Raw genomic sequence first — 57,671 nt, 5'->3', positions numbered from 1 at the left:
GGGCGCCGCCCGCGCGACAGCGGCGGCATGATCTGCTGTTCGAGCACGCCGATCATGTCCTGCAGGAGGCTGTTGAGCTCTTCGGGCGTGCGTCCGGGCTTCGCGGCCGCGGCGGTCGCGGCCGCGTTCTGCGGGCCGGCCACGAGATGCACGCCCATCGCCTGGACCCCGCGGCGGGTGTCGATGATGCTGTACTCGACCTTCTGGCCTTTGACGAGTTCCTCCACGTCCTCCGGCAGCGCGTCACGGTGGACGAACACGTCCTTGCCGCCGTCGTCGCGGGAGACGAAGCCGAAACCCTTCTCGGCGTCGAACCATTTCACTCGACCACTGGGCACCGCTGAACCTCGAAATTCTCGTCTGCTGAAGATCTGACAAGTCCGACAAGCGTAGCCGGTGATGTTTGCGGACAGCTCATCCGGAGTCGCTCATGGTAACGGGAGCCCGATTCCGGGCTCCGGTACCAGGCCGAGCGCCGCGGCGCCGCCGAGGAGCCGCTCGACCGCGGCCCGGCCGGCCTCGCCCAGGTCCCGGGAGAACTCGTTGACGTACAGCTCGATGTGCTTGCGGCACACCTCATCGGACATCTCCTGAGCGTGCTCGGCCACATAGTCCCGGCCGGCTCGGGGGTGCGCGAGGGCGTAGTCGAGGGAGGCCCGGATGGTCCCGGTGAGCTCTGCGGCGTCGAGGTGCGACTTGGCGACGACGGCTCCCAGCGGGACCGGCGCTCCGGTGCTCTCCTCCCACCAGCGGCCGAGGTCGGCCAGAGACCGCAGCCCGTACCGGCGGTAGGTGAAGCGGGCCTCGTGGATCACCAGCCCGGCGTCGTACTCTCCGGCCCGCACCGCCGGCATGATCCGGTCGAACGGGACCACCTCGACCTCGGCGTCGGCGCCGCCGAGGTCGGCCAGCCACAACCGGAACAGCAGATAGGCGGTGCTGCGGTCCGAGGGCACGGCGACCTTGGCGCCCTCGAGATCCTCGCGGCCGCCGGTGAGCACCAGCGGCCCGCACCCCCATCCCAGGGCCCCGCCGGCCGGCAGCAGCCGCCACTGGTCGCCGAGGTACGGCAGGGCGGCGTAGGAGACCTTTGCGACGTCGAACTCGCCTCGCGCGCACGCGGAGTTGGTGACGTCGATGTCGGCGAAGGTCAGCTCGACCGGCGGCCCGTCCACCAGGCCGGCGGTCCAGGCGTGGTGGATGAAGGTGTCGTTGGGGCACGGCGAGTGCGCCAGGCTGATCGGTGCCGTCACAGCTCCCGCACCGCCCCGGTCAGCGATTTGAGGGCCGCGTTCCAGTCCCAGCCCGCCACGTCGCGGTCGCCGACGTGGTTCGACACGGTTCTGATCTCGGCGAACGGCAGTCCGCTCTGGTGGGCGGCGGTGGCCACGCCGAAACCCTCCATCGCCTCGCCGACCGCGGCCGGGTACCGCGCGGCCAGCTCGGCCGCCCGCTCCCGCGAGCCGGTGACGGAGGCCAGCGTCAGGATCTCGCCGCGCACGCCCTCGACCGCCACCGTCAGCACCGTGTTGCAGCCGATCCGGTTCGAGCCGAACCCGATCTCGTCGAGCGGCTGGAGGCGGTCGGGCAGGGCCACGCCCAGTTCGGCGGCCACGGAGTCGGTGGCGATGAGCACGTCGCCGATGCGCGCCCGGCCCTCGAAGGCGCCGCAGATGCCCGCGTTCACGACCACGTCGTAGTCGCGGCCCATCTGCCCGTTCTGGGCGATGGCCCGGGCGCAGGCCGCGGCGGCGGCGGTCGGTCCCACCCCGCACACGAGGACGTCCATCTCGTGCCGGACGGCTCGGCCGGCCTCGATGGCCTCGGCCTCCTCGGGGACCGCGCAGACGACGAGTATTCGCATGGCGTCAAACCTACCCGGATCGGCTCGCGTCACCGCCGGAGCGGCCGGAGCCGATCGGCCCGCGGCTTGACCTATTCTTGGACGCGTGCCTGAGAGCTCAACCGCCACCGCGGCCAAGACCCGGACCCGCAAACCGCGCCTCGACCGCATCTGCGCCGACGCCCTCGATACGGCCCGCGAGGCCGCCGAGGAGTCCGGCGACGGTGTGGGCGAGCACCTGACCGTCGAGGCCGAGGCCGACCGGGTCGTCACGCACTACTTCGACTGCACGCTGGCCGGCTACCGCGGCTGGCGCTGGGCCGTCGTCGTCAGCCGCGCCCCGCGCGCCCGCACCGCCACCGTCTCGGAGACCGCGCTGCTGCCCGGTCCGGACGCGCTGCGGCCGCCGGAGTGGATCCCGTGGGCGGAGCGGCTCGAGGCCGGCGAGGTCGGTGTGGGCGAGGTCCTGCCGGCCCCCGAGGAGGACGACCGCCTCATGCCCGCCTACCTCCATTCCGACGACGACGCGGTCGAGGATATCGCCTTCGAGCTCGGCCTGGGCCGCGAGCGCGTGATGAACCGCGCCGGTCGCGCCGAGGCCGCGCAGCGCTGGTACGACGGCGACCGCGGCCCGGCGGCCCCGATCAGCGAGTCCGCGCCCGCCTCGGCCCGCTGCGGCACGTGCGGGTTCTACCTGCCGCTGGCCGGATCGATGCGGCGGGCGTTCGGCGCCTGCGCGAACGTGTACTCCTCCGAGGACGGCAGGGTCGTCTCCGCCGACCACGGCTGCGGCGCCCATTCCGAGATCGGCGAGTACGTCGACACCACTCCGCACGGGGTGGCGCAGTCGGAGACGGTGTACGACGACGGGGGCTCGGAAGTCCTTTAGGTCCGGTCGTTCCGGGTTCCGGACGCGCGATCGCCGCCGTTGTGCCGCGCGAGGCGGCGCCGGTCCATCACGGCCATCGCCGCGGTCCCGATGACGCCGAGCCCGACTCCGCACAGCGCGCACGCCACCCACCATTCGCGGCCCGATTCCGCGAGCTCCTCCCGGAACGACCATGCCAGCACCAGCGCGATCGTCCACAATAGTGTCCCGCCGGCGGCGATCGGCGTCATCCGGACCGGCGCCGCTCCGGGCGCGGGCACGTCGGGGGAGCGTTTGACGCGCTGCAGCGCCTCCCTGGGGCGCTGGCCGGGAGTCCCGGGCGATTGATGAGGCGACACGTCGGCCAATCTACCCTCAAGAAGGAATATCGTCCCCCGGCGCTTGTGGTTCGCCGGTAGGGTTGGGCGTACGCTCGGATGAGCTGGCTAAGCGGCGCTGACGACACACGAGGGGTGAAAGGCATGAGGCCGGTACGGTTCGTAGCCCTCTCAGAGGACGGTCACGCGCTGGTGCTCGCCGACGAGTTGGGGCGTCTGCTGGCGCTGCCGCTCGACGAGCGGGTCTCGGCGGCCGTGGAGATCCAACCGGACGGGAAGTCGGTCAAGGCCACGGACGGTTCCGATGAATCCGCCGCCGAAACCGCCCGGACCGCTCCGCCGCGCGGCGCCGCCGTGAACCTCTCGCCGCGCGACATCCAGACCCGCATCCGCTCGGGGGAGTCGGCCGAGGACATCGCCGCCTCCTCTCAGGTCGCCGTCGACCGGGTGCTGCGCTACGCCGGCCCGGTCCTCCAGGAGCGGGCGATGCTCGCGCAGGCCGCCCGCCGCGCCCGTCTGGCCACTTCGGAGCGCGGCGAGCGCATGTCTAATGTGGTCGACATGAAGCTCGGCGCGCACGGGGTCGACCCGGAGGCGGTCACCTGGGACGCCTGGCGCACCGAGGACGCGTCGTGGATGATCCAGGCCTCCTGGGCCTCGGGCAAGACCACCGCCCGCGCGTGCTGGAGGCTCGACCGCGGCCGCCAGACGGTCACTCCGGACGACGAGATGGCGCAGTTCCTCTCGACGCCGGCCCCGCGGCAGGTGAGCGACCCGATCGAGGTGGCCGCCGAGACCGGCATCCGCCCCGGCGAGCCGGCCCGGCCCTCCCGCGACCCGATGCACGGGATCGGCGACGGCGACGCCGACCGGCCCGACCCGCTGCGCCGCGACCGGCTCCGCGAGGTGCTGGAGCGCCCGCTGGAGGAGCCGTCCCGGAAGCGTTCGCAGTCCTCGCTCGGGCTGCCGGGCACGACCGCCGCGACCGAGCAGCGCGAGACGCCCGAGGTGCCGTCACTGGCGGTCCTCCGGCCGAACCGGCGCTCGGCCGACGAGGACGAGCAGCTCCCGCTCGCCGCGGCCGGCTCCAAGCCGCGCAACCAGCTCCCGGGGTGGGACGACGTCCTCTTCGGCAGGGCCGAGAACAAGTAACGCCGCGGCCGACCCCGACTCGAGAGGCTCCGCGACCGGGCGGGTCCGGGAGGACCAGCCCGGTCCTTCTCTGCGCACGAGTGGAGAACGTGCTGCGTATGGACTCCGTCTCATTTCCTAGCTTGCCGACCGGTAAGTGGCTTATCATCGATGGATCATGTCCCCGGTCTTCACAGCGCAGCTCCAGCACACGTTCCGGGCCTTCGCCTACCCGGCGTACCGGCTCTTCGCCTGCGGCCAGATGCTGGGGACCATGGGCTTCTGGCTCCAGACGACCGCCGTCAACTGGCTGGTCCTCGAGCTGACCGGTGACTCCGGGACCGCCCTCGGCCTGTCCCTGGCCATCCAGTTCGGACCCTTCCTGCTGTTCGGCCTGCAGGGCGGCAAGCTCGCCGACGCGTTCGACAAGCGCATCGTCCTCCTGGCCTCCAGCCTGTGCACCGCCGCGATCGCGGGGTTCCTGGCGACCGCGGTCGTCTCCGGGATCGTCGAGCTGTGGATGGTCTACCTCGCGGTGTTCCTCTTCGGCGCCGTCTCCGTGGTCGAGGGCCCGGCCCGCCAGACCTTCTACGCCGAGATCGTCGAACCCGAGGCCCTCCCGAACGCCATCTCGCTCGGCTCGGCGATCTTCAACACCAGCCGTATCGCCGGTCCCGCCGTGGCCGGACTCTTGATCGCCCTGACCAGCACCGGCACCGTCATCGCCATCAACGCGGCCGCCTTCCTCGGCCCGGCGCTGGCCTGCGCGCTCCTGCTGCGCCGCGAGCTGTCCAACCCCATCCACCGCGGCTCCGACTCCTCCGGCGGCATCGGCGAGGCCCTTCGGCTGGTCGCCGCCCGCCCCGACCTGGTCGGCGTCCTGTTCGTGACCCTGTTCGTCTCCGGATTCGCCTTCAACTTCCCGATCACCCTGTCGATGCTGGCCAAGACCGAGTTCGACACCGGCGCCGACACCTTCGGGCTGCTGCTGACCGCCCTCGCGGTCGGCGCGCTCGCCGGGTCCCTGGCCTCGGGCCGCCGCTCGGGCCGCCCCGGCGTCTACACCGTGCTCGGTGCCGGGCTCGCGCTCGGAGCCGCCACCGTCGCGGCCGGGTTCGGTCCCAACCTCTGGTCGGCCATGGTCCTGCTCGTCCCGGCCGGATTCGCGATGGTGTACTTCGCGCAGGCGGCCAATCAGCGCGTCCAGATGGGGGTCCGCCCCGACTTCCGCGGCCGGGTCCTCAGCGTGTACCTGCTGGTCTTCCTCGGTTCGACTCCGGTGTTCGCGCCCTTGGTCGGCTGGGTCTGCGAGGTCGCCGGCGCCCGCGCCGGCCTGTGGCTCGGCGGCGGCGTATCGATCGCGGCCGTAGCGTTCGCATACGGGGTCAAGCACGTCCGGATCCGGCGGACCGCGGCGGCACTGCCGGGCAAGGCGATGCCGTAGGCCGGGACCAGGCCTCCATTTCCCAGAAGTTACTGTCCCGTTATATGGGATTTCACTGAATTAACAGTCGATCCGGCTGCGAGGATTAGTCACATCGCGACAACCCCGGCGCGTCGGCTCGACACATCCATCGACACCGGCTGCGCCGATCTACCCCGAGCGAGCCCCCTGGAGGGAATCCAGTGAGTGCCACAGTCGCCGCAGTCGCCGAGACAGGGACCCGGACACAACGCCTGTTCGCGGCGCTCCCGCTGCCGGAGAACGCCCTGTCCGACCTCGCCGAAGTGGTGTCCGACCTCAACATCGCCCGCCGCGGCGCCGGCGGACGACCGGGCGCCGGCAACCGCCGACCCGTGACCTCGGGCCGCCTGGTCCGCTCCGAGAACTGGCACCTGACCCTCGCGTTCATCGGCGAAGTCGCGACCGAGCGGGTCGGCGACGCCGCCGAGGCCATCGCCGACGCCAGCGCCGCCTGCGATCCGCTGCGGCTCTGCGTCTCCGGCGGCGGCCGGTTCGGCCGCGGCCGCTACTCGGTCGTCTACGCCGGCCTCGAAGGGGACGTCGCGCGGCTGGTCCAGTTCGTCCACCGCATCCGCGCCGGACTGCTGGCCGCCGACCTGCCGGTGGACCAGAAGCAGTACCGGCCCCACGTCACCCTCGCCCGCCCCGGCGACCGCGTCACCAACCAGCAGGCCGCCCAGGACCTGCTCACCCTGCGCCGCTACCACGGGCCGAGCTGGACCGCCCGCGAGGCCGTGCTCTACAAGTCCGACTTCGGCAAGGGACCGGCCGGACGGCAACCGAACTACACCGCTGTGTCCAACCTGCCGCTCGGCTCTGCATAGGACTCAGGACGCCAAGGGCCATCTGCCCGAAAGGCCGCCTCTTCGACCCGGCTGCGGGTAGAAAGAGTGCATGTCCGCGAGCGACTCGTCCGCCCCCGCCGGCAACGGAGCCCGGCACTCCAACGGCCGTCGAGCGGCACCGCTCGGGCGGCCGCTCGCCCGCGTATTCCTGCGCACCGCCGGCCTGACCGCCCTGGTCGCCTGGGTCGCGCTGCTGGTGTGGGCCGCCTTCGGCAGCGTCTCCACCGGCTCGTCGGGCCTGTTCATGATCATCGGCACGGTCGGCTCCTGCCTGGTGGTCGCCCTCGTCCTGGCCACCGCCGGCACCCACTCGGGGCTGCGGACCATCATCGCCGGGCTGCTCACCGCGGTCCTCGCCGCCGCCGCGGGCTGGACGGTGTACTCCTCCATGCCCGAGGCCGGGCCCGACCGGTTCATCACCCTCCGCGCCGGCGTGGCCGCCCTCGCGTACGGCTTCGGCGTCCTCGGCGGCGGCCTGCTGGCACTCAGCGAGTTCGTCGTCGAGGGCTACTCGGGCGGCCGCCGCTTCGTCCCCCGGAACATGCGGCGAAAGACCGGCGCGCTGGCGATCGCGATCGTGGTCATGGCCGCCGCGGCGCTGGCCCCGGCGATGCAGCGCTGGGCCGAGCTGGCCAACCAGGACGTCCGGACCGGCGATGCCGCCGAGGCGGCGATCGGGATCGAGGACGGGATCGACATCGCCTCGGTGCGCCGGTTCGTCGAGACCCCGCACGGACTGCTGCGGGTCGACTACCCCGGCGAGGCCACCCCGCAGGCGGTCACGCTGCTCGACCCGGCCACCGGCGCGGCGGCGTGGTACCACCGGCGCTGGAACTGGCGCTTCTCGCAGGCGCCGGTCCTGTCCCGATCGGCGCATCTGACCGCGCTGTCCGGGCCGCGGGCCGACGACCCGGCCGACTACCAGACGCGGGTCCTGCGCACTCAGACCGGCAGCGAGGTCGCCACCGTGTCCTTCGAGGGCGCCCCGGGGCGGCTGCTGGCGGTCGACGAGGACCGGCTGCTGTACGCGGGCGACCGCGGCAGGTCATTCGCCGCCTACGACTTCGACGGCGACACGGTCTGGACCCGGGAGCTGCCCGAAGGATGCGAGGGAACCAGGGCCCGGATGAGCGCGGACCGCCTGGTCATGCTCGCCGACTGCATGCCGGCCCCGGACCGCGCGGTCGCCCGGAACTGGATCCTGGCATTCGATCTGCGCGACGGCGATTCGGTGTGGAGGCGCAAGGTCGACCGCGATTCGGAGGTGCCTCCGGAGAGTTTCCTGGTCACCGAGGAGGCGGTGATCTACGACAGCCGCAAGGAGCACCGGGTCACCGACGGGCCGTTCTCGGCGCGCCGCTTCGAGCACCGGCTGCTCGCGTTCGACCTGGCCGACGGCGAGGTGATCTGGCGCAACACGGACGAGTCGTTCGGCTCGACCCATTCCTCGGCCTGCGGCGGGACCCTCCACATGTCGCGGCCGGCCGCGCTCGAGACCTCCGGCGCGGCCCCCGGCGAGGCACCCGCCCGCGCCTCGGCCGAGCACGGCGAGCGGCGCACGGTCCAGCTCGTGGAGTGCTTCACCGCCGAGGACGAGCGGGGCGGCGCCCGGCTCGGCGTCATGGCCTACGACGCGGAGTCCGGCGACAGACTCTACAAGCGCTCGGTCCGGCTCGGCTACGTGCCGCTCGACCCGGCCTCGACGCGCGGCTGGGCCACCGTGCTGCCGGACAACCGGACGATCCTCGCCACCGACCGCTCGCTGGACCGCGCCGAACCCGACTGCCGCCTCTACGAGGTCGCCGACGGCGACGCCGAGCGCCTCGACCTGTCCGAGCACGAGCTCCCGGAGGACTGGTGCCGGGACGCGCAGTTGACGTCCGTGGCCGGCGGCGTCGCCGTCAGCTACGTGGACGAGGACGACGCGAGGGCCGTCTTCCTGGTCTCATAGCCGCGCACGGCGCCGCGGCCGCAGAACGCTCAAACCGTGTGATTGAAAACCCCACATCCGCGCACGGGATGTGATCGAAACTGGGGTAGGGTTCTGGCCATGTGTGGAATCGTGGGATACGTAGGCCAGCGCACCTCCGTCGACGTCGTGCTCGACGGGCTGCGCCGCCTGGAATACCGGGGATACGACTCGGCGGGCGTCGCCCTGGCCGCGGGGGGCGAACTCCACCTCGCCAAGAAGGCCGGCAAGCTCGCCAACCTCGAAGGGGTTCTGGAGGGCGCCGGCCTGCCCGAAGCCCGCTCCGGCATCGGGCACACCCGCTGGGCCACCCACGGCGTCCCGTCCGACCGGAACGCCCACCCGCACCGGTCGGCCGACGGGAGGGTCGCGCTGATCCACAACGGCATCATCGAGAACTTCGGGCAGTTGCGCGCCGAGCTGGAGGCCGAGGGAACCGAGTTCGCCTCCGAGACCGACACCGAGGTCGCCGCCCAGTTGCTCGGCCGCGAGTACGGCGCGGACGGGGACCTCACCGAGGCCATGATGCGGGTGTGCGCCCGCCTCGAAGGGGCGTTCACACTGCTCGCGGTCGCCGCCGACGACCCCGGTACCGTCGTCGGCGCGCGCCGCAACTCCCCGCTGGTGGTCGGCATCGGCGACCGCGAGCACTTCCTGGCCTCCGACGTGGCCGCCTTCATCGCCTACACCACCGAGGCGATCGAGCTCGGCCAGGACCAGATCGTCACCATCACCGGCGACGGGGTCGCGATCCGCGGCTTCGACGGGTCGGCCTCCGAAGGCCGCCGCTACCACGTCGACTGGGACATCAGCGCCGCCGAGAAGGGCGGCTACGACACCTTCATGCGCAAGGAGATCAACGAGCAGCCGCAGGCGGTGGCCGACACCCTCCGCGGCCGGATCGACGAGTCCGGGCAGATCGTCCTCGACGAGATGCGCATGTCCGATCAGGACTTCCGAGACGTCGACAAGGTCTTCATCATCGCCTGCGGCACCTCCTACCACGCCGGACTGGTCACCAAGTACGCCATCGAGCACTGGACCCGCATCCCGTGCGAAGTGGAGCTGTCCAGCGAGTTCCGCTACCGCGACCCGGTCCTCGACCGCTCGACGCTCGTGGTCGCCGTCTCGCAGTCGGGCGAGACGATGGACACGCTCATGGCGGTGCGGCACGCCAAGGACCAGAAGGCCCGGGTGCTGTCCATCTCGAACACCGTCGGCTCGACGATCCCGCGCGAATCGGACGCGGTGCTGTACACCCGCGCCGGCATCGAGGTCGCCGTCGCCTCCACGAAGGCCTTCCTGACCCAGCTCGCCGCCTGCTACCTGGTGGGCCTCCACCTGGCGCAGATTCGCGGCATCAAGTACGCCGACGAGGTCGGCGCCGTGCTGAACGAACTGGTCGCCACCCCCGGCAAGATCGGCGAACTGCTGGAGCACATGGAGCCGGTGCGCAAGCTCGCGCGCGAGTCGGCCGACTTCGACCGCGTGCTGTTCATCGGCCGCCACGTCGGCTACCCGGTCGCCCTCGAAGGCGCCCTCAAACTCAAGGAACTGGCCTACATCCACGCCGAGGGCTTCGCCGCCGGCGAGCTCAAGCACGGCCCGATCTCCCTGATCGACGACGGCACCCCGGTGATCGCGATCGTGCCCAGCCCCAGGGGCCGCTCGCTGCTGCACGACAAGATCATTTCGAACATCCAGGAGGTCAAGGCCCGCGGCGCCAAGGTCATAGCCGTCTGCGAGGACGGCGACGACATCACCGCCGTGCACGCCGACCTCGTCGTCGAGACCCCGCCGCTGCCGACCCTGCTGGCCCCGCTGCTGACCGCGGTCCCGCTGCAGGAGTTCGCCGCCGAGCTGGCCACGACCCTGGGACGCGACATCGACCAGCCGCGGAACCTGGCGAAGTCGGTGACCGTGGAGTTAGGTCTGCGGTTCGGCCGCGGCGATCATCACCAGGACCGCCCCCACGACGACCACTCCGACCGCCGCCATCGTGTGCACGCGGGCCCGCCGCAGCGCCGCCCGGACCTGCCAGGCGTGCGCGAACTCCAGGAGCTGCCGCTGCAGCGAACGGGCGAGTCCGGCGTTCGCCCGCGCGTCGGCCAGCGCCAGCTCCAGTGCCCTCCGCCGGTCGGCGTCCCGCTCGGCGGCCACCCCCGAGGCCAGTTTGACGGCGACCTCATCGTGGAACCGCCGCTGCTCGACCAGGTCCTCCACCGAGGACCCGAACGGCCCGTAGAACGAGTCGGGGGACCGGGCCAGTAGCGCCCGCAGCCGAGCCAACTCCGGTGCCTCGATCCCGGACAGGGTCGTCACCGGCGGCGTCAGCGCCTCGGCGGTGTGCCAGACGGCCCACGCCACCCCGCCGACGCCGAGAACGAGCCCGGCCGAGGCGGTCGCGATGTCGGCCGCGCTGTGCAGCCGGCCCAAGGTGGTCAACGGGATCGCGGCGAGCAGCGCGGCCCCGACCGCCCCGAGCGCCGCGATCGTCCACTTCGCGGTCGACCGCATGTCGGGGATCGCGTCCAGCGGCGAGGGAACCCGCTCGGGGGCGTCGGAGGCGCTCATTCGGCCGCGCCACCGTCCGTCCCCGGCTTCGGGGACCGCATCCGAAGCACCGATCCGGGATCGGAGTCCGGCAGCCGCCGGTACGGCTCCCAGTTCTTCCCGTCGTAGACCAGTACCTGTCCTTTGTCGCCGATCCGGAAGTCGCCGGGCCGGGGGCCGTCCGCATCGTCGTCATCGGTGTCCATCGGCTCAGCGTACCGCCGGTGGCGGCTCCTTCGTAGAATCGAGGCCCCGCCGCACCCCGGAGGACCCGCCTATGCAGATCGCCGACCTGATCGACGGCCTCGCCGGCAGGGTCCGGGCGTTCCTCGCCGGCGACGTCGGAGCCGTACTGGACGGGGAGGCGCTGGCCGAAGGCGAGCGCCTGGCGGGCTCGGGGGTCACCGACCCGGACCAGGCGTGGCTCAGCGCCAGGGCACTGGCCTGGCTCTTCTGGTGCCGCTACCAGGCGCTGCCCGAAGGGGAGGGGGAAGTGGACCTGGTCAGGTCGCTGCCGCTGTTCGAGATCGTCGCCGAGGTCGACCGCGGCCAGGTTCCCGCACCGGTCCAGGCGCTGCTCGAGAAGGACTACGCGCACCCGAGGGTGCGCGCCATGCACGCGGGCTCGCTGCTGCGCCGCCATACGGCCACCGGCGAAGCGAAGGCCCTCGACCAAGCGATCGCGAACTACGCCGCCGCGATATCCGGCACCCCGGCAGACGACCCCGAGCGCCTCGGCGACCTGTCGAACCTCGGGGCCGCCTGGCACCTCCGGTTCAAACGCACCGGCGACGGCGCCGACCTCGACCGGGCGATCGGTGCCTGGAGATCCGCCCTGGCCGCCGCCCCGGACCGGCACCACCACCGCCCGGTGTACCTTTCGAACCTCGGCGACGCCCTCGTCGACCGATTCGCCGTCGCCGGAGACGTCGGCGCCCTGGACGAAGCGGTCGACCTCGGCACCCGAGCGGTCGAAGCGACCCCCGGGGGCCACCCCGACCGCGCCCTGTTCCGGTCCAAGCTCGCGCACGCCCTCAAATGCCGGTTCACCCGCACTGGCGACGGCGCCGACCTCGAGATCGCTCTCGACCTCCTCGGCGAAGCGGTCGCGACGGCCCCGGCCGGGCACCCGCAGGGCGCCACGATCCTCGCCAACTTCGCCGGCGCCCTGGGCGTCCGGTACCGGCGCCACGGTGACCCCGAGGACCTGGACCGGGCCATCGGGCTGCTGCGCGATCTCCTCGAAACGGACCCCGACGACGCCGCGACTCTCTCCGAGGTCGGCCGCGACCTGGGGCTCCGATACTCCCGCACCGGGGACCGCGACGACATCGAGGAGTCGGCCGCGTGCTGCCGCCGCGCGGTCGCGGCGACCCCGGCGACCGACCCGAGCCGGCCGATCCGCCTGCTCAACCACGGCACCGTACTCTGGTTCCGCTTCAAGCACCTCGGCGACCGAGCGGCCCTCGACCAAGCGCTCGCGTCGGTGCAGGAGGCGGTGGACTCGACCTCCTCGTCGCATCCCACCTACCCGCTGCTGCTTTCGAACCTCGGGAACCTGCTCCGCTCCCGCTTCGAGAGCGGCGGCCCGCGAAGCGACATCGAGCGGGCCGTCGAACTCGGCCGCCGGGCGGTCGAGGCCGCCGGACCCGGCGACCCCGAACTCAAGCTGCACCGGGCGAACCTGGCGGCCGCGATGCGGACCCGGACCGAGCACTTCGGCGGCGACGCCGACATCGAGACGGTCATCCGACTCAACCGCGAAGTCCTGGAGCACTCCGGGGCCGACGACCCCGACCACGGAGGCCACCTCTCCGGTCTCGGCGAGGCCCTACTGGCCAGGTACACGCAGCTCGGCGACGGCGCCGACCTCGACGAGGCGGTCGCGACCCTGTACCGCGCCGTCGACGCCACCCCGCCCGAGCACACCGAACGGTCGACTCGCCTGCTGAACCTGGAGGCCGCCCTGTGGACCCGGTTCAACCGCTCCGGGGGCACCACCGATCTCGACCGGGCCGTCGAGACCGGACGCCGGGCGGTCGCCGCCACCGCCCCCGACCACCCGAACCTCTCGCCGCGGCTGGCCTCCCTCACCGCCGCCCTCACGACCCGGGCCGAGCGCGCCGGCGACGACGGCGCCGTCGAAGAGGCCGTCGAAACCGGGCGTCGCGCGGCGCGAACCGAATCGCTCGACCCCTCCGACCACGCGATCTGCCTGTTGAACCTCGCCGGAGCCCTCCAAGAGCGGTTCAAGCGGCACCGCGACGAGCGCGATCTCGAAGAGGCCACCACGCTGTTCCGGCGGGCCGTCGACGACATTCCGGACGGGCACCCGAATCAGATCCGGATCCTGGCGGGCCTCGCGGACGCGTTGCGCGCCCGGTTCCGGCTGGACGGCGACCCGGCCCTGCTCGACCTGGTCGTCGACCTGGAGCGCCGTGCCGCCTCGATCGGCACCGCACCCCTCTCGGACCGCATCCGCGCGGCCCAGCGCGGCGCCCGAACCGCCATGTCGCGGGGGCACCGGACCGGGCGCGCCGAAGCCGAAACCGAGGGCGACCGGATCGCGTTGGGGATGCTGCGCAACGCGATCGAGCTGCTCCCACTACTGGTGTGGCCCGGCCTGGACCGCGAGGACCAGCAGCGGCTGCTGGAGGAGACGGCCCGGTCGCTCGGGGCCGACGCGGCCGCCTGCGCCATCGCCGTGGGCGACCCCGCAGGCGCGGTGGAGCTGCTGGAGCAGAGCCGCGGCGTCCTGTGGGGCCGACTGCTGGACCTCCGGACCGGCACCGGCGGCCTCGCCGCCGCCCACCCCGCACTGGCGGACGAGCTCGACCGGTGCCGACGCGAACTCGACCGGACCGCATTCGAGGCACACCGCCGAACGCGACGGAACGACGCGGCGCGCCGGTTCGAAACCCTCCTCGACGAGGTGAGGTCGCTGCCGCCCAGCGAGGACTTCCCGCGCCCTCGGGACTTCCTGCGACCGCCCGCGCTCGACGACCTGCTGCCTCCGGCCGGGACCGGACCGGTCGTCGTCCTCAACGTCAGCGACCGGCGCTGCGACGCGCTCATTGTCGACGCCTCCGGGATCGAGGCGGTGCCGCTGCCGATCACCGCGGCCGAATCGTTCGAACAGGGCAACCGCTACCTCGCGGCGCTCCAGAACCGCACCGGCCCCGATGCGCCCCTTTCAGAGCGGGAGACCGCGCCGGTCCTGGCGTGGGCCTGGGACTCCATCGCGGCCCCGGTGCTCGGGCGCCTCGAGTCGCGGCCGGCGCGGCCGCGGCGGATCTGGTGGTGCCCCACCGGCCCGCTGACCCTGCTGCCGATCCACGCCGCCGGCCACCACACCGAACCCGGCCGAGCGGTGATGGACCACGTCGTGTCCTCCTACACCCCGACCCTCCGCGCTCTGGCCGACGCTCGGGCCCGGACCGCCGCAGAGGACGACGGCAGGCTCCTCATCGTCGCGGTCGCGGACACCCCGAGCGGCGACGGCGGCCCGGCCGAGCACACCGAACTGCCCGGCGCCGGAGCCGAGCGGCGCCTCCTCGAAGACGCCCTGGGCCGCGACCGCTGCACCGTCCTCCAGGACGGCGAGGCCACCCGTGAGGCCGTCGTCTCCGGGCTCGGCGCGCACCGGGCCGCCCACATCGCCTGCCACGGCACCCAGGACCTGCGCCGGCCCTCGCGCGGCGGCCTGGTGCCCCACGACTGGCGGACCGCCGGCCTGGTCGGGATCGGCGACCTGACTCGACCCGGAACCGGCGGCGAGTTCGCGTTCCTGTCGGCCTGCCAGACCGCGACCGGCGGCGTGACCAACCTCGACGAAGCGGTCAGCGTCACCGCGGCCATGCACTACGCCGGATGGCGGCACGTGATCGGAACGCTGTGGAGCGTCTACGACGGCGCGGCGACCGTCGTCGCCGCGCACCTCTACAGCCGCATCCTCGAGGAAGGACGGCTCGACCCGGCCGACAGCGCCCGCGCCCTCCACGTCGCGGTCCGCGTGCTGCGCGACCAGCACCCGGACCGCACCGCCTACTGGGCCCGATTCATCCACACCGGACCATGACTCGGCGCCGGGGCGGCGAACTCGGCGATGATCGCCCCGACCACCCTCCAGGGTGAACCGCCCCGAAAAGGGGCACCTCATCCGATCCCGTGGCACTCTTGACTGGTGATCGTCGCGGTGGGCATAGACGTAGTGGCAGTGGATCGCTTCGAGCGCGTCCTGGAACGGACCCCGACAGTGGCCGACAAGCTCTTCACCGAGGCCGAACGCACCTCGCCCGACGGTCGGGAGCGCCACACCGAGTCGCTCGCCGCCCGCTTCGCAGCCAAGGAGGCCGTCGCCAAGGCGCTCGGCGCGCCCGGCGGCATGCACTGGAGCGACTGCGAGGTGCTCTCCGAAGCCGACGGCCGCCCCGCGCTGGCCGTCACCGGAACGGTGGCGGAGGCCGCCGCCGAGCGTGGCGTCTGGCGTTGGCACGTTTCACTGTCGCATGATGGCGGTATCGCAACAGCGGTAGTGGTCGCCGAGGCGCGGTAACCGCGCCCGACGAGGCGGCCGGGATTCGACTGCGAAGGGCGGAGCCATGGACGGTGCCTGGTCGGCCGCGGCGGTGCGCCGCGCCGAATCCGAACTCATGCCGAAGCTCCCGCCCGGCACGCTCATGCAACGCGCCGCCGCCGGCCTCGCCGCCGCGGCCGCGCGGCTGCTCACCGAGCGCGGCGGCGTCTACGGCGCCACCGTCGTCGTCCTGGCCGGACCCGGCGACAACGGCGGCGACGCGCTCTACGCCGGTGCCAGACTGGCCCGGCGCGGCGCCCGCGTCCACGGGGTCCCGGTCATGGGCTCGCGCATCCACCCGCCCGGCGCCGCCGCGCTCACCCGCGCCGGCGGCCGCGTGACCGCCGACCCGCCCGACCGCTGCGATCTGCTCCTGGACGGCGTCCTCGGCATCGGCGGGCGCCCCGGCCTGCCCGACCGGGCCGTCGAACTGCTGGGGCGCATCAGGGCCGGCGCGACCGTGGCCGTCGACGTGCCCTCGGGCGTGGAGGTCGACACCGGCGCCGTCCCGGGCCAAGCGGTCGACGCCGACCTCACCGTGACCTTCGGGTGCCGCAAGCCCTGCCACCACCTCGGTTCGGGCGCGCTCCGCACCGGCCGGCTCGAATTCGTCGACATCGGACTCGGGCCGTACCTGGATCCGCAGCCGGTCGTGGCCGTGGCCGACGCCGCCGACGTCGCCGCATGGTGGCACGAGCCCGGCCCGGAGGACGACAAGTACACCCGCGGCGTCGTCGGCGTCGCCGCCGGATCGGACCGCTACCCCGGCGCGGCCGTCCTCGCCGCCACCGGCGCCCTCGCCGGACCGGCCGGGTACGTCCGATACGCCGGTTCCGCCGCCGACCACGTGCGCCGAGTGCACCCCGAAGTGGTGTGCACCGGGTCGGTCGAGGCGGCCGGGCGCACCCAGGCTTGGCTGGCCGGGCCCGGTATCGGCACCGGCGAGCGCGCCCTCGACGAACTGCGGACCGTCCTCGGCCGGTCGGTCCCGGCCGTGCTCGACGCCGACGCCCTCACCCTCGTCGCCGAGTACCCCTCGCTCCTGGCCGGGCGCGAGGCGCCGGTGATCCTGACCCCCCACGACCGCGAATACGAGCGGCTGTACGGCTCGCCGCCGAGCGAGGACCGCGCGGGCGCGGCGGCGGCGCTGGCGAAGCGCCTGAACTGCACCGTGCTCCTGAAGGGACACCACACGGTGATCGCGGGCGGCGACGGCGCCGTCTACGCCAATCCGACCGGCAGGCCGGCGCTGGCCACGGCCGGCTCGGGGGACGTGCTGTCCGGCTTCATCACCTCGCTCCTGGCATCCGGAATGGACGTCGCGCGAGCGGCGGTCGCCGCCGCCTACGTCCACGGTGAAGCGGCCGGGCTCGCCGCCCGGGGGCGGCGCACGGTCAGCGCCACCGACGTCGGCGCGGCGCTGCCGAGCGCCGTCGGCGCGGTGCTGTCGGAGGCGTGCCCGTAGCCGCGGACCCGGTCGGCGCTACCAGTCCTCTCCGGCCCGCTTGATCGCTGCGGGGGACAGGCCCGTCTCGTCGAACAGATAGGTCCGCATCGCGTCCAGGCTCGGCGAATACACGTGCAGGCTCACCGCCGGCTCGCCGGAGTCGTTCCGCATCGCGTGGACGGTCCGGTCGTCGACGGTCGAGACCCCGCCCCGTTCCAGCCCGGTGCGGCGCAGGCCCGGGAACGCGCCCGGCACCACCGTGTACTCGGTGAGCCGCCCCGACACCACCGACACCGCGGCGGCCGCGGGCCTGGCGAGCCCGCCGTGGTCGTGCATCTCGGTTCCCTGGCCGGGCAGCCACGCCAGCAGCCACGCCTCGTGGTCGGGACCGGACAGGACTCGCCTGGCCCAGCGGCCGGTCTTGGTGAATCGCGGACGCAGCGTCAGGTTCTCGGCGTAAAAGGCGGCCAGCGCCCACAGGCGGTCGGCGCCGAGGACGGAGAGTGTGACATCAGTCATGAATCGCAGGACTTTCGATGTGTCGGAACAAGGGCGCGAGAAGGGAGCCCGGCGGGCTCAGCAGGAGCGACAACACCGGTCAGCGCGACACATCGAGTAATGCATACGGTCATCCTACCCGCATCCGCCGCCGGCCGACAGCTCGGGCACACCTTCCGTGGAACCGGCGTTACGCTGCGAATTTGTCACGCCCCGGCCCTTTCCCCCGGCCCGCGGGGCGCGTTAGGCTCATCATCGGTCCGTCCCCTCAGACTCGACACTCCGAAGGAGCGCCCTCGTCGTGAACCCGCCGTCCTTCCGACGCAAATGGACCGCCGGTGTCGTCGTCGGCGGTCTGCTCGCCTCAGCGATCGCCTCCTCCCCGGTATGGGCCCAGCAGGACCCCGAGGACATCAACGACGAGATCGAGAGCACCAGCGAAGACCTCAACGCCACGATCGAGGAGTACAACGGCCTCGCCACGGAGATCGCCGACAACAAGGAGATGATCGAGGAGGTCGAGACCGACCTCGCCGACAGCGAGGAGCAGCTCGCCGACCTGCGCGAGCGGCTGGCGGACTTCATCACCGAGACCTACGTGGACCAAGGCGTCGGCGACGCCGCCCTCATCCTCGAATCGGGCTCCCCCCAGGCCTTCGTAGAGCGGATGGACCGCCTCAACTCGGCCAATATGTACGACTTCGACCTGATGGAGGAGCTCCGGACCGTCGCCGAGGACTACACCGCGCAACTGGAGCTCCTCGAAGACCTCCAGGCCGACCTCGAAGCCGACCAGGCCGAGCTCGAGGAGAAGAAGACCGAGATCGAGACCCGCATGGAGGACCTCGAAGAGGAGTGGCGCACCGCCGCCGGCGAAGAGGTCCTCGACTACGACCTGCCCCGCATGAGCAACGACGCGTGGGCCGTGGTCGACTTCGCGCTCGACCAGGTCGGCAAGAACTACGTCTGGGGCACCTCCGGCCCCGACACCTACGACTGCTCCGGCCTCGTCCTCCGCGCCTACGCGCAGATCGGGATCTCCCTGCCGCACAACGCCGCAGCCCAGTACAGCCAGACCGCCAAGATCACCCGCGACGAACTCCAGCCGGGCGACCTGGTGTTCTACAACAGCCTCGGCCACATGGGCATGTACATCGGCAACGGCCTGGTCGTCCACGCCCCGAACTCCAACACGGTGGTGAAGGTCGTGAGCGTCGACCACGGCAACGTCTACTACGGCGCCACGACGATCCTGTACTGAGCCGCACCGGACCCCCACCCGAGGCGGGGCGGGTAGGGCCCGCCGCCCCCGTCAGTGCCCGTCGCAGCGGACGACGAGGATCGCGATGTCGTCGCGCGGCGCATCCGGCGAGAACGTCTGAACCGCCTCCAGCAGCGTGGTCGCGATCGTACGCGCTGGCTTGCCCGCCACGTCCCGCACCGCCCGCACGACCCGCTCGTGGCCGAACATGACCGACGCGTCCCGCCGCTCGGTCACCCCGTCGGTGAAGAACACCAGCGCATCCCCCACCTCGAGCCGCACCTGCTCCGGCTCGACCTTGATGTTCGGGAACAGCCCGACCGCAGTGCCCTCGCGGCCCACCCATTCGGCGGAACCGTCGCCGCGCAGCAGCAGGGGCCGGTCGTGGCCCGACAGGCACAGCGTCGCCTCCAGGCCCGGCCCGCGCCGCTCCAGCAGCGCCGAGGCGATCGTGGCGTACCGGTAGTCCCCCGGTTGCTCCAGCAGCGTCGAGTTCAGCAGCTCCAGCGCCCGCGGCATCGGCCGGCCGTCGCGGGCCATCACCCGCAGCACGTCCCGCACCACACCGGTCACGGCCGCCGCCTGGGCGCCCTTGCCGCAGACGTCCCCGATGGCGACCCACATCCGATCGCTCGGCAGCGTCGTCGCGTCGTAGAAGTCCCCGCCCACCAGCGTCCCGAACGCCTCGGCCGGTAGGTACTCGGCGGCGAAGCTCACGCCCTCGATCTCCGGCAGGCTGCCCGGCATGAGCGCCGCCTGGAGTTCGTGGGCCACCGCGGCCCGGTCGGCGTGGATGCGGGCGTTGTCCAGCGCCAGCGCCGAACGTTTGGCCAGATCGGCGATGACCGCGCGCTCCTCGGTCGAATGCTGCCGCTCGCCCGGGCGCCCCACCGAGAGGACCCCGATCGTGGCCCCGCGCGCCGACAGGGGCACGGCGATGCCGTCGACTCCGCGCGGCATCGGCAGCTCCATGCCCGTCCACCCGTCGGAGGCCAGTGACGTCTCGAGGGTGGCGCTGGCGGCCATCAGGCGGGCCCGCCAGGGCTCGATGTCGCGTTCTTCGGCGTGGGAGATCGCGGCCAGCTCCAGGACCCCGGAGTCGCGGCGCAGATGCACCGCCGCCCAGCGGCCCAGTTGCGGCACCACCAACTGCGGGATGAGCGCGACGGTGAGGTGCTCGTCGAGGGAGTGGGCGAGCAGCTCCCCGGCCTCGGCCAGGTAGGTCAGCCAGCCCGAGCGACGCTGCTCCTCCGAGCGCATGCGGTCGATCTGGAGCGCCAGGGCGACGCGCTCGGCGGTGAGTTGGGCGAGCGGGTGCCATCCGGGACCGGGCTTCCCGGCCAGCACCAGCCGCCCGGTGGCGGGCGAGGTGACCGGCAGGGGGACGGTCACCGCGGGCTCGCCGGTGTCGCCGAACCCCGCGAGCACGGCCTCGCCGGTGCCGTCGCCGGGGTCGAATTCGATGGCGCCGCCGTCGGCGGCGGTCGTGTCGTGCAGTCGGGCCAGGAGTTCGGCGACCAACTGCTCCACCGGAAGGCGCGACTGCAGCGACGGGGCGATCGTCAGCAGGGCCGCCAACTGGTCGAGGTCGGTGACCGTGCCGCCGTCGACCGGGCCCGTCGACGGCTCGGCCTCTGGGGCGGGGCCGGAGCGTGCGGGCCGCGGCGGGGCGTCGGCGTCGCGGTCGATGCGGAACCAGATGGACTTGCCGGTGACGTCGTGGGTGGTGCCCCAGGCGGAGGCGAAGCGGTCGACCAGGAGCAGGCCTCGGCCGCCCTCGGCGGTCACCTCGGGCATGGCCATGTCGGCCGGTTCGAGCCCGCCGGCGCGGTAGTCGGTGACGGTGACGCGGACGCCGATCGAGTCGGCGGCCACGGTGAGGTTGATGTCGGTCCCGGCGTGCACTACGCCGTTGGTGGCCAGCTCGGTGGTCAGCAGCAGGGTTTCGTCCAGCAGCTCGGGCATGCCGCCTTCGGTCAGGACCGTTCGGACCGCGGCGCGGGCGGCGGCGGGGGAGCGGTCGTCGGCGGGCAGGCGCAGCCGACGGGTGGCCCTCTCGGGGTACGTCACGCCGGTAAGTCTATGACGGCGGTGCGGCGGTCCGACGTGCCGCATCGCCGCCGGCGGCCCGCGCGAGGACGGCCGCCCCGCTGGTGGAAAGCCCGGGGCGGCCGTCTTCTCGCTGGTTATTCTTCTGTCGTCTTGCGGCGCCGGGAGATCACTCCCAGTTCTGGGCCACGCGTCGCCACCGCTGCTCATCACACGTCCGGCGTTCGTCTTCGGTTGCACGAATTACACGGGTTGCTTCCGGTTGCGGGAGGTGACGGGCCGTTTCCGCCCTTCTGTTACGGGAGGTGACTGCAATGAGTGCTCTGCGTAACCTGACTTCACGATTCGGGCAGCGGTGTGACAACCTGTTAGGCAAGCCTGATCCCGCAGCTGAGGAAGAACGCCATGACGGACACTGCTTCCACAACAGCCCCCAAGGACCGCCCCGAAGAATCCGACCTGCTGCGCTCCCTCGCCGATGCGCTGGGCGCGGTCGAGCGCGGCGACTTCTCGGTGCGGCTGCCTCGCGGCGAAGGCCTGGCAGGTGAGGTCGTCGACCGGTTCAACGCCGTGGTCGAGCAGGCCGACCGGCAGACGCGCGACCTGGCGCTCATCGCCCGGGTGGTCGGCCAGGAGGGACGCTGGAACCACCGGCTCGACATCGAGCACCTCGACGGCGGTTGGAGCGAGGGCGCCAAGAGCGTGAACCGGCTGGTCGAGGAGCTGGTCCGTCCCACCACCGAGATCGGCCGCGTCCTCGAGGCGGTCGCCGCTGGCGACCTCACCCAGGAGGCGGCGCTCGAGTTCGAGGGCAAGCAACTGCGCGGCGAGTTCAGGCGCCTGGGCGAAACGGTGAACCAGATGGTGGGGCTGCTGCGCAGCTTCGCCGGCGAGGTCACTCGCGTGTCCAAGGAGGTCGGCACCGACGGCATCCTCGGCGGGCAGGCGGACGTCCAGGGCGTCTCCGGCACCTGGCGGTCCCTGACCGACGCGGTCAACACCATGGCGTCGAACCTGACCGACCAGGTCCGAACCATCTCGACGGTGACGCAGGCGATCGCCGCCGGCGACCTGAACCAGAAGATCACCGTCAAGGCCTCCGGCGAGGTCGCCGAGCTGGCCGACACCATCAACTCCCTCACCGAGACCCTCCAGGTCTTCGCCGCGGAGGTCACGCGGGTGGCGCGCGAGGTGGGCACCGAGGGCCGCCTCGGCGGCCAGGCGGAGGTGCCGGGCGTGTCGGGCACGTGGAAGGACCTGACCGAGAACGTCAACTCGATGGCCTCGAGCCTCACCGACCAGGTCCGCAACATCGCCGAGGTCACCACCGCCGTCGCCCGCGGCGACCTGACCAAGAAGATCTCGGTGCCCGCCCAGGGCGAGATCCTGGAGCTCAAGACCACGGTCAACACCATGGTCGACCAGTTGTCGAACTTCGCCGCGGAGGTCACGCGCGTGGCGCGCGAGGTGGGCACCGAGGGCCGCCTCGGCGGCCAGGCGCAGGTGTTCGGCGTCTCCGGCACCTGGCGCGACCTGACCGAGAACGTGAACCAGTTGGCGACGAACCTGACCGACCAGGTCCGCAACATCGCGAAGGTCACCAGCGCGGTGGCGTCCGGTGACCTGAACCAGAAGATCACCGTCCGGGCCTCCGGCGAGGTCGCCGACGTGAAGAACACGGTCAACACCATGGTCGACCAGCTCTCCAGCTTCGCCGACGAGGTCACGCGCGTGGCCCGCGAGGTCGGCAGCCAGGGCATGCTGGGCGGCCAGGCGGAGGTGCCGGGCGTTTCGGGCACGTGGAAGGACCTGACCGAGAACGTCAACTCGATGGCCTCCAGCCTCACCAGCCAGGTGCGGAACATCTCCTCGGTGGCCTCGGCGGTCGCCAAGGGCGACCTGTCCCGGCAGATCACGGTCGACGCCCAGGGCGAGATGCTCGAGCTCAAGTCCACGCTGAATTCGATGGTGCACCAGTTGTCCCAGTTCGCCGATGAGGTCACGCGCGTGGCCCGCGAGGTCGGCACCGACGGCAAGCTCGGCGGCCAGGCGAACGTCCAGGGCGTCTCGGGCATCTGGGAGGCGCTCACCGACAACGTGAACTCCATGGCCTCCAACCTCACCGCGCAGGTGCGGAACATCTCCTCGGTGGCGACCGCCGTCGCCCGCGGGGATCTGTCCCGGCAGATCACGGTCGACGCCCAGGGCGAGATCCTGGAGCTCAAGTCGACGATGAACTCGATGGTCGAGCAGCTCTCGCAGTTCTCCTACGAGGTCACGCGCGTGGCCCGCGAAGTCGGCACCGAGGGCCGCCTCGGCGGCCAGGCGAGCGTTCCCGGCGTGTCGGGCACCTGGAAGGACCTGACCGACAACGTCAACTCGATGGCCTCGAACCTGACCAGCCAGGTCCGCAACATCGCCGAGGTCACCACCGCCGTCGCCCGCGGCGACCTGACCCGGCAGATCACCGTCGACGCCCAGGGCGAGATCCTGGAGCTCAAGAACACCGTCAACGCGATGGTCGACCAGTTGTCGAACTTCGCCGGGGAGGTCACGCGCGTGGCCCGCGAGGTCGGCGTCGAGGGCAACCTCGGCGGCCAGGCCGAGGTCGCCGGCGTCTCCGGGACCTGGCTGGCCCTGACCCGCAACGTGAACTCCCTGGCCGCGACGCTGACGCTGCAACTGCGGGCGATCGCGAACGTCGCCCACGCGGTCGCCCGCGGGGACCTCACCCAGTCGGTCGACTTCGAGGCCGCCGGCGAGATCGCCGACCTGACCGAGTCGATCAACCAGATGATCACCGCGCTGCGCGAGAAGACCCGGCAGAACACCGACGCCGACTGGCTCAACTCGAACCTGGCGCGCATCTCCTCGCTGCTGCAGGGGCGGCGCAACGTCGAGGAGGTGACCCGCATGGTCCTCGACGAGGTCACGCCGCTGATCGACGCCCAGACCTCGACGTTCTACGTCCGCCACGAGGACGTGTCGGGGCACGTCACCTACCGGCTCAACGCCGTCTACGGCCACCCGAGTCCGGGCGAGAAGATCGTCATCGAACAGAACGAGGGCATGGTCGGGCAGGCCGCCGCGAGCAAGCGGACCATCCACCTTCACGACATCCCCGACGGCTACCTGGAGATCTCCTCCGGGCTCGGCCAGGCCACCCCGACCGACCTGATCATCCTGCCGGTCCAGTTCGGCGACAAGGTCCGCGGCGTGGTCGAGTTCGCCTCGTTCAACAACTACTCGGGGCTGCACAAGAGGTTCCTCGACTCCCTGGCCCCGAACGTGGGCGTCACGCTCGCGACCATCGAGGGCAACGCCCGCACCGAGGTGCTGCTGCGCGAGTCGCAGCGGATGGCCCAGGAGCTGCGCGCCCAGTCGGACCGGCTCAAGGAGACCAACGCCGAGCTCGAGGAGAAGGCCACGCTGCTGTCGGCCCAGAACAAGGCGATCGAGGTGAAGAACCTCGAAGTCGAGGCCGCCAGGCAGGACATCGAGGAGAAGGCCGAGCAGCTCGCCCAGGTCTCGAAGTACAAGTCGGAATTCCTCGCCAACGTCTCGCACGAGCTGCGCACGCCGCTGAACTCGCTGCTGCTGCTGGCCAGGCTGCTGAGCGAGAACTCCGACTCCAACCTCTCCGACCGGCAGATCGAGTTCGCCCACACCATCTACAACGCCGGCACCGACCTGCTCACCCTGATCGACGACATCCTCGACCTGTCGAAGATCGAGGCCGGGCGCATGGACATCGCCGTCCACACCATCGAGCTGCCCGAGGTCCTCGGCGACATCGACGCCACCTTCCGGCCCCTGGCCGACGAGAAGGAGCTCGACTTCGCCATCGCGGTGGGGCCCGGGGTGCCGCAGGTGCTCAAGACCGACGGCCAGAAGTTCCAGCAGGTCCTGCGGAACCTCCTGTCGAACGCGGTCAAGTTCACCCGCTCCGGCTCGGTGAGCCTGACCGTCAGCAAGGTCCCCTCGGACATCCGGTTCGACGTCCAGCGGCTCAACGAGGCCGGCGAGCGCGTCTCGTTCTCGGTGGTCGACACCGGCATCGGGGTGCCCGAGCACAAGAAGTCCATCATCTTCGAGCCGTTCCAGCAGGCCGACGGCACCACCAGGCGCAACTTCGGCGGCACCGGCCTGGGCCTGTCGATCTCCAAGTCGCTGTCGCAGATGCTCGGCGGCGACGTGTTCATCGAGCGCACCGACTCCGAAGGGTCGGTGTTCACGTTCGTGATCCCGGCCGAGATCGACTACGACGAGGAGCTCCAGCCGCAGCGATCGGAACTGCCGCCCCCGGCCGAGGAGCAGGGCGGTCCGACGATCCTCACCGGCGCCCCCGAGACGCCCTCGTCCTCGGCGGCGGCGCAGCGGCTCGACGGCACCACGGTCCTCATCGTCGACGACGACATCCGCAACGTCTTCGCGCTGACCGCCGCCCTGGAGCTCCACGGCATCGACGTCCACTACGCCGAGAACGGGGCCGACGGCATCGACGCCCTGCAGAACCACCCGGACATCGACATCGTCCTGATGGACTCGATGATGCCGGGCATGGACGGCAACGAGACCACCCGCGTGATCCGCCGCATGCCGCAGTTCGCCGAGCTGCCGATCGTCTTTCTCACCGCCCAGGCCCTGGCCGAGCAGCGCGAGAAGTCCGTCGGCGCGGGCGCCAGCGCCTACCTGACCAAGCCGGTCGACCTCGATAGGCTCCTCGACACCATGTCGCAGTGGATCGGGCGGCGGTCCGGCGCCGGCGGATCCGACCCCGGCGGGCCGGACGAGGGCGGCGCGGAAGACAATGGCTCCCCGACCGATGGAGAGGCTTCCTGATGCTCATGTCCAGAGGCGCGCAGCGCCATCACCTGACGGACGGTCTTCGACTCTTGGCGGTCCCGCGGCCGGGGGAGGGTCCGACCGCATGAGCACCGCACGCGTACTGCTCGTCGACGACCGGTCCGAGAACCTGCTGGCGCTGGAGGCGATCCTGCAGGGCCTGCCGGTGGCCACCATCGCCGTCACCTCCGGTGAGGAGGCCCTCAAGCGGTTGCTGTCGGAGGACTTCGCGGCGATCCTCCTGGACGCTCAGATGCCGGGCATGGACGGTTTCGAGACCGCCCGCCACATCAAGCAGCGTGAGAAGACCCGCCACACCCCGATCATCTTCCTCACCGCGGCCGACCGGGACGCCCATCTGGCGATGCGCGGCTACTCGGTCGGCGCGGTCGACTACATCACCAAGCCGTTCGACCCCTGGATGCTCCGCACCAAGGTGAAGGTCTTCATCGACCTGTGGAGCCAGGGGCAGGCGCTGCGCAGCACCCACGAGCGGACCCGGGATCTGCGCGAGCGCGAAGGCAGCCTGCTCAAGCGCTTCGAGGACGCCCACTCCGCCCTGGACGCCTGGGCGGACCGGCACGGCCGGGACGAGGAGCTGGAGCGCATCCTCAAACTGCTCCAACCGGAGACGGACTGAAGCCGGTCGGAAGTGCCTCCGTCTCGGAACCCGGATCCGGCGGACGGTCGGTTAGGGTTGGTGGCGTGGTACGCCAGAAACTCGACATCTCGGTTTACCGCGAATCGAACGAGACGATCGTGGAGCTGACCGGCGAAATCGACCTACAGACCGCTCCGCGGCTGTCCGGGGCCGTTGACGCCGCCCTCGAAGAGGACCCTGCCCGCGTCGTGCTCGACATGGAAGGGGTCACCTTCTGCGACTCGCGCGGCCTGGGCACTCTCGTTGTGCTCAGCCGTGCCGCGACCCGCTCCCGCGCCGTGCTCGTCCTCGCCAACCTCGGCGACTTCCTGCAGCGGCTGCTGTCGGTCTCGGGGATCGGCGAGCACTTCGTGATCCGTGACGAGCATCCGCGCAACGGCGGCGCTCCCGACCGAGGCTGGGAGGACCCGGCGCAGTGAGTGACCAGGCCGTCGAAGTGATCGTCGTGCTCGGCGCCGCCGGGCTGCTCGTCGTCGCCGGCACCGTGCTGGCCATCGTCGGCCTCGTCCGCCGCACCCGGGCGTTCCTGGTCGCCGGCAGTTGCCTGCTCTTCACCGGCGGCCTGGTCGTCCTCGGCTGGGCCATCATCGAGGGCACCGGCGCCGAAGCCGCCGGAGTCGGCGTCGTCGCCGCCCTCCTGCCCGCGCCGATCCTGGTCGGCACCTTCCTGTGGCTGGGCCGCTACCGCCGCCGCCCCTGGCTGGTGCTCGCCTTCTGCTTCGGGTGGGGCGCCTGCGTCTCCACGGCCATCTCCCTGGGCGTCAACAGCGGCGTGGCCTACCTCCTGCGGGAGAACGACCTCAACGAGAACCTCGCCGCGGTCGTCTCCGCCCCCGTCATCGAGGAGATCACCAAGTTCGCCGGGCCGCTGCTGGTGTTCTGGTTCGCCCGCCGCCACTTCACCGGCATGCTCGACGCTCTCGTCTACTGCGGACTCGCCGGCGCCGGCTTCGCCGTCGCCGAGAACGTCCTCTACGCCTCCGGGCAGTACGTCTCCGGCGTCGAGATCCTCGACCAGGCCGCCGGGCTCGCCCTGGTCACGCAGATGATCATCATCCGCGGGCTGGCGACCATGTTCGCCCACCCGCTCATGACCGGCCTGGCGGCCATCGGCCTCGGCAAGGCTGCCCGCAAGCCCCGCCGCCGCGGCCCGCAGACAGCGTGGATCGTCGGGATGCTCTTGTGCGGCATGGCCCTCCACGCCCTCTGGAACGGCTCCAGCGTCATCGGCGCCGACATCGGCGCGCCGTTCCTGTGGTTCGCCCTCTACCCGGCGTTCCTGATGCCGCTGTTCTTCACCATGGTCGGCATCGCCCTGTGGCTGCGCGCCGCCGACGCCCGCCGCACCCAGACCACCCTCGCCCCCTACGTCGCCACCGGCGTACTCTCCCCGCCCGAGCTGGCCTCCCTCGCGAGCTTCTCGCGCCGTGCCTCGGCCCGCGCCTGGGCCAAACGCGTCGCCGGCCGGCACGGCGAGAAGGCCATGTCGGAGTTCCAGGCCGCCGCCTCCGACGTCTCCGAGCAGATCGATCTCGCCGGCACCGGCGGGCACTGGGACCAGCGGATCATCGGCCACGGCCTGTACCGCATGGGCGCCGCCCGTGCCGCCTACGCCGGCCGCGACCCCCAGACGCCCTCCGCCACCTGGGACGGCTCCCGCTACCAGGTCACCTTCCCCGATGGGAAGGTCCGCGCCGTCGAGCCGCCGGCCCTGCCGGTGATGCCCGTGCCGCTCCACGCCGCGCCGCCACCGCCGCCGCAGGCCCCGGGCGCCTACCCCGCACCGCACGCATGAACGGCGCCGACTCCCGGCGGCCGATCCGCTGACTCGGCCGGATGCGTACCCTGAGTGTCATGCATGACGGACCCATCCGCGCCACCTCCTGGCCCGGCCACGGGGCACCCCCGATCCGGCCGGGGCGTCCGCGCTGGCGCGAACCCCACCAGGTGCGCGTCGGGGCTGTCGCGGCGGGGTCGTCGCTCACAGCGTTGTGGGTGCTGCTGTGGCTGCTCGCCTTCGCTCGTTCGGGGGCGGGCTTCGCCTGGGTGACGTTGACCGCGAGTACGATCGCAACGGTCGTGGCAGTGATACTGGCCCACTACGGTGACCGCGGCGTCGCGGTCGGCGTATCGGCCGTCGCAGGGACGGCCGCCGGAGTCACCGGACTGTCGGTGGAGCTGTATTTTCTGCTGACCGGCGATTGGATCCTGTGGTTACATCAACGCAGGCCGCTACATCCTTCAGTTTGGTCCTTAGAGCAGTTGACTCCGGTCGAGTAGCTGGTCGATGAAACAGAAAACGGGGACGGATCGTGTCGTATTTCGCTGTGGCCGCGGGCCGCGAGGGCGACGAATGGAACGCCGCCGAGGTCGATCTCGACGAGGTGGCCGACGTCGAGGACGCCGCCGAGGTCATGCGTGAGGCGTTCCCGGACGCCGACTTGACGCTCCTGTTCGTCGACGCCGACGACGAATTCCTGACGATGATGCGCCTGGACGACGGCGACGACTTGCGCACCTTCGGCTCCGACGCCGAGTACGCGTCGCAGTCGCGCCTGGGCGAGGCCCTGCTGGGCGACTTGGAACCCCAGGACACCGACGAGATCGACACCGACGACGAGGAGTCGATCTCGGCCAGTCCCACCGAGCTCGACGCCGAGCCGGTCGGCGAGGCCGATCTGCTGAGCGACCTCGGGGTGGGCGGGGCGATGCTCCTGGCCCTGTGCGCGAAGGAGGGCATGATGCCCTCCGACGTGGTCTCCGAAGTCGCCGCGGTGATCGGTTTCGCCGAGGCCCTGGAGAACGCCACCGGCGCCTAGCCGCATGACCGCGCCCAGCGGGGAGGTCATCAGGATGGAGGGGCATGACCACGCCCAGCGGGGCCGACCGCCGCCGGAGGCACGAGAGGTGGATGCGCCGGGCCCTCGAGGCCGCTCACGGTTCCGGCCTCGACCTGCCGGTGGGCGCGGTCGTCTACGATCCGGACGGCCGCGAACTGGCAGCGGCGGCCAACCTCCGCGAGGAGCTGGCCGACCCCACCGCGCACGCGGAGGTCCTGGCCCTCCGGGAGGCCGCCGCCGCGTACGGCGACGGCTGGCGGCTGACCGGCTGCACCCTGGTCGTGACCCTCGAACCGTGCACCATGTGCGCCGGCGCGGCCGTCCTGGCGCGCATCGGCGGCATCGTCTTCGGCGCGTGGGAGCCGAAGACCGGTGCGGTCGGCTCCCTGTGGGACGTAGTCCGCGACCCCCGCCTCAACCACAACCCCGAGGTCTACGGCGGCCTCCTCGAGGCCGAGTCCGCGCGGCTGCTGCGCGGGTACTTCGGCCGGGAGTGAGGCTCACTCCGGAGCCGCCGCCCGCCTCTCCCGGCTCTGCGCCAGGAGCTGGGCGATGTCGACGACTTCGACGTCGTCCTCCTTGCCGGCGTCGGCCACGCCGTCGCGCAGCATCGTGGAGCAGAACGGGCAGCCGACGGCCACCGTCTCGGCCCCGGTATCGACCGCCTCGTCGGCGCGGTCCCGGTTGACCCGCTTGCCCAGCGGCTCCTCCAGCCACATCCGGGCCCCGCCCGCGCCGCAGCAGAACGAGCGCTCCTTGGTGCGCGGCATCTCGGTCACCTCCGAGAACGATTCGAGGAGCTCCCGAGGCGGCTCGAAGATCCGGTTGTGGCGTCCCAGATAGCACGGGTCGTGGTAGGTGAGCGTGCCCTCCCGCTGCTCGACCGGCTCGATCTTCCCCGACGCGACCAGGTCGGCCAGGAGTTCGGTGTGGTGGACGACCTCGTACGAGCCGCCCACCTCCCCGTACTCGTTGCCGATCGTGTTGAGGCAGTGCGGGCAGGTCGCGATGATCTTCACGGCCCCGGCCCCGTTGAGGGACTCCACGTTCTGCTCGGCGAGCATCTGGTACATGAACTCGTGGCCGATGCGCCGGGCCGGGTCGCCGGTGCACGTCTCGGCCTCACCCAGCACCGCGAACTTGACACCCGCGTCGTGCAGCAGCGTCGCCACCGCCCGAGAGGTCTTCTGCGCCTTGGGGTCGTAGGCCCCGGCGCAGCCGACCCAGTACAGGTACTCGAAGTCTCCGCCCGGTTCGGCGATCGGCACCTCGAAATCGAGCGGCTCGGCCCACTTGAGCCGGGCCGCGGGGTTCTCGCCCCAGGGGTTGCCCTTGTTCTCGAGGTTCCGCAGCATCGTCTGCGCCTCGGTCGGGAAGTCGGACTCGATCATCGTCTGGTGGCGGCGCAGGTCGATGATGTGGTCGACGTGCTCGATGTCGACCGGGCACTGCTCCACGCACGCCCCGCAGGTGGTGCACGACCACAGCACGTCCGGGTCGATCACGTCGCCGATGATCGAGATCGGCTCGATCTGCGACCCGTCGTCCGATCCCTCCGGCTTCGCCCCGGCGGCTTTCAGATACGGGGCCTGCTCGTACAGGTGGTCCCGCAGGTCGGTCACCAGCTTCTTCGGCGATAGCGGCTTCCCGGTGTTCCAGGCCGGGCACTGCGACTGGCAGCGGCCGCACTCGGTGCAGGTGGAGAAGTCGAGCAGGCCCTTCCAGGTGAAGTCGGTGATCGTGTCGACCCCGAACGGCTCGGTCTCGGGGTCGGCGGTCTCGAAGTCCGCCGGCTCGCCGTTGATGAGCATCGGCTTGGCCGAGCCCATCGAGGCCTTGCCGTCGGCGAAGCGCTTGAAGTAGATGTTGAAGAACGCCGTCACCCGGTGCCAGCCGATGCCCATGCTCGGGATCAGCGCCAGCATCAGGAAGAAGGTCCACGAAACCAGGATCTTGACGCCGGCGGTGACGGTGATGGTCGTCAGCATCGCCGACTCCGAGGCGCCCTCGAACAGGTTCGCCAGCCCCGCCGACACCGGCGAGGCCCAGGCCGCGTCGATCCCGCCGACGGCGAACTCGCTCGAGCGGATGATGAAGAAGCAGGCGACGATGGCGAAGATCGTGGCTTCGATGTAGAACGCCTGCCACTGCCGGGAGTGCTCGAACCGCGACGACGAGGAACGCTGGCCGTCCTCGGAGGCCCGTCCCTGCGGCGGCACCCGGTGGAACCGCGGCTGGCTGGCGATCCGGACCCCGAACAGGGCCAGGATGCCCAGGCCGGTGACGACGGCGATGAGTTCGGAGAGCAGGAGCCACGGTTCCCAGTGCCCGACCCACGGCAGGGTCCACTCCGGGTTGAGGGTCTCCAGGTAGGCGGTGGCGAGGATGGGGAAGAGCGCGAAGAAGCCCACGAAGACGAACCAGTGGGCGGCGCCCACCCAGGTCCACTTCAGCATCCTGGTGTGCCCCAGGGTTTCCCGGAGCATGGTGGCGAAGCGCGTGCTGCGTTCGCCCTTGCGTGTCCGGTCTGCCGCGCCGAGCCGGAGGGTGGCGAGCAGGCTCAGCCCGGTGCGGACGAACAGCCCGATCGCGAGCGCCGTGTAGGCGAAGGCGATCGCGGCCGTGACGATTTGGACGACTCCCATGGCGACCTCTCGACGGTGCGGTGCTGCCGATCACGATACATGTTACTGATCAGTAGATTGGATGTCGAGCCACCCCGGCCGATCGGTCGGGCGAGCCGTCTGCGAAGGGTGGAGTCCGGACATGCCGAGGGGCCCGATCCCTTTCCGGGACTCGGGCTGAGCGCTCTATGAGTGCTCCCTCCCTCGGCACCGACCTCGCGCCGAGGGCAGGTTAAGAACGGCGGCGGGCCCGGATCGGATCCGCCGGCGGTGCCCGTCGATGCGGGCCCCACCGCGGCGGACGGTTCAGCGGAAACCTCGGGCGTCGGGCCGGTGCGGGCCGCATGCCGCGCGGCGGTCTCGGCCCGGAACCTGGCCCCGGCCTCGGCGCGGGCCGCCAGCGCGGCCTCGATGGCCTCGTCCGCGGCCTCCTGGGCGATGCGGTCGAGGTCGGCCCGGTGGTTCGGGGACCACTCCTCGGTCTCCAGGTCGACATCGCAGGCCGATCCGAGGTCGTCGAAGTCCACGATCGGAGTCGAGGTGCGGCCCGCCTCGTCGCAGCTCGGGCAGCGGCGGCAGGGTTTCTCCGCGGTGCAGCCGGTCCGGGCGATCTGCGCCTGACCGGGGCCGGTCTTGGTGATGTTCCACCGGTGGGTGTGAATGCGGCCGTGATGGAATCTACATAGGAGTATGAGATTGTCCGCCTCGGTGGGGCCGCCTTCGTACCAGGCGACCAGGTGGTGGGTCTCGCACCAGGAGACCGGGCGTCCGCAGCCGGGCCAGGCGCATCCTCCCGGCTGCTCGGCCTCCAGCTTGCGGCGGAGCGCGGTGTTCGGAAGGCGGACCTCCTTGCCCAGCTCCAGCAATTCGCCCTGCTCGTAGTCGAAGACCATCGGGACGATGCCGGCCTCGCATGCCAGAAGGCGGGCCTCCGCGACCGGGATCGGGCGGTCCTCCAGGCGTGGGACTCGCCCGGTGTCCTCGCCGCGCAGCGTCTCCAGGTCGCAGACGAGGCTGAGCGTGGCCGTGTGCCCGTGGCGCCGTGGCGCGTGCGGGTCGGTCCCTGCGGTGGCGACCAACTGGTGGAACGCCTCGGCGTTGCGGTTCGCCTGCGCGGGCAGCACTCCGTCGGAGTCGGCCTCGTCCCGGCGCGGGGGAGGGCAGGAGGTCTGGAGGTACTTGTCCAGCAGCCGCCCGGTGTCGGCGGACAGAACGCCGTCGAGGTCCCACATGCCGTCGGATCGCTCGCTGACCTCCAGGTATGCCAGCGCGTCCTGCGACATCCGGTCGAGCATCGCCAGCTCGTCGAACAGGCTCGCCGCGATTCGGTCGACGGCGTCCCGGAGCTCGGTGTGGGAGGCGTGGACGCAGTATTCCCGGATCAGCTCTTCGGGGGTGCCGCAGGAGACCGCCGGGTCGTAGGGGCTGTCGACCGGCCCGGTGGGGTAGGGGGTGCGGGCGAAGACGCGCAGGCCCTTCTTGTCCAGGGCGAGCATGGCGTAGGCGACCGCATCGATCCGTGCCGCACCGGTGGCGGCGGCCTCGGTGAGGACCTTGAACTTCGGACCGAGCCGGGCGATGCGGGCGATCTGGCCGGCGGTGGTGTAGGTGAAGTCGAAGCACTCGCACAGCCAGTCGCGGATCCCGGAGAACCCGTCGATATCGCGGTGCATCCGGTCGCGGGTGTATTCGAGGACCCTCCGGAGGGCCGCCGCATCACGAAGGCGGGCTTGGGCGGCAAGGGCGTCGAGTTCGCTACGGAGGTGTTCGGCGCGCTCGGCCCTGCGCGTCCTCGCTTCCAGCTTGCCGGTCATAGCCCACCTCCCTGATTCGAACGCTCCTGCGTTTTCGGATCGTTTGTGCTATGCGTTCAATTGTCCATGTCTGGGGGGCGATTGTCGTCACCCGAATGGGTGGTAAAACGCTCATGTTCACAAACATAAACATCCATACTGGACTCACAAGGAGGCGTGTGCACTGCTAAAATATATGAAACAAGTTCATCAGACATCGCTTTCCCGAGAGAGCGAGAATGTGGCAGCGCCCATCGGGAACGAGGGATTCAGGCACGAAAAAGCGGCCCCCGCCCGGCCGCGAAGGCCTGCGGGGACCGCTCTCTCAATTCTTCGTCGCCGCTTCGGAGCCCGGGCCGCGCACGCGCTTTCGAGCGCCGGTGCTCCGGTCGACCACGACCGCTCAGGCGGACTGCCTCACCACGATCCTGGTTCCCAGGATGGTCACCAGCGGGCCGGCCTCCTCGCCGCGGATCCGGCCGCCCAGCAGGCGCGCCATCTCGCGGCCCATCGTCTCGGTCGGCTGATGCACGGTGGTCAGCGGCGGCTCGGCCACCTCGGCCATCGGCGAGTCGTCGAAGCCGATGAGGGCCAGGTCGCCGGGGACGTCCATGCCGTGCTCGCGCGCTATGCGCATGGTGGCGATCGCCAGCGGGTCCGAGGCCGCCACGATCGCGTCCATCCGGCCGCCCTTCTCGAACAGCTCTCTGGCGGCCTTGACGCCGCTGGCCTCGTCGAAGCCTCCGGCGATGGTCACCAGGTCGTCCTCGACCGGCAGCCGGTGGCCCCGCAGGCCGTCCCAGTAGCCGTTGAGTCGGTCGACGCCCACTTGCATGTCCTGGGGCCCGGCGATCGTCCCGATCCGCCGACAGCCCTTCTCCGCCAAGTATTCCACGGCCTGTCGAGCTCCGGACCTGTTGTCGCAGTCGACGTACGCCACCGGATTCAGGCCGGTGGGCGTGCCGCACAGGACCATCGGGATTCCGGATTCCTCGAGCCGCTCGGGCAGCGGGTCCCCGCTGTGGCTCGAGACCATCATGACGCCGTCGACGTGGCCGCCCATCAGGTACGACTCCAGGCGTGAGCGGTCGCCGTCCTTGGGCGCGAACGTCAGCATCAGCCGCATGTTGTCCTCGGCGAGCTGGTCCGAGGCGCCCCGCAGGACGCCGGCGAAGAACGGTTCGCCCCACAGCCATTCCTGCGACTCGGTCACCACCAGCGCCACCGTGTCGGTCCGCTGGGTCACCAGCGTCCGCGCGGCCTGGTTCGGGACGTACCCGAGCTCCTTGATCGCGTCCAGCACCGCCGTCCGGGTGTCCTCGGCGACCTTCGGCGAGCCGTTGATGACCCGCGAGACCGTGCCCCGGCCGACTCCTGCATGGCGCGCGACGGTGTCGAGGGTGGGGCGCCCGGCGCTGCGTTTGCGGCTGGTCTGCCCGTTCGCTCCCAGCGGCGTTGGCCGCGGCGCGCCGGCGTCGTCAGATCGGGTGTCGGTCATCGTGTATCACCTCGGGCTCCGTTGCGTGATTTTATTGTGCCTCACCGTGCGAGCGGGCGTGCCGCACCAGGTCGGCGTACCACTTGCCCGAGTCCTTCACTACCCGTTGTCCGGTTTCGAAGTCAACATAGACCAGGCCGAACCGCTTGGTATAGCCCCACGCCCATTCGAAGTTGTCGGCCAGCGACCAGGCGAAATACGCCACCAGGGGCACCCCTTCGTCGACGGCGTCGGCGCAGGCGCCCACGTGCGCGCGGAAGTACTCCAGACGCTCGGAGTCGGCGACCTGCCCGTCGACGAGCTTGTCGGGGAAGGCCGCGCCGTTCTCGGTGATCGCCAGCTTCACGTCCGGATAATTGTTGTGAAGCCGTTTCAACGTTTCAGTAAGCCCCTGCGGAGCGATCTCCCAACCCATGTCGGTCTGCGGGAGCCCGGTGGTCACGAACCCGATGTGGTCGTTGGCCGGCCACGGCGAGCCCGAGTCGGTCGGCGCCGCCGAGGCCGACACCGCGCCGCCGTCGGCGTCGCCGGTGACGGTGAACTTGCTGTAGAAGTTCACCGACAGGCAGTCCAGCGGCGCGTTGATAAGTTCCATGTCCCCGACCTCGACGAACGAGAAGTCGGTGACGGCGCTGAAGTCCTCGACGACGTCCTCGGGGTAGCGGCCCTTGAGTGCGGCGTCGGTGAAGAACCGGTTCTGCACCCCGTCGATGCGCCGGGCCGCGTCCAGGTCGGGCGGCGCGTCGGTGGCGGCGTACACCGGGTAGAAGTTCAGCCCGATGCTCACCGTCGCGTCGGGGTCGCCCTCCTTGATCGCCCGCGAGGCCAACCCGTGCCCGACCATCAGGTGGTGGGCGGCGGCGATCGAGGCGGCTGGCTCCTGCCGGCCCGGGGCGTGCTCGCCCGACGCGTAACCGAGGAACGCCGCGCACCACGGTTCGTTGACCGTGATCCAGTGCTTGACCCGGTCGCCGAGGGCCTCGTGCGCGATCCGCGCGAACTCGCCGAACCTCTCGGCGGTGTCCCGCTTGGGCCAGCCGCCGCCGTTCTCCAGGGCCTGGGGCAGGTCCCAGTGGTAGAGGGTCACCCAGGGGGTCACCCCGGCCTCCAGCAGCGAGTCGACCAGCGTCTGGTAGTAGTCGAGCCCGGCCCGGTTGACGCGGCCGTCGCCCTCGGGGCAGATCCGAGGCCACGACAGCGAGAACCGGTAGCTGTGGAGCCCGAGTTCCTTGACCAGGGACACGTCGCCCTCGACGTTGCGGTAGGAGTCGATCGCCTTCTCGCCGTTGGACCCGTCGATCACCCGGCCGGGCTCGTCCACGAAGACGTCCCATATGGACTTCCCACGGCCGTCCGCCTTCGTCGACCCCTCGACCTGATAGGACGAGGTGGCCGCGCCCCAGGCGAAACCGGCTGGAAACCGGGCTGCGAGCGCTGCTTGGTCATTGTCGATGGTCATTGCTTGGTCGAACCTTCCATGATGCCGCTGACGATCTGCCGTCCGAAGATGGCGAACAGGATTGCGATGGGGATGATCGAGATCAAGGTGCCGGTGAAGACCATCGAGATATCGGTGGTGTACAGCCCGGTGGAAATCTGCCGGATCGCCAACTGGATCGTGGGGTTGTCGGTGCTCAGCACCATGAACGGCCACAGGAACTCGTTCCAGTTGAGCATGAAGGTGAGCAGGCCGAGCACCACCATTCCCGGACGCAGCGCCGGCAGCACGATCCGCCACCAGATCCGGAGGGTCGAGGCGCCGTCGATGCGGGCCGCCTCGATGAGTTCGTCGGGCACCGACTGAAGGGTGTACTGGCGCATCATGAAGATGCCGAAGCCGTTGACCAGGAACGGCAGGATGGCCGCGTGCAGGGTGTTGGTCCAGCCCAGCTCGATCATCATGATGTACAGCGGCACCAGGCCCAGGTGCTGGAGCGGGACCATCATGGTCGCCAGCACGATGACCATGAGCACCTTCGAGCCGCGGAACTTCAGCTTCGCGAAGGCGAACCCGGCCAGGGTCGAGATCAGGATCACCGAGACGGTGACGGTGCCGGTGATGATGAGTGAGTTCTGCAGGCCGGTGATCAGGTGCGCCTGGGGCTCGTTGAGGGCCTCCATGACGTTTTCCCCGAGGTTGCCGCCGGGCAGCAGCGCCGGCGGGAACTGGGACGCGGCCGAGCTGTCCCGGGAGGCCACGACGATCATCCAGTACAGCGGGAAGACCGACAGCAGCGCGACGCCGATCAGACCGATCCGGGTCATCGTCGTGGGCGCCAGGACGGTCCCGCTGGAGTCCTTGGCCTTGCTGCGGCGCCGCGGCCGGGGTGCCCGCGATTCGGGGGCGGGCGGCGGAGGTTTCAGTGCGGTGCTCACTTGTCCCCCTGGATACGGTTGACGATGAAGTAATTCATGCTGGCGACCAGCCCGATGACGAGGAAGAGGATCCAGCCGGCCGCGGCGGACATGCCGTAGTTGCCGTGCGTTCGCAGCAGGTCGATCAGAATCAGCGAGGTGGTCTGGAACTGTCCTTCGGAGCCGCCGCCGAGGCGGCCGCCTCCGAACATCATCGGTTCGGCGAACAGCATCATGCCGCCGACCGAGGACATGAACACGGTGAAGACGATGACGGGCTTGATCTGGGGAACGGTGATCTTCCAGAACTGCTGCCGGGGGCTGGCGCCGTCGATGGACGCCGCCTCGTACAACTGCCGGGGAATGGTCTGCATGGCGGCCAGGTAGATCAGGGCGTTGTAGCCCATCCATCGCCAGTCGACCATGCTGGCGATGGCCACCCAGGAGGTGAGGCGATCACCCTGCCAGTTGACGGCCTCGAATCCGAGGACCTCGATGAGGCCGTTGACCATGCCGTACTGCTGGCCCCAGATGCGGGTGAAGACCACGCCGACGGCCACCACCGAGGTGACGATCGGGGTCAGGATGGCCATGCGCCAGAACAGTTGCGCCTTCAAGCGCTTGTTGAGGGCACTGGCGACCATCAGGCCGCACACGAGCTGCGGGACGGTGGCGATCACGAAGATGCCGAAGGTGTTGACGATCGACCAGCCGAAGCGGTCGAACTCGAACAGCAGGAAGGAGTAGTTCTCCAGTCCGATGAAGGTGCGTTCGGGGCTGCGGGTGTTCCACTGGTGGAGCGAGGTGTAGAGCGTGTACCCCATCGGGAACAGCCCGAATACCAGGAACAGCAGGAAGAATGGGGCGACCAGAAGGTACGGGGTGCCCTTGAGGTCGAAGTTGTGGAGGCGGTCTCGGAAAGTCTTGCGATCCGTCGACCGAGTGGCGACTGCGGTGGTCATGGTTCCTCTCTCGGAGTCCGAAGGAGTCGGCCCGCCGCGGGTTGGGGCGCGGCGGGCCGACACGGCGCCCGGAGTGCGCCCGCCTCCCCGCAAGGAGGCGGGCGCCCGGCTCCGTCGCTGGCCTTCGCCGAAGGGGTGGGGAGCGGTGCCTGGGGACCACCGCTCCCGGCGGCTAAGGCGCTTCGGGGCTACAGGCCGCTGAGCTGGATCGCGTTCTCGGCCTCGGACTGCATGACGTCCCACGCCTCGTCGGAGGTGTAGGTGCCGTCGACGACGCCGTTCAGGACGTCTTCAACGGCGCCCTTCACGGCGTGGTGGTACTGCGAGTAGACCAGCGGCTCCATGGCGGCCACCGAGTCGGCGATGATCTGGCCGACGGGGGCGTCGTTGAAGTACTCGTTGGTCGAGTCGGCGACCTGCTCGGCGCCCTCGAGGGTCGACGGGAACGCGCCGACGTCCTCGAACACCTTGACCTGCTGCTCGGGCTCGGTCAGCCAAGAGGCCAGCTCGGCGGCTTCTTCAGGGTGCTGCGACTGCGAGGGGACGAGCAGCCAGGAGCCGCCCCAGTTGCCGGCCACGCCCGGAGCGGCGGCCATGTCCCAGTTGCCGGCGTTGTCCTCGCCGGCGGTGCCGGAGATGACACCGGTCATCCAGCTCGGGCAGGCCATGACGGCGAAGCCGCCCTCGGCGATGGCGGTGTTCCACTCGTCGGACCAGGAGACGTACTCGCCGATGGCGCCCATGTCGTTGAGCTCCAGGATGGTCTCGACGGCCTCGGTGTTGGCCGCGGAGTCGAGGGTCAGGTTGCCCTCGTCGTCGACGTACATGTCGCCGTCGCCGGTGCCGGCCAACTGGCCCAGCAGCATGTTCTGGAGCTGGGTGGGGCTGTCGAGGAAGTCGGCGTCGATGCCCGAGTCGACGAAGTCCTGGGCGACGGACTTGAAGCCGTCCCAGTCGGACCAGAGCTCGGCGAGCTCTTCGCGGTCGGTGGTCAGGCCGGCCTCTTCGAACAGGTCGGAGCGGAAGCACAGGCCCATGCCGCCGACGTCGGTGCCGAATCCGGCCAGCTTGCCGTCGGTGGTGTGCCCGAGCTCCCACTTCCAGCCCGGGTAGTCCGAGGCGCGCTCGTCGAAGCCGTACTCGGCCAGGTCGGCCCAGGCGTCGTTGTTGTTCATCATCTGGGTGATGGCCTGCTCGTCCATGCCGACCACGTCGCCGAGGCCGGAGCCGGCCTCGATGGCCGAGTCCACCATCGGCAGGTGGTCGTCGTTGAACTCGGAGCCGTCGCCCTCCATGGTGACGACCACGTCATCCTGCATGTCGTTGTATTCCTCGACCAGCGGGCCGTAGCCCATGGTGCCGAAGACACTGAGGGTCAGTTCGACCTGGCCGTCTTCGTTCGTGCCGTCGCCGTCGCCGTCGGAGCCGTCGCCGCCACCGCAGGCGGACAGCGCGAGCGCGCCGGCCGCGGCGGCCGCGAGCCCGACCTTGGCGCGGTGTTTCGTGTGAAGATGCATCTTCGTGGTTTCCTTCCAGGCACCTGAGGGGTGCCGCGTTGTAGGAGGGGTTGGGTTGTAGCCGTCGATTGAACGGGGTCGGCCACTGGGGGCCGAGGGGTCGGGCCGAAGCCCGGCCGGATATTGATTGTTGCCATCGCCTTGGGAGCGATACCAGGAGCTTACGGGAGCGTGATGCACGACGCAAGCCCGGGTGTGGGAGGCGTTACCTACTTGTTACTTCATTAGGCCCCTATATTATATAGACAGGCTTAGATACATTGTTATGATGCCTGGTTTGCGGCTTATCTACCAGGCAAATCGGCTGCAATGCTCGATATAGGTCAACGCGAGTGAGCCAAATTTAGGGATGTCGATGTATTGACATGTTGGCTCGAGGCTTGCGAGGATGACTTGGGAGCGCTTCCTTGTCTGGGTCCGATTCGTTCCACCCGCGTCATATGGGGCCGATGGCAAGCTTCAAGCGCTCCCATCAAAACCGGACATTTCCGACCAGCTCTCAGGAGTAAGCACAATGGAACTCGACAATCTGGCCCCGCCGTCCCGGCGTCGGCGATGGCGCAAGGGCGCCATGATCGGGCTGCCGGTCGCCCTGGTGGGCACCCTGGGGGCCGTCGCGGCCCCGCAGGCGTTCGCCAGCGACCACTGCGAGGTCGACTACCGCGTGGTCAACAGCTGGGGCGGCGGCTTCCAGGCCGCCGTCGACATCACCGCCGGCAGCGGCGGCCTCGACGGCTGGACCGTCGAGTGGGACTTCCCCAGCGGTACCGGGGTCTCCTCCGCGTGGAACGTCGACTACAGCACGAGCGGTGACCACTTCACCGGCTCCGACGTCGGCTGGAACGGCTCGATCGCCGCCGGCCAGACCCGCGAGGTCTTCGGATTCATCGGCAGCGGCTCCACCGACACCCCCACCGGCTTCGCCGTCAACGGCGAAGCCTGCGAGGGCGTCGACGACCCCGATCCGACCGACCCCGAACCGACCGATCCGGAACTGGACGTCTCCCCCACCGACCTGACGGTCGAGGCGGGCTCCTCGGCCGGCTTCGACGTCGGCTTCAGCGAGGAGCTGGACGGCGCGGTCGACGTCACCACCACCCGCACCGGCGGCTCGACCGACCTCTCGGTCGCGGCCGGCGGCTCGCTGAGCTTCGACTCGTCCAACTGGGACAGCCCCCAGACGGTGACCATCGCGGCCTCCGAGGGCGCCGAGGGCTCGGCGACCTTCGCCGTCCAGGCCGACGGCTTCGACCCGATCGAGGTCTCGGTCTCGGTCTTCGACCCCGGCGAGGTCTCCGACAACGAGCAGCGGTTCCTCGACCTGTACGGCCAGCTCACCGGTTCGGACTCGCCCTACCTCCACGAATCGGGCGTGCCGTACCACTCGGTCGAGAAGCTCATCGTCGAGGCGCCGGACTACGGCCACCAGACCACCTCCGAGGCGATGAGCTACCTGATGTGGCTCGAGGCCGCCTACGGGGACGTCACCGGTGACTGGGGTCCGTACAACCAGTCCTGGGAGACGACCGAGCAGTACATGATCCCGGACATGAACCCGACCAACTACGACCCGTCGGACCCGGCGTCGTACGCCCCCGAGGCCGACGACCCGTCGAAGTACCCGACGCAGTTGGACTTCGACGTCCCGGTCGGGGAGGACCCGATCGCCGACGAGCTGGCCCAGACCTACGGGACCAACCAGATCTACGGCATGCACTGGATCCTCGACGTCGACAACGGCTACGGGTTCGGCGAGTGCGGCGACGGGACCACCGAGCCGGCCTACGTCAACACCTTCCAGCGCGGCCTGCAGGAGTCCACCTGGGAGACCGTGACGCACCCGTCGTGCGAGACGTTCGACTTCGGCGGTGAGAACGGCTTCCTGGACCTGTTCGTCGGCGACGACGAGTACGCCCAGCAGGAGCGGTACACCGCCGCCCCCGACGCCGACGCGCGCGCCGTCCAGGTCGCGTGGCTGGCCGAGCAGTGGGCCGCCGAGCAGGGGCAGTCGAGCGACGTCTCCGAGGCCACCGACAAGGCCTCGATGATGGGCGACTACCTGCGCTACGCCTTCGCCGACAAGTACTTCAAGGAGATCGGCGACTGCGTCGGCGCGAACGAATGCGCCGCGGGCACCGGGAAGAACTCGTTCCACTACCTGCTGAGCTGGTACTACTCGTGGGGCGCCGGCCTGAACGGTGACTGGTCGTTCCGCATCGGCGGCTCGGGCATCCACCAGGGCTACCAGAACGTCCTGGCCGCGTACGCGCTGTCCGACGACATGGCCCCCGACTCGCCGACGGCGGCCGGGGACTGGCAGACCAGCCTCGACGCCCAGTTCGACTTCCTCGAGTGGCTGCAGTCGCCCGAGGGCGCGATCGCCGGCGGTGCCACCAACAACTGGCAGGGCAACTACGGCGAGCCGACCTCGAGCGCCCAGTTCGACGGCATGGCCTACGACTGGCAGCCGGTCTGGAACGACCCGCCGTCGAACAACTGGTTCGGCTTCCAGGCCTGGGGCATGGACGACGTCGCCACGTACTACTACCACACCGGTGACGAGCGCGCCGGGGACCTGCTGGACAACTGGGTCGGCTGGGTGCTGGACAACAGCACCATCACCTCGACCGACTACAGCCTCCCCGGTGACCTCGAGTGGTCGGGCGAGCCGGGCTCGGGTCTGTCGGTCGACGTGGTGAGCGAGTCGGGCGACCCGGGTGTCGCCGGTGCGCTCGCGAAGGTCCTGGCGTACTACGCCGCCGCGACCGACGACGCCGCGCTCCAGGAGACCGTCTCGGACCTGCTGGACGCCATGTGGTCGTTCAACGACGGCATCGGCATCAGCCGCACCGAGGAGCGGTCGGACTACTGCCGCTTCGGCGACGAGGTCTACATCCCGGACGGCTGGTCGGGCACCATGCCGAACGGCGACGTGATCGAGCCGGGTTCCACCTTCATCAGCATCCGGTCGTTCATGACCGAGTTCGAGGGCTGGGACCAGGTGCAGGCCTACATCGACAACGGCTGCGAGGGTGACCCGCCGGAGTTCGACTACCACCGGTACTGGCACCAGGTGGAGGCCGCGACGGCCTTCCACACCTACGCCAAGCTGTTCGAGTGATGAGTGGTGGCGGCCCGTCCGGTCTCGAGCCGGACGGGCCCCGTTAGAAAGGCGGGCGCGCCTCCCGAACCGAGTCGGGAGGCGCGCCCTTTTCGCTGCGCCGGTCTGGCTGAGCACACAGGTCGGGTCCGGCGGGGGACCGGGGGGCGGGTCTACCGGGCCCGACCTCTATGCTCAGAGCGCCGTTGCCCTGAGTGCCGATTCGTTCGGACGGGTCAGCCGACCTCGACGTAGAGGTCCTGCGCCGCGTCCCAGAAGCTCTCGCTCACCGGCCGGGAGCTGGCGATGCCGGCCAGGGCCGGCACGCCGCCGGGCAGGTAGGTGGAGGCGATCGTGGTGTAGTCGACCCCGTCGTCGGCGTGGGCGACGGTGACGGTGCCGCCGCTGCGGATGAGCCGCAGCCAGATCTCGTCGGACTCGGTCTCGACCGGGGACAGCGACCAGTCGGTGTGGTCCCGCGTGGTGACGGTGCTGACGAGGTGCTGGCCCCCGAGGTATTCGGCGCCGGTCTGGACCCAGTTGCTCTCGTCGACCCGGATGGTCAGGGAGGCCTCGGCGTGCTGGTGCCGGTACTCGGGCCGGAACCGCATGGCGACTTCGCCGTCCCCCTCGATCTCGAGCCCGTAGATGTAGGCGTGGTCGCGCTGGTCGTCAGCGCCCGCGCGGCGGCGGAACGTGCTCTTGGTTTCGAAATAGGGACTGATCAATCCACCATCAACAGTCCATTGTACTTCATCTGAAGGAGATTGCATGAACCAATCATGCCATACGTGACGGGATCAAATTCGGACAAAACAGACAACGTAACGCAAAGTTAATCGAGATTTAGCACCCTTTCCGTGCCTGAAACAGCAGGTCAGAGGTGATCTATGCCATGGTGTGCGGTCTCCGTTACCCTTCGCTGCAAACGCTTCTCCAAAGCGGTGAGAATGGTCGCATGCCGCATGAGATCCTGCACGTGCATCGTAACGTGCTTGGGGGCCTTGCGCAAATGGCGATATTCATTCCCGGGGGCCGGTGGTGCACCGGCGATGCGAGTGGGTGAATTCATTGGGACATCTGGAATTCCGGGGTCGGGGCATCCGGCGCCGGATGCGTCGGGGGCGGCCGCTGTGATGTGGAATCGACTCGCCGACACGGGCCGCCTCGCGGGGCGGAAGGCCGCTAGAGTGTCGAATCCGGCTCGCACCCGTGTCCCCGCGGCGGCTCGACCGTTAATCGGGGTGTAAGGGGTCTCGAAGGGCACGGAAGCGACGGCGAATGAGGAGATAGCGTGAGCATGCAGCATTCAGTGAGGTCGGTGTCGCTCGCCGCCGACTCCGCCGGGGGCGGCCGCGGGTTGCCCCGCCAGGACCGCACCGGTCCCGCCCGCCGCACCTCCCGCCACACCGCCGCCGGCCGCGAAGCCCGGGAGGGCGGGGTCGCCGATCGGCCCCGCCGCGCGGACCGGGAGTCCGGGGGCGGCTACTTCTCGATCGAGGAGCCGCCGCCGCTGGAGGCCCCGGCCGGCATCGCCGAGATCACCGGCTGGGAGCTCGCCGCCGGCATGTGGCGGGACCACCGGCCCGAGCAACTGCTCGGCGTCGACTGCGCCTCGTGCAAGCAGTCGTGGCCGTGCGACGCCTGGGAGCTGGCCGACGACATCATCACCCAGTGCTGCGAGGCGGCCCAGCGGGCCGCGGTGAGCGGCGGCTAGGGGAAGTTGAGTCGGGTGGACTCAATTTTTGTCTGACTCGTCACAATCGCCGGACCCGCCTTGACAGTGCGAATCTCCACGTTGAATATTGAGCCTAGCTGACTCAACTTGGCTCCGGGTCCCGCCCGGCCGCTTGAGACACCTAGACATCTGTTCCACGTATTCCGGGAGATCAACATGGCACGTGCGGTCGGCATCGACCTTGGCACCACGAACTCCGTGGTCAGCGTCCTCGAAGGCGGGGAGTCCTCAGTCATCACCAACGCCGAGGGAGCCAGGACCACCCCGTCGATCGTAGCCTTCGCCAAGAACGGCGAGGTCCTGGTCGGCGAGGTCGCCAAGCGCCAGGCGGTCACCAACCCGGACCGGACCATCCGGTCCGTCAAGCGCCACATGGGCACCGACTGGTCGGTCGACATCGACGGCAAGTCCTACACCGCGCAGGAGATCAGCGCGCGCATCCTCATGAAGCTCAAGCGCGACGCCGAGGCCTACCTGGGCGAGAACGTGACCGACGCGGTCGTCACCGTGCCGGCCTACTTCTCCGACGCCCAGCGCACCGCCACCAAGGAGGCCGGCGAGATCGCCGGGCTCAACGTCCTGCGCATTATCAACGAGCCGACCTCGGCCGCGCTCGCCTACGGCCTCGACAAGAGCGAGGAAGAGCAGACCATCCTCGTGTTCGACCTCGGGGGCGGCACCTTCGACGTGTCCCTGCTCGAGATCGCCGACGGCGTCATCCAGGTGAAGGCCACCAGCGGCGACAACCACCTGGGCGGCGACGACTGGGACGAGCGCATCATCCAGCACCTGGTCAAGACCTTCAACGGCCAGTACGGGGTCGATCTGTCCAAGGACAAGATGGCCATGCAGCGCCTCAAGGAGGCCGCCGAGAAGGCCAAGATCGAGCTCTCCAGCGCCACCCAGACCTCGATCAACCTGCCGTACATCACCGCCGGCCCCGACGGCCCGCTGCACCTGGACGTGTCGCTGACCCGCGCCGAGTTCGAGCAGATGACCTCGGACCTGCTCGACCGCTGCAAGAAGCCGTTCGAGCAGGCGGTCAAGGACGCCGGGATCAACGTCGCCGAGATCAACCACGTCATCCTGGTCGGCGGTTCGACCCGCATGCCGGCCGTGTCCGACGTGGTCAAGCGGCTCATCGGCCGCGACGCCCACAAGGGCGTCAACCCCGACGAGGTCGTCGCCATCGGCGCCACGCTCCAGGCCGGCGTGCTCAAGGGCGAGGTCAAGGACGTCCTGCTGCTGGACGTCACCCCCCTGAGCCTCGGCATCGAGACCAAGGGCGGGATCTTCACCAAGCTCATCGAGCGCAACACCACGATCCCGACCAAGCGCAGCGAGGTCTTCACCACCGCCGACGACAACCAGCCGTCCGTGCTCATCCAGGTCTTCCAGGGCGAGCGCGAGATCGCGGCCTACAACAAGAAGCTCGGCACCTTCGAGCTCACCGGCCTCCCGCCGGCTCCGCGCGGCGTGCCGCAGATCGAGGTCACCTTCGACATCGACGCCAACGGCATCGTGAACGTCTCGGCGAAGGACACCGCCACCGGCAAGGCCCAGTCGATGACCATCACCGGCGGATCGAGCCTCCCGAAGGAGGACATCCAGCGGATGATGGACGAGGCCCAGGAGCACGCCGAGGAGGACAAGCAGCGCAAGGAGGAGGCCGAGGCCCGCAACATGGGCGAGTCGCTGGTCTACCAGACCGAGAAGCTGGTGGCCGAGTCGGGCGACAAGATCCCCGAGGACACCAAGGCCAAGGTGAACGAGGCGACCTCGACGCTGAAGTCGGCCCTGGGCGGGACCGACGTCGAGGCCATCAAGTCGGCCACCGACGAGCTGTCGAAGGTCAGCCAGGAGGCCGGGGCCGCCATGTACGCCGCGCAGCAGGAGTCCTCCGAGCAGGAGCCGGGCGGCGCCCCCGGGGCCGACGCCGGCCCGCAGGACGGCGCCGACGACGTTGTCGACGCCGAGATCGTCGACGACGACAAGGACCAGAAGTGAGCGACGAGGACAAGCAGAAGAAGAACGAGGAGCCCGCCGAGTCCGAGAAGCCGTCCCCGGACGCCGCGCGCCACGAGGGCGACGGCGCGGCCGAGGCCGAGGACGAGCTCACCGTCGAGGACATCCTCGGGGAGGCCGGCGACGACGGCCAGGCCGCCGACGACACCGTCTCGGTCCTCCAGACCACGCTGGAGGAACGCACCAGGGACCTCCAGCGGATCAACGCGGAGTTCCAGAACTACCGCAAGCGCGTCGAGCGCGACAAGGCGCGGGCCGGGGAGGCGGGTTCGGCGGCGGTGCTGGCGAGCCTGCTGCCGATCCTCGACGACCTCGACCGCGCCCGGGAGCACGGCGACCTGACCGGCCCGTTCGGCTCGGTCGCCGAGCAGCTCACCGGGGCGCTCGCGAAGCAGGGCCTGGAGGGGTTCGGGGAGAAGGGCGACCCGTTCGACCCGACGATCCACGAGGCCGTGGCCCACATGCAGATGGGCGATGTCGACGGGCCCACCTGCATCGACGTGATGCGCCAGGGCTACCGGCTCGGCGACCGGCTGCTGCGTCCGGCGCTGGTGGCGGTGGCCGAGCCGGCCGAAGAGGAGCCGGAGCCGGCCGCGGCGCAGTCCCAGGGGGACGCCGAGCCGGCCGGGGCCGAGCAGGCGTCCGAGGAGCCGCTGGTCGAGCCCGAGCCGGAGGGGGCCGTCGAGCCCGCCGACGGCGACGAGGCGGCCGAGTCGGCCGAAGAAGGGTCGGCGGAGGACGAGGAGTCCGCCCAGGCGTCCTCGGAGCCCGAGCAGGGGGCCGAGGAGCCCGGTTCCGGCCCCGATGAGTCCGCAAAGGACGATGGGGGCCGGAAGGGCTCCTGAGCACCTTCGCGCACGACCGATGATCTGAGTTTCGAAGGAGGCGTCCGGTGGCATCGCAGGACTGGCTGGAGAAGGACTTCTACGCCGAGCTGGGCGTGCCGCAGGACGCCTCCAAGCGGGACATCGAGCGCGCCTACCGCAAGCTCGCCCGGGAGTTCCACCCCGACCACAACTCGTCGGCCGACGCCGAGACCCGCTTCAAGGCCGTCTCGGAGGCCTACTCGGTGCTGCACGACGACAAGGCCCGCGCCGAGTACGACCAGATCCAGCTCATGAAGTCCGGCCGGGGCGGCTTCGGCGGCATGGGCGGCCCCGGCGGGGCCACGATCAACTTCGACGACCTGTTCGGCGGCGGCTCGGCCGGCGGGGGGTTCTCGGACCTGTTCGGGGACCTGTTCGGCCGGAGCGGCTCGCGGCGCGGCGGGCCGGAGCGCGGCCACGACCTGCGCACCCACGTGACCCTCGGCTTCGCCGACGCGGTCAAGGGGACCACCACCGAGCTGCGCATGCGCGCCCCGGGAGAGTGCGACACCTGCCACGGCAACGGCGCCAGGCCCGGCACGAGCCCGAGCAGGTGCATGCGCTGCAACGGCAGCGGCCTGGTCACCGAGAACCAGGGCGCCTTCAGCTTCGCCCAGCCGTGCCCGGACTGCGAGGGCACCGGCACCGTCGTCACCGACCCGTGCCCCGACTGCGGCGGCACGGGCGCCCAGACCCGGGACCGGGTCATCACCGTCCGCGTGCCGGCCGGCATCGGCGACGGCCAGACCATCCGCCTGCCCGGCCGGGGCGCGCCCGGCGAACGCGGCGGGCCCGCCGGCGATCTGCTGGTGCGCGTCAACGTCCGCAGCCACCCGCTGTTCGCCCGCGACGGCGACCACGTGACCCTGCGCCTGCCGGTGTCGTTCCCCGAAGCCGCGACCGGTGCCAAAGTCAAGGTGCCCACCTTGGACGGACCGGTCACGCTGAAGGTCCCCTCCGGCACACCCACCGGCCGCGTGCTGCGGGTCAAGGGCCGCGGCGTCCCCGGCAAGGGCGACCTGCTGGTCACCGTCGACGTCGAGGTGCCCGAGGACCTGCCGGGCGAAGCCAAGGAGGCGCTGGAGAAGTATGCCGCGCTGGCCCCGGGGGCCGACCGTTCGCGCCTGGAAGAGCTGACCGGCCAATGACGTTGCAGTCATCGAGCGTTGACATCCGCCGCAGCGGATTGCGACGCTGGAACTTCGAACTCGATGGGAGTGAACCGTGACCGCCTCCGAGAACGCCGGAAGCGGCGACCGGCGGGCCGCCGGCAGGCCCGACGGGCGTGAACACCGCATCCGCAGCGTGGTCGAGGTCACCTACCACCAGCGTGGTCGCCCCGGTGACGAGGTCGACTTCGACGCCAAGATCCTGGCGATCTCGGCCGCCGCGGAACTGGCCGGCATGCATCCCCAGACGCTCCGCCAGTACGACCGGCTCGGCCTGGTCGAACCGGCCCGCACTCCCGGCGGCGGGCGCCGCTACTCGGCCCGCGACGTCGCCCAGTTGCGGGAGATCCAGCGCCTCAGCCAGGACGAGGGCGTCAACCTCGCCGGCATCAAGCGCATCATGGACCTCGAGCGCGAGGTCACGGTGATGCGCGCGGAGCTGACGTCCGTGATCGACGAGCTCCGCCGGGCCCGCTCCCAGCTCGCCGAGCTGCGCGCGGTGACCGGCCCGTTCCGGCGCGCGAGCACCGATATCGTGCTGTGGCAGGGCAAACGGCGGTGACCTTTCGCCCCGGCGGTCATTGCAGCTAGGATCTGTGCATGCCGAAACGCCGCAAACGGAGACGACGACGAATCGTCGCGGACGCTGAGACCGAGCCCCACTCAGCCGGGCCTCGCGGGGGGCGCCAGCGGTGCTCATAGCGCTCGGCCTCGCCATCACCCTGGCCGTCACGGCCGCCACCGGATTCTTCGTCGCCCTCGAGTTCGCCTACACCGCGGTCGACCGCTCCCGCCTGGAGGACATCGCCGCGAACGGCGGGCGGCGCGCCGCCCGAGCGCGCCGCGCCCTGCGGATCTGCACCCGCCTGTCCTTCGCCCTCTCCGGAGCCCAGCTCGGCATCACCGTCACCGCACTGTTCGTCGGATTCTTCGCCGAGCCGTACCTGGGGCGGGGCCTGGCCGACCTGTTCGGCCTCGCCGGCGTCCCGTCCGCGGTGGCCGTGACCGTCGGCGTCGTCCTCGCCTTCCTATTCGCCAACGTGGTCCAGATGATCATCGGGGAGCTGGGACCCAAGAACCTCGCGATCGCCCGCACCGAGTCGCTCGCGTTGGCACTGGCCGCCCCCACGCACGCCTACATGACCGTGTGCGGGCCGATCATCCGCTTCTTCGACACCACCTCGCTGCGGCTGCTGCGGCTGCTGGGCATCCATGCGGTCGAGGAGCTGGAGCACTCGGCCACCCCGGAGGACCTGCACCGGATCATCGACGTCTCCCGCGACGAGGGCGCGATCGAGGCGGGCCTGTCGGACCTGCTCGACCGCGGCCTCGACTTCTCCGAGATCGTCGCCGAGCAGGCCATGACCCCGCGCGTGAACGTCCAGACCCTCGATGCCGACGCGACCGTGTTCGACGCGGTCGAGGCGCTCGCCGGGGGCCACTCGCGCTTCCCGGTGGTCGGCGAGGACGTCGACGACCTGCGCGGAGTGATCGGCATCAACCAGCTCATCGAGGTGCCGCGCGGAGAGCGCGGCACCGTCCGGCTGGGCGAGGTCGCCGACGAGGCGATGCTGGTGCCGGCGTCGCTGCCGCTGCCGACCCTGCTGGAGCAGATGCGCGGCCGGCACCGGCAGTTGGCGTGCGTGGTCGACGAGTTCGGCGGCTTCGCCGGAATCGTGACCCTGGAGGACATCGCCGAGGAACTGGTGGGGGAGATCCGCGACGAACAGGACCGGTTCGAGGCGGTCCCGGTGTCGCTGACCGGCGGCGCCTGGCTCATTCCCGGGCGCTGGCGCATCGACGAGGTGGCCGACGCCACCGGTATGGCGCTGCCCGAAGGCGAGCACTACGAGACCGTCGCCGGCCTGGTCATGGCCGAGCTGGGGCGCGTGGCGCACCCGGGCGACGCGGTCGAGGTCGATGCCGTCGACGAGGACGGCGAGCTGCGGACGGTGCGGATGGTCGTGGTCTCCTGCTCGCGGCACGTGCCGCAGGCGATCGAACTGCAACCGGCGGGGGTGCGCCGATGAGCACCGGTCCGGCCCTGCTGATCTCGGCCCTCCTGCTGGGGGCCAACGCGTTCTTCGTCGCCGCCGAGTTCGCGCTGGTCGCCTCGCGGCAGCACCGGCTCGAGCAGGACGGCTCGGCCGCCTCCCGGGCCGCGCTGCGCGCCACCAAGAACCTCTCGCTCATGCTGGCGGGCGCCCAGTTGGGGATCACCGCCTGCACCGTCGGGCTCGGTGCGCTGGCCGAGCCGGCGCTGGCGCACGCGTTCGAGGTGCCGCTCGAGGCGGTCGGCCTGGAGGCGGCGGCGCATCCGATCGCGTTCACCCTCGCGCTGGCGATCGTGGTGTTCCTCCACATGGTCGTCGGCGAGATGATGCCCAAGTCGTGGGCGATCAGCCACCCGGAGAATTCGGCGATGGCGCTGATCTGGCCGTTCCGCGGGTTCGTGGCCCTGACCAAACCGGTCCTGCTGGGCCTGAACCAGGGGGCGAACCTGCTCCTGCGGCTGGGCGGGGTGGAGCCGGCCGACGAGAAGGCCCAGGCGCACTCGCCCGAGGAGCTGCGGTACCTGCTGCGGTCCTCGGCCGAGGCCGGGCTGCTGCGGGAGCCGGAGCACCGGATCCTCTCGCACGCCATCGAGGTGCAGCGGCGCCCGGTCGGCGAGGTCGCCGTCCCGTGGAGCGAGGTGGTCACGATCCAGGCGACCGCCCGTGCGGTCGACGCCGAGGCCCGGAGCCGCCTGACCGGCCGCTCCCGCATGGTCGTGGTCGACGCCGAGTCGCGGCCGGTGGGCCTGGTGCACATCCGGGAGGCCCTCCAGTCCGGGCCCGAGACGCCGGTCGAGCGGCTCGCGGCGGCCCCGCTCCTGGTCGGCGCCGACACCACCGTTTCGGGCGCGGTCACGTTGATGCGGCGCCAGCGGTCGCAACTGGCGCTCGTCACCGGCCCGGGGCGTGAGGTCACCGGCCTGGTCGCGATGGAGGACCTGCTCGAAGAGATCATGGGCGACTTCGAGGACGAGACCGACACCGGCCGGTAACGGGCCGGAGGGGACGGATCGTCTCGGGGCGACACGCCCACCGGGCGTGTTCATCGCCGATTTCACCCCTTCCAGGCGTGATGATGGCTCATCAACCGTTTCCTCCGATCACGCCGAATCTGGAAGACCATGTCGAAATTCTTCGAGGAGACCGGGCCCGAATTCGCCGTCAGCATGCGCGGTTACGACCGCCACCAGGTCGATGAGTTCGCCACCCGGCTGTACCGGAACATTCTGAACAACGAGCAGCAGTACGCCGAGGCCCGGAGCGCGCTTGAGAGCGCCGAGTCGAAGGCGCGCCGAGCCGAGGAGCGCATGGCGGCCCTCGAGCAGCGCGTCGCCGACCGGGCCGATCAGATCGCCGAGGCCGAGCAGCCGACGCTCGCCGGGCTCGGGGTGCGGGTCGAGAAGATCCTGCGCTCCGCCGAGCAGGACGCCACCGCCCAGCGCGAGGAAGGGCGCCGCCGGGAGGCGGCGATCCTGGCCGAGGCCCGCGGCGAGGCCGACGCGATGCTGGGCACCGCACGCGCCGAGTCGGCCGAGATCACCGCCACCGGCGAGTCGGACGTGGCCGAGTTCCGGGAGCGGGCCCTGACCGAGACCACCGAGCTGCGCGAGAACGCGCGCCGCAGCCACGACCTGGCGGTGGCCGACGCCCACCGCGAGGTCCAGACGATGCAGAGCCAGGCCCGCGCCGAGACCGAGAAGTCCCGCAGCCAGGCCGAGCGGGAGATCGCGCTGCTGCGCGCCACCGCCGAGCGGGAGGTCACCGAGGTCCGGGCCCTGGCTTCGCGGGAGTCCGACGAGCAGCGCGCGGCCGCCCAGCGCCTGGTGACCGAGGCGGCCGACCACCGCAAGAAACGTACGCAGGAGTTGATGCTGGCCGAGGCCGACCGGCGCGAGCGCGCTCAGAAGGAGGAGGCCGACCGGCACCAGCAGGCCATCGCCACCGCGCAGCGGATCGTCTCCGAGGCCGAGGAGCGCCAGGCGGTGGCCGAGGAGCGGGCCCGGACCGCCGAAAACCGCGCGATCGAGCGCCGCGAGGAGGCCGACCGGCAGGCCAAGGACATGATGCAGCGGGCGGCCGACCAGGCCAAGTCCGTCAAGACCGAGGCCGAGCAGGAGGCGCAGCGGCTGCGCCGGACGGCCGCCGATCGGGCCGCGGAGATGGTCCAGCCGCTGGCCGAGGAGGTGGAGGCGCTGCAGCGGCAGCGCGACAGCGCCGGGTCGAACCTGACCGATCTTCGTCGGCAGCTCGGGCTGATCTCCGGCGACGACGAGTCGGCGAAGGAGGCCGAACCCGAATCGCCGCCGGTTGCGATCAACCGTCAGCGGGAGCCCTCCGACCTCGACCAGACCCAGCAGTTGCCCATCGTCCGCTAGGGACTTCGTTCGTCACGGGCGGCCGGACGTGGCAGGCGGATCGCATTCGGCTACCGCCGCGGCTGGCCGCCCGACGCTTGGACCTATATTATAAATAAACTGAACTAATTATTGCGTCATCCCTCCGACACCACAGGAGCCCCGCATGCAGCGCCGCATCTCGCTGATACCGCAGCCCCGCCACCTCCACGCCGACGACGGCGAACTGGACCTCGCCTCCCTCGGCGCGATCGTCGCCGGCGACCCCGAGACCGGCAGCCTGGCCTGGCTCCTGTCCGATCTGCTGGCGCGCGGGACGGGCCTGCGACTGCCGGTCGCCGAGGCCTTCGACGGACCGGCGGTGCGGCTGCGCGTCGACGGCGCCCGCCCGGCCGACTTCACCACCGCCGCCGAGGCCTACCGCCTCGAGACCAGTGCCGGCGGGATCGACCTGGCCGCCGCCCACCCGGCCGGGATCGCCCGCGGCATCGCCACCCTCCGGCAGCTCCTCCCGGCCGACGCACTCCGGGAGGCCCCGAGCGCCGCGGCCCGGGTACCGCACGTGGCGATCGAGGACGAGCCGAGGCTGCGCTGGCGGGGGGTCATGCTCGACGTGGCCCGGCACTTCCAGCCCAAGGACTTCGTGCTGCGCATGATCGATCGGGCCTGGATGCACCGGCTCAACGTCGTCCACCTGCACCTCACCGACGACCAGGGGTGGCGCCTGGAGGTGCCCTCCCGGCCCGAGCTGACCGCGGTCGGCTCCTGGCGGGACGAGACCGTCGTCGGCCACGCCCTCGACGCCGCCGAATTCGACGGGACCCCGCACGGCGGCTTCTACACCCTCGGCGACGTCCGCGAGATCGTCGCCTACGCGCGAGCGCGGCACATCACCGTGGTGCCGGAGATCAACCTGCCCGGCCACACCCGCGCCGTCCTGGCCGCCTACCCCGAGCTCGGGGCCGGGCCGGCCGAGCCGGTCGCGACGACCTTCGGGATCTTCGAGGAGGTCCTGGAGCCGACCGAGGAGGCGCTGGCGTTCGCCCGCGACGTGTTCGACGTAGTCGCCGAGGTCTTCGACTCCCCGTTCGTCCACATCGGCGGCGACGAGGTGCCCACCACCCAGTGGGAGTCCTCGAAGACGGCCAAGGAGCTCATGGAGTCCGAGGGGATCGCCGACGTGCGCGGCGTCCAGGCGTGGTTCACCAGGAATCTCACCGGGCACCTGACCGGCCTCGGCCGCCGGGTCATCGGGTGGGACGAGATCCTCGACGGCGGCGAGGACCGGGACGGCGGGAGCCTCGAAGGCGGCGCCCCGGCCGAGGCGGTGGTGTCGGTGTGGCGCAACGAGGCCTACGTCAAGAAGGCGGCGGCCGCCGGCCACGAGGTCATCGTCGCCCCCGAACCGTACGTCTACTTCGACCACTACGAGGGCGACGGCCCCGACGAGCCGCTGCGCATCCACGGCCACACCAGCACCGGCAAGGTCGCCGCCTGGGACCCGGTCCCGGACGGGGTCGAGGAGTCGTCGGTCCTGGGGGCCCAGTGCCAGTTGTGGTCGGAGTACCTGCCGCACTACCGGGACGTGGAGTACGCGGCCTTCCCGCGCCTGGCGGTCTTCGCCGACGTCGTCTGGTCGGGCCCCGGAGCGCGCCGGGCCGCCCCGGTCGAGGAGCGGCTGGAGGACCACGTCGCGCGCCTGGAGGCGATGGGGGTCAACTACCGCCCGGCCGCCGGTCCCCGGCCCTGGCAGGCCGGCGGCGAGGGCCGGCGCAAGCGGTTCGACCGGGCCTTCGTCGAGCACGAGGCCGAATAGTTTCGAAGCGGCTGCGGGGTATGGCAGGTGGACCCCGCAGCCGCTGTCAATCACCGTTCGATTCGAGTGTGGCTCGTTCGCCTTCGGCGGTGGAATCTACGATTGGTCGGTCCCCGGCGGCGGCGCTTGCGTGATGCGGGTCAGCAACAGGGTCAGCAACGGGAGCGCCTGCGCCGACGCCGGGGAGTATATGAAGCTATTCGCTCTTAAGGTCGGCCATAACCGCCGATGTCCATGATGTACATGCTTACGATCTCCACGTTCTTGCCGGTGCGAGGGGCGTGGATGATCTGCTCGTCGCCGATGTAGAGCGCGTTGTGGCCCAGCCCGGAGTAGAAGACGATGTCGCCGGGCTGGAGCTCGCTCTTGGAGATCCGGGCGACCTCGTTCCACTGCATCTCGACGTTGTGCGACAGGGAGTACCCCGCCGCGGCCCAGGACTGCTGTACCAGGCCCGAGCAGTCCCAGGAGTCGGGTCCGGCCGAGCCGTAGACGTAGGGCTCGCCGAGCTGGGCGTAGGCGAAGTCGACCACCGCCGAGTTGCCTCCGGAGCTGGACGGCGCCGGCGCCGGCTCGGGGTCCGGCTCGGGAGTGACCTGGTCGAGCAGGACCTCGAGGTCGGCGATCTCGGCCTCGATCTCCTCCTGCTGCTCCTCGAGCTCGGCCATGATCTCGTCGGCGTCCTCGGTGAGCGCCTCCAGCTCGTCCTTGCGGGCCTGGAGCTCGGCCGCCTCCTCCACGTGCGCCTGGAGCCGGGCGTTCTCGGCGTCGCTGAGGTTCTGGAGGTAGGTGAGGCGGTCGGCGAAGTCGGTGGGGTCGCCGGAGAGGACGGAGTTGACCATGGCGAAGTCGCCGTTGGTGTGGGCCGCGGCGACGATGTCGGCGACCTGCTCGGAGCTCTCGGCCACGGCCTCTTCGAGCTCGGGGAGCTCGTCCTCGATCTCGGCGATGAGGTCTTCGGCGTCCTCCAGCTCCTCGTTCTTCGCGTTGTAGTCCTCGATGACCAGCTCGAGCTCGGAGTGGCGCTCGTCGAGTTCGGCCTCGACCTCCTCAGGGGAGGGTTCGGCGACGGCCTGGCTCGCCGTGAGCACCGCGCCGGAGGCGGGTAGCAGCACAGCGGCGGTCAACGCGGCTGCGAGTTGCCGGGTACGCACCTAAGATGCGCTCCTTCCTTCGGCCGCCTACCGGGTTAGCTGTCGGATTCGGGCGGGAAGAAGGTTCGCCCTACCCGCCCGGAGGCGGGATTCACCCCGATCGGACCCGTCGCGGATGCGGCGGCGATCGCCCTGGTTCCCCGGTTCGCCTGTGCTGGGGCACTCGGCGATTCGGCGGTGTCGCGCGGCGACCGCGGGGTGCGGTCGAGTTTTCCGACGCGACGGCTTCACGTTAGAGCCAGGGACGCGGCTTGACAAGGCCGGGTGGAGAATTTCTCGCGGAATGGCACGGAATACTACGGGCCGCCGCACGGGCATGACGAACGGTTGCCGATATACCCCGCAGGGGTATAGACTGCTTTCACGGAGGTTGAGGACACCATGGCGAGCGAACACGAGGGCCACCGGGCCGAGGACGGCCAGACGTACTGGTACCACGGCGATAAGGTCGCGCTCCAGCGCCGCCTGCGCCGCATCGAGGGCCAGATCCGGGGGATCCAGCGGATGGTCGAGGACGACGAGTACTGCATCGACATCCTGACCCAGATCTCGGCTTCGACCAAGGGCCTGCAGGCCGTGGCGCTCAACCTCCTCGAAGGCCACATCTCCCACTGCGTCGCCGAGGCCCAGGTCAAGGGCGATGCCGAGGAGGCCGACGGGAAAGTCAAGGAGGCCACTGACGCGGTCGCGAGGCTGCTCAGGACCTGACCCATCCGATCGAAGGAGCGAACATGCGGACCACGTACCTCGTCAAGGGCATGACCTGCGGTCACTGCGCGAGCGCGGTCACCGAGGAGGTCAAGGCCCTGCCGGGCGTCGAGGACGTCGACGTCGCGGTCGACACCGGCAAGGTCACCGTGACCTCGGCCGAGGAACTCGCGACCGATTCGGTGCGCGAGGCGGTCGACGAGGCCGGCTACGAACTGGTCGGCCAGTCGGACTGAACGGCCGACGCGCGGTTGACCAGCATCCAGCCGCGGCGGTCGTCGGCGTCGATGTCCCAGCGGCGCCCCTCGCGCCGGTTGGGGCGTAGGCCCGCGGCCGCAGGGCCGGGGCCGGGGTGTTGGTCGCAGTGCGCATGTGGGTGGATCCTGTCCTTACTGTTGGTGTCCGGTATTGGTTGCAATGGCAAGCTCTGCGGCGGCGCCGCACCCTTTGCAGCCGGGGTCCCTTGGCCCGTGGCCGTGGTCCGGTGCTGCGTCCTCCGGTGCCGACCGGGGGGTTCCGATGTGATTCCCCGCCGCGAATCGCACCAGCGGCCATAGGGGACCCTGAGCTGCAAAGGGATGGGCTCCGCCCATGAGCTTGCCCGCTCACCGCACGGCGCCGTCCCGCGCTCGTCCCCGAGCACCTCGTTCATCCTTCGCAGTCGCGGAACGTGTCGAGCCAGATGCGGACGGCGGCGGCGATGAGGGGGCCGGAATGGGTTCCGGCCCAGTCGGCGTGGGCCGGTTCGG

At 70.6% G+C, this 57,671-nt stretch carries 43 protein-coding genes, 2 pseudogenes and 1 riboswitch (1 of these 46 running past the window's edge); of the genes and pseudogenes, 29 read left to right on the top strand and 16 right to left on the bottom strand.

The genetic code is table 11. From position 1 onward, the window contains the following. The 3 genes from CUT39_RS21685 to mqnB all read right to left on the bottom strand — a co-directional run. Positions 1-338 carry the 5' portion of a cold-shock protein gene (locus tag CUT39_RS21685; RefSeq protein ID WP_100445052.1) on the bottom strand. It extends 64 nt beyond the left edge of the window, so 338 of the gene's 402 nt are visible here — the first part of the coding sequence; it begins with the start codon at positions 336-338; the stop codon falls past the left edge of the window. Positions 339-428: 90 nt separating this feature from the next. Next, on the bottom strand, positions 429-1,253 hold the full coding sequence (locus tag CUT39_RS05905) for a 1,4-dihydroxy-6-naphthoate synthase (RefSeq protein WP_232805624.1): 825 nt from the start codon (positions 1,251-1,253) through the stop codon (positions 429-431). Next, a complete protein-coding gene (gene mqnB / locus CUT39_RS05900; protein WP_198586909.1) occupies positions 1,250-1,864 on the bottom strand; it encodes a futalosine hydrolase in 615 nt (204 codons plus the stop codon). The genes CUT39_RS05905 and mqnB overlap by 4 nt, the downstream gene beginning before the upstream one ends. A gap of 73 nt (positions 1,865-1,937) precedes the next feature. On the opposite strand from mqnB, the gene CUT39_RS05895 reads away from it, so the two are divergent. Continuing rightward, positions 1,938-2,732: a DUF3027 domain-containing protein gene (locus tag CUT39_RS05895; RefSeq protein WP_408611117.1), complete on the top strand. Its 795-nt coding sequence runs from the start codon at positions 1,938-1,940 to the stop codon at positions 2,730-2,732. Here CUT39_RS05895 and CUT39_RS05890 read toward each other — a convergent pair. Then, positions 2,729-3,070 (bottom strand): DUF2530 domain-containing protein, encoded by a 342-nt coding sequence (locus tag CUT39_RS05890; RefSeq protein WP_157930504.1) that lies wholly within the window; start codon positions 3,068-3,070, stop codon positions 2,729-2,731. The genes CUT39_RS05895 and CUT39_RS05890 overlap by 4 nt on opposite strands. 123 nt (positions 3,071-3,193) lie before the next feature. On the opposite strand from CUT39_RS05890, the gene sepH reads away from it, so the two are divergent. From sepH to glmS, 5 genes and pseudogenes are all read left to right on the top strand, one after another. Next, the gene (gene sepH, locus CUT39_RS05885; protein ID WP_100445049.1) at positions 3,194-4,201 is read left to right on the top strand and encodes a septation protein SepH; all 1,008 of its coding nucleotides are present in this window, start codon (positions 3,194-3,196) and stop codon (positions 4,199-4,201) included. A gap of 157 nt (positions 4,202-4,358) precedes the next feature. Further along, on the top strand, positions 4,359-5,624 hold the full coding sequence (locus CUT39_RS05880) for an MFS transporter (protein ID WP_100445048.1): 1,266 nt from the start codon (positions 4,359-4,361) through the stop codon (positions 5,622-5,624). Between the two features lie 182 nt (positions 5,625-5,806). Next, a complete protein-coding gene (gene thpR / locus CUT39_RS05875) occupies positions 5,807-6,469 on the top strand; it encodes an RNA 2',3'-cyclic phosphodiesterase (RefSeq protein ID WP_157930503.1) in 663 nt (220 codons plus the stop codon). Positions 6,470-6,539: 70 nt separating this feature from the next. After that, entirely contained in the window at positions 6,540-8,441 is a 1,902-nt protein-coding gene (locus tag CUT39_RS05870; protein WP_100445046.1) for an outer membrane protein assembly factor BamB family protein, read from the top strand. A 99-nt stretch (positions 8,442-8,540) separates the two neighbouring features. After that, positions 8,541-10,385, top strand: a pseudogene (gene glmS / locus CUT39_RS05865) (glutamine--fructose-6-phosphate transaminase (isomerizing)); the annotation flags it as partial. A 644-nt stretch (positions 10,386-11,029) separates the two neighbouring features. Here the strand turns inward: glmS and CUT39_RS05860 are convergent. Then, complete coding sequence (locus CUT39_RS05860; protein ID WP_100445044.1) at positions 11,030-11,218, bottom strand: hypothetical protein; 189 nt, start codon at positions 11,216-11,218, stop codon at positions 11,030-11,032. 71 nt (positions 11,219-11,289) lie between these two features. Here CUT39_RS05860 and CUT39_RS05855 point away from each other — a divergent pair, with 71 nt between their 5' ends. From CUT39_RS05855 to CUT39_RS05845, 3 genes are all read left to right on the top strand, one after another. Then, positions 11,290-15,090 carry a CHAT domain-containing protein gene (locus CUT39_RS05855; protein ID WP_100445043.1) on the top strand — a complete coding sequence of 1,267 codons (3,801 nt, stop codon included), beginning with the start codon at positions 11,290-11,292 and terminating at the stop codon, positions 15,088-15,090. Positions 15,091-15,195: 105 nt separating this feature from the next. After that, positions 15,196-15,567 carry a holo-ACP synthase gene (locus CUT39_RS05850; protein WP_100445042.1) on the top strand — a complete coding sequence of 124 codons (372 nt, stop codon included), beginning with the start codon at positions 15,196-15,198 and terminating at the stop codon, positions 15,565-15,567. Positions 15,568-15,613: 46 nt separating this feature from the next. Then, the gene (locus tag CUT39_RS05845; RefSeq protein WP_100445041.1) at positions 15,614-17,053 is read left to right on the top strand and encodes an NAD(P)H-hydrate dehydratase; all 1,440 of its coding nucleotides are present in this window, start codon (positions 15,614-15,616) and stop codon (positions 17,051-17,053) included. Positions 17,054-17,071: 18 nt separating this feature from the next. On the opposite strand, the gene CUT39_RS05840 is transcribed toward CUT39_RS05845, so the two are convergent. Further along, complete coding sequence (locus CUT39_RS05840) at positions 17,072-17,554, bottom strand: cysteine dioxygenase (RefSeq protein ID WP_100445040.1); 483 nt, start codon at positions 17,552-17,554, stop codon at positions 17,072-17,074. Between the two features lie 280 nt (positions 17,555-17,834). Here CUT39_RS05840 and CUT39_RS05835 point away from each other — a divergent pair, with 280 nt between their 5' ends. Beyond that, the gene (locus tag CUT39_RS05835) at positions 17,835-18,794 is read left to right on the top strand and encodes a C40 family peptidase (RefSeq protein WP_100445039.1); all 960 of its coding nucleotides are present in this window, start codon (positions 17,835-17,837) and stop codon (positions 18,792-18,794) included. A 51-nt stretch (positions 18,795-18,845) separates the two neighbouring features. On the opposite strand, the gene CUT39_RS05830 is transcribed toward CUT39_RS05835, so the two are convergent. Beyond that, entirely contained in the window at positions 18,846-20,864 is a 2,019-nt protein-coding gene (locus CUT39_RS05830) for a SpoIIE family protein phosphatase (protein ID WP_157930502.1), read from the bottom strand. A 384-nt stretch (positions 20,865-21,248) separates the two neighbouring features. Here CUT39_RS05830 and CUT39_RS05825 point away from each other — a divergent pair, with 384 nt between their 5' ends. The 7 genes from CUT39_RS05825 to CUT39_RS05795 all read left to right on the top strand — a co-directional run bounded on the left by CUT39_RS05825 (position 21,249) and on the right by CUT39_RS05795 (position 29,686). Then, complete coding sequence (locus tag CUT39_RS05825; protein ID WP_100445037.1) at positions 21,249-25,685, top strand: HAMP domain-containing protein; 4,437 nt, start codon at positions 21,249-21,251, stop codon at positions 25,683-25,685. Between the two features lie 88 nt (positions 25,686-25,773). Beyond that, the gene (locus CUT39_RS05820) at positions 25,774-26,328 is read left to right on the top strand and encodes a response regulator (RefSeq protein WP_100445036.1); all 555 of its coding nucleotides are present in this window, start codon (positions 25,774-25,776) and stop codon (positions 26,326-26,328) included. Between the two features lie 65 nt (positions 26,329-26,393). Then, complete coding sequence (locus CUT39_RS05815; RefSeq protein ID WP_100445035.1) at positions 26,394-26,768, top strand: STAS domain-containing protein; 375 nt, start codon at positions 26,394-26,396, stop codon at positions 26,766-26,768. Further along, on the top strand, positions 26,765-28,144 hold the full coding sequence (locus tag CUT39_RS20670) for a PrsW family intramembrane metalloprotease (protein WP_100445034.1): 1,380 nt from the start codon (positions 26,765-26,767) through the stop codon (positions 28,142-28,144). Before CUT39_RS05815 ends, CUT39_RS20670 begins: the two co-directional genes overlap by 4 nt. Positions 28,145-28,203: 59 nt before the next feature. Then, on the top strand, positions 28,204-28,629 hold the full coding sequence (locus tag CUT39_RS05805; RefSeq protein ID WP_157930501.1) for a hypothetical protein: 426 nt from the start codon (positions 28,204-28,206) through the stop codon (positions 28,627-28,629). A 32-nt stretch (positions 28,630-28,661) separates the two neighbouring features. Next, positions 28,662-29,168: a tRNA adenosine deaminase-associated protein gene (locus CUT39_RS05800; RefSeq protein ID WP_100445032.1), complete on the top strand. Its 507-nt coding sequence runs from the start codon at positions 28,662-28,664 to the stop codon at positions 29,166-29,168. Positions 29,169-29,212: 44 nt separating this feature from the next. Beyond that, positions 29,213-29,686 carry a nucleoside deaminase gene (locus CUT39_RS05795; protein ID WP_232805623.1) on the top strand — a complete coding sequence of 158 codons (474 nt, stop codon included), beginning with the start codon at positions 29,213-29,215 and terminating at the stop codon, positions 29,684-29,686. Positions 29,687-29,689: 3 nt separating this feature from the next. Here CUT39_RS05795 and CUT39_RS05790 read toward each other — a convergent pair whose 3' ends face one another. From CUT39_RS05790 to CUT39_RS05760, 7 genes are all read right to left on the bottom strand, one after another. Continuing rightward, a complete protein-coding gene (locus CUT39_RS05790) occupies positions 29,690-31,834 on the bottom strand; it encodes a (Fe-S)-binding protein (RefSeq protein WP_100445031.1) in 2,145 nt (714 codons plus the stop codon). Then, complete coding sequence (locus tag CUT39_RS05785) at positions 31,750-33,627, bottom strand: HNH endonuclease signature motif containing protein (RefSeq protein WP_100445030.1); 1,878 nt, start codon at positions 33,625-33,627, stop codon at positions 31,750-31,752. Before CUT39_RS05785 ends, CUT39_RS05790 begins: the two co-directional genes overlap by 85 nt. 382 nt (positions 33,628-34,009) lie before the next feature. After that, positions 34,010-35,104, bottom strand: coding sequence for a LacI family DNA-binding transcriptional regulator (locus CUT39_RS05780; protein WP_100445029.1), 1,095 nt, complete (start codon positions 35,102-35,104; stop codon positions 34,010-34,012). A 31-nt stretch (positions 35,105-35,135) separates the two neighbouring features. Beyond that, a complete protein-coding gene (locus CUT39_RS05775; RefSeq protein WP_100445028.1) occupies positions 35,136-36,563 on the bottom strand; it encodes a GH1 family beta-glucosidase in 1,428 nt (475 codons plus the stop codon). Next, a complete protein-coding gene (locus CUT39_RS05770) occupies positions 36,560-37,480 on the bottom strand; it encodes a carbohydrate ABC transporter permease (RefSeq protein ID WP_232805622.1) in 921 nt (306 codons plus the stop codon). Before CUT39_RS05770 ends, CUT39_RS05775 begins: the two co-directional genes overlap by 4 nt. After that, on the bottom strand, positions 37,477-38,421 hold the full coding sequence (locus CUT39_RS05765; RefSeq protein ID WP_100445027.1) for a carbohydrate ABC transporter permease: 945 nt from the start codon (positions 38,419-38,421) through the stop codon (positions 37,477-37,479). Before CUT39_RS05765 ends, CUT39_RS05770 begins: the two co-directional genes overlap by 4 nt. Positions 38,422-38,609: 188 nt before the next feature. Continuing rightward, complete coding sequence (locus tag CUT39_RS05760) at positions 38,610-39,938, bottom strand: extracellular solute-binding protein (RefSeq protein ID WP_100445026.1); 1,329 nt, start codon at positions 39,936-39,938, stop codon at positions 38,610-38,612. 514 nt (positions 39,939-40,452) lie between these two features. Here CUT39_RS05760 and CUT39_RS05755 point away from each other — a divergent pair. Then, the gene (locus tag CUT39_RS05755; protein ID WP_198586908.1) at positions 40,453-43,059 is read left to right on the top strand and encodes a glycoside hydrolase family 48 protein; all 2,607 of its coding nucleotides are present in this window, start codon (positions 40,453-40,455) and stop codon (positions 43,057-43,059) included. A 215-nt stretch (positions 43,060-43,274) separates the two neighbouring features. Here the strand turns inward: CUT39_RS05755 and CUT39_RS05750 are convergent, their stop codons facing one another. Then, complete coding sequence (locus CUT39_RS05750; protein ID WP_157930500.1) at positions 43,275-43,766, bottom strand: DUF1349 domain-containing protein; 492 nt, start codon at positions 43,764-43,766, stop codon at positions 43,275-43,277. A 566-nt stretch (positions 43,767-44,332) separates the two neighbouring features. Between CUT39_RS05750 and CUT39_RS05745 the strand changes: the two genes are divergently transcribed. The 9 genes and pseudogenes from CUT39_RS05745 (at position 44,333) to CUT39_RS05705 (ending at position 55,060) form a co-directional block, all read left to right on the top strand. Then, the gene (locus tag CUT39_RS05745) at positions 44,333-44,755 is read left to right on the top strand and encodes a hypothetical protein (protein ID WP_157930499.1); all 423 of its coding nucleotides are present in this window, start codon (positions 44,333-44,335) and stop codon (positions 44,753-44,755) included. 177 nt (positions 44,756-44,932) lie between these two features. Next, positions 44,933-46,783: a molecular chaperone DnaK gene (dnaK, locus tag CUT39_RS05740; protein WP_100445022.1), complete on the top strand. Its 1,851-nt coding sequence runs from the start codon at positions 44,933-44,935 to the stop codon at positions 46,781-46,783. Beyond that, positions 46,780-47,370: pseudogene (gene grpE / locus CUT39_RS05735) on the top strand (nucleotide exchange factor GrpE); the annotation flags it as partial. The gene dnaK and the pseudogene grpE, both read left to right, overlap by 4 nt. A gap of 323 nt (positions 47,371-47,693) precedes the next feature. Continuing rightward, complete coding sequence (gene dnaJ / locus CUT39_RS05730) at positions 47,694-48,815, top strand: molecular chaperone DnaJ (RefSeq protein WP_100445020.1); 1,122 nt, start codon at positions 47,694-47,696, stop codon at positions 48,813-48,815. A gap of 256 nt (positions 48,816-49,071) precedes the next feature. Next, the gene (locus CUT39_RS21680; RefSeq protein WP_100445342.1) at positions 49,072-49,398 is read left to right on the top strand and encodes a heat shock protein transcriptional repressor HspR; all 327 of its coding nucleotides are present in this window, start codon (positions 49,072-49,074) and stop codon (positions 49,396-49,398) included. Between the two features lie 130 nt (positions 49,399-49,528). Beyond that, entirely contained in the window at positions 49,529-50,866 is a 1,338-nt protein-coding gene (locus CUT39_RS05720) for a hemolysin family protein (protein ID WP_100445019.1), read from the top strand. Then, a complete protein-coding gene (locus CUT39_RS05715) occupies positions 50,863-51,882 on the top strand; it encodes a hemolysin family protein (RefSeq protein ID WP_100445018.1) in 1,020 nt (339 codons plus the stop codon). The genes CUT39_RS05720 and CUT39_RS05715 overlap by 4 nt, the downstream gene beginning before the upstream one ends. Before the next feature lie 129 nt (positions 51,883-52,011). Next, positions 52,012-53,265 (top strand): coiled-coil domain-containing protein, encoded by a 1,254-nt coding sequence (locus CUT39_RS19965; protein ID WP_114149486.1) that lies wholly within the window; start codon positions 52,012-52,014, stop codon positions 53,263-53,265. 145 nt (positions 53,266-53,410) lie between these two features. Continuing rightward, positions 53,411-55,060 carry a beta-N-acetylhexosaminidase gene (locus tag CUT39_RS05705; RefSeq protein WP_100445017.1) on the top strand — a complete coding sequence of 550 codons (1,650 nt, stop codon included), beginning with the start codon at positions 53,411-53,413 and terminating at the stop codon, positions 55,058-55,060. 206 nt (positions 55,061-55,266) lie between these two features. Here CUT39_RS05705 and CUT39_RS05700 read toward each other — a convergent pair whose 3' ends face one another. Further along, entirely contained in the window at positions 55,267-56,214 is a 948-nt protein-coding gene (locus CUT39_RS05700) for a C40 family peptidase (protein WP_157930498.1), read from the bottom strand. A gap of 8 nt (positions 56,215-56,222) precedes the next feature. Continuing rightward, positions 56,223-56,401, bottom strand: a riboswitch (cyclic di-AMP (ydaO/yuaA leader). A 194-nt stretch (positions 56,402-56,595) separates the two neighbouring features. On the opposite strand from CUT39_RS05700, the gene CUT39_RS21430 reads away from it, so the two are divergent. Together CUT39_RS21430 and CUT39_RS05690 are read left to right on the top strand one after the other, a co-directional pair. Continuing rightward, the gene (locus CUT39_RS21430; RefSeq protein ID WP_100445015.1) at positions 56,596-56,922 is read left to right on the top strand and encodes a metal-sensitive transcriptional regulator; all 327 of its coding nucleotides are present in this window, start codon (positions 56,596-56,598) and stop codon (positions 56,920-56,922) included. 23 nt (positions 56,923-56,945) lie between these two features. Next, a complete protein-coding gene (locus tag CUT39_RS05690) occupies positions 56,946-57,158 on the top strand; it encodes a heavy-metal-associated domain-containing protein (protein WP_100445014.1) in 213 nt (70 codons plus the stop codon). Positions 57,159-57,671 lie beyond the last annotated feature (513 nt).

The organism is Glycomyces xiaoerkulensis (assembly GCF_002798405.1).
In the GTDB taxonomy this organism is placed as follows: domain Bacteria; phylum Actinomycetota; class Actinomycetes; order Mycobacteriales; family Micromonosporaceae; genus Glycomyces; species Glycomyces xiaoerkulensis.
The sequence above is the reverse complement of the archived record's forward strand: the minus strand, read 5'-3'. Positions and strand labels throughout refer to the sequence as shown.

Coding starts and splice junctions, on each gene's coding strand:
- CUT39_RS21680 (WP_100445342.1), top strand. CDS start 49,072: ATGCATCCCCAGACGCTCCGCCAGTACGACCGGCTCGGCCTGGTCGAA.
- CUT39_RS05840 (WP_100445040.1), bottom strand. CDS start 17,554: ATGACTGATGTCACACTCTCCGTCCTCGGCGCCGACCGCCTGTGGGCG.
- CUT39_RS19965 (WP_114149486.1), top strand. CDS start 52,012: ATGTCGAAATTCTTCGAGGAGACCGGGCCCGAATTCGCCGTCAGCATG.
- CUT39_RS05860 (WP_100445044.1), bottom strand. CDS start 11,218: ATGGACACCGATGACGACGATGCGGACGGCCCCCGGCCCGGCGACTTC.
- CUT39_RS05870 (WP_100445046.1), top strand. CDS start 6,540: ATGTCCGCGAGCGACTCGTCCGCCCCCGCCGGCAACGGAGCCCGGCAC.
- CUT39_RS05715 (WP_100445018.1), top strand. CDS start 50,863: ATGAGCACCGGTCCGGCCCTGCTGATCTCGGCCCTCCTGCTGGGGGCC.
- CUT39_RS05820 (WP_100445036.1), top strand. CDS start 25,774: ATGAGCACCGCACGCGTACTGCTCGTCGACGACCGGTCCGAGAACCTG.
- CUT39_RS05765 (WP_100445027.1), bottom strand. CDS start 38,421: ATGACCACCGCAGTCGCCACTCGGTCGACGGATCGCAAGACTTTCCGA.
- CUT39_RS05880 (WP_100445048.1), top strand. CDS start 4,359: ATGTCCCCGGTCTTCACAGCGCAGCTCCAGCACACGTTCCGGGCCTTC.
- CUT39_RS05760 (WP_100445026.1), bottom strand. CDS start 39,938: ATGCATCTTCACACGAAACACCGCGCCAAGGTCGGGCTCGCGGCCGCC.
- CUT39_RS05690 (WP_100445014.1), top strand. CDS start 56,946: ATGCGGACCACGTACCTCGTCAAGGGCATGACCTGCGGTCACTGCGCG.
- CUT39_RS05795 (WP_232805623.1), top strand. CDS start 29,213: ATGACCACGCCCAGCGGGGCCGACCGCCGCCGGAGGCACGAGAGGTGG.
- CUT39_RS05775 (WP_100445028.1), bottom strand. CDS start 36,563: ATGACCATCGACAATGACCAAGCAGCGCTCGCAGCCCGGTTTCCAGCC.
- CUT39_RS05825 (WP_100445037.1), top strand. CDS start 21,249: ATGACGGACACTGCTTCCACAACAGCCCCCAAGGACCGCCCCGAAGAA.
- CUT39_RS05790 (WP_100445031.1), bottom strand. CDS start 31,834: ATGGGAGTCGTCCAAATCGTCACGGCCGCGATCGCCTTCGCCTACACG.
- mqnB (WP_198586909.1), bottom strand. CDS start 1,864: ATGCGAATACTCGTCGTCTGCGCGGTCCCCGAGGAGGCCGAGGCCATC.
- CUT39_RS21430 (WP_100445015.1), top strand. CDS start 56,596: ATGGCGAGCGAACACGAGGGCCACCGGGCCGAGGACGGCCAGACGTAC.
- CUT39_RS05845 (WP_100445041.1), top strand. CDS start 15,614: ATGGACGGTGCCTGGTCGGCCGCGGCGGTGCGCCGCGCCGAATCCGAA.
- dnaK (WP_100445022.1), top strand. CDS start 44,933: ATGGCACGTGCGGTCGGCATCGACCTTGGCACCACGAACTCCGTGGTC.
- CUT39_RS05705 (WP_100445017.1), top strand. CDS start 53,411: ATGCAGCGCCGCATCTCGCTGATACCGCAGCCCCGCCACCTCCACGCC.
- CUT39_RS05780 (WP_100445029.1), bottom strand. CDS start 35,104: ATGACCGACACCCGATCTGACGACGCCGGCGCGCCGCGGCCAACGCCG.
- CUT39_RS05805 (WP_157930501.1), top strand. CDS start 28,204: ATGCATGACGGACCCATCCGCGCCACCTCCTGGCCCGGCCACGGGGCA.
- CUT39_RS05785 (WP_100445030.1), bottom strand. CDS start 33,627: ATGACCGGCAAGCTGGAAGCGAGGACGCGCAGGGCCGAGCGCGCCGAA.
- sepH (WP_100445049.1), top strand. CDS start 3,194: ATGAGGCCGGTACGGTTCGTAGCCCTCTCAGAGGACGGTCACGCGCTG.
- CUT39_RS05755 (WP_198586908.1), top strand. CDS start 40,453: ATGGAACTCGACAATCTGGCCCCGCCGTCCCGGCGTCGGCGATGGCGC.
- CUT39_RS05855 (WP_100445043.1), top strand. CDS start 11,290: ATGCAGATCGCCGACCTGATCGACGGCCTCGCCGGCAGGGTCCGGGCG.